We start from the raw sequence: 57,671 nt of genomic DNA on the forward strand, positions 1-57,671 counted from the left end.
ATTATATTAATATTTAAGTAGAGAAACCTCCTATAGAAACTATAGGAGGTTTCTCTACTTAAATAGAAAGACTATTTATTAAAAAGTCAAAAATTGAAAGTGCTGTATCAATAACTGAATTAATATATACAAATTCGTTAGCTGTATGATAGTTTTCTCCATCAGCACCAAAAATCAGGGTAGGAATATTCAATCTTGAACCTATATAATTAAAGTCACCTATGCTTGAAAAATAAGCGATATGAGGACTTTTACCACAGCAACTTTCAATAGATTTTATGAAATTTTGAACATAGATGTTATTTTCATCTACAGTATAAGGCATAAATCCTCTAGTTCCTTCACTAGGAGCTTCCCTAAAATTAAATTCTACTTTTGAGTTTATGTTAGCTTTTTTTACAGCTTCAAATAATTCATTTTTTATAGTTTCTTCATTTTCGCCCCTTACAATATGTCTAAAAACTGTAAAGGAAGAAGTGTCTGGTACACTACATGCTTGTCCACCACCTTCTGTAGAAATGACACATATTGAACCTTTTCCTAATTTATCATCTTCAATTAAATTTGATTTCTCAAGCTCAAGCATAACTTTAGCTGCTTCTACAGCAGCATTTATACCTTTATCAGGATTAGCTGCATGAGCAGATTTACCATGAAGGTTAACAGTATAATTATAACCACCTCTAGCACCTAAACATAGGCAAGGAAAAGGTTTAGAGCAAAAGCCACTACTAGGTTCAGTAACTATTGCCACATCAGCATTTTTGGCAATTCCATCTTCAATTACTGCGTTAGTACCTAATCCATAAGGGCCTTCTTCATCAGAAACAAAGGAATATATTATTTCACCTTTAAAATCATTTACTAAATTTTTAAAAGCTTCTAATGCAAGCATTATAGCTACTGCACCGGATTTCATATCTAAAGTACCTAAACCATAAAGCTTATTATCTTCAATAGTTGCTTTTAATCCATCATAAGTCCAACCATTGCAAAGATTAACCGTATCTAAATGAGCATTTAAATATATGCAAGGTCCTTTTGAATTGCCTTTTAAGCTTCCTACAATATTTACTCCTTGAAATTTTGTTACGTTATTTTCTATATAATGATGAAATTTAGGATTTAGATTTCTATGTTTTAACCACTCATAAGTAAAATTCATAATTTCTTTTTCGTGAAAATAAGGACTAGGTATTTCAACAAGTTTTGATAATAGACTTATTACTGATTCCTTATTAATGTAATTAGTTTTATTCATTAGTATTCTCCTTATTTTAATTCTAAGTTATTATTTTTATAGCTACTTAAAGATTTAATATCTCCTTCCTTGAACATGAACTTATCAGTATAAGCATAAATTATAGCTATTAGAGGTGTTAAATACGCTAAAAATACATAAGGTGCATAAGAAAGAGTTGGAACTCCTAATACTCCTGTAAAATAAACACCACATAATCCCCATGGAACTAATGGAGAAGTTACTGTAGCAGAGTCCTCACAAGTTCTTGAACAAACTTGTGGAAGTAAATTTAGTTTTTTGTAAGCTGGAACTAACATTCTACCAGGAATAATAATGCCCATATATTGACTAGCTGAGAATATGTTAACTGCTATACCAGATAAAACGTGTGTAGTTATAAGTCCCTTTTGAGTACTTACAATTTTAGAAATTTTCTCTAATATAACTTCTAATACTTTAGTTTTCTCTAGAACTCCACCAAGACTTAATGCTAAAAAGCCAAGAGAAATTGTCCACATCATACTTTGAAGTCCACCACGACTAAGTAGAGCATCGATTTCTGCAATACCTGTGCTAGAAACAAATCCATCATTCATAAAAGAAAGCATTTCTCCAACACCATATCCTTGAAATAACACTGCAAATAATAATCCAACTAAGGAGGCAATAACCATAACTGCAAGACCAGAGACTTTTTTTACTGCTAAGATAACTACTACAATAGGTGGAATTATAGTTGCAGGACTAATCCAATAATTATCTTTTAATCCATTTAACATAATATCTATTTGACTTGTATCAATTGATGTACTCTTAAATTTTAAACCTAATACTCCATAAAGTATTAATGAGAGTATAAATGCTGGACCAGTAGTATAAATCATACTTTTTACATGATCAAATAAATTTGCCTCACCAACCCCAGCAGAAAGGTTAGTTGAGTCTGAAAGTGGAGACATTTTATCACCAAATATAGAACCAGTTATAATTGCACCAGCAGTTAGCTCAGGTGGAATATTAAGTCCCATACTAATTCCCATAAAGGCAACTCCGAAGGTAGCACCTGTAGTATAACTACTTCCAGTTGACACCGAAGCAACTGCACAGATAAATGCGGCAGTTAGTAAGAAATATTTAGGCGAAATTAATTTAAGTCCATAATAAATTAATGTAGGAATTGTACCAGCAGGTATCCAAGATGCTATAAGGACTCCCACAAGCATTAGTATAAGCATAGGAATCATTGCAATCTCACAGCCATAAAGTATTCCTTTTTCAACATCACTCCAAGTAAATCCAGACATAAGTGCAACTATTGCAGCAACTACCGTTGCTAAAATTAATGTAATATGTGTTGCGTACGGTTGTTTTAATACAAAAATTTGTACTGCCATAGCGGCGCAAAGAAAGAATATTACAAATAATGCAGCTCTAAAACTAGGTGCTTTTTCTTTAGAATTGTTTTGATTTGCCATAAGTTTAACCCCCTATAAATTAACTTTCATCATCATGATAACCTATACATGTTTTTTTATTTGTTTTAAAAAGTGTTTATATTAAGAAAATTTAAAATAATTTTTATGTATAATCTGTGAACAATAAACGATTAATAGTACAACAAATAAACAAAAGGTTTATTTTAAATTTAGAATAAAGAAATTTATTATAGATTTTCATATATTTTATTGAAAGAAATATTATAAACTTATTAAAATACCAAATAACTAGTGCTTTTATAAGCAAGCTATTTTATAATATATCTGTTAACATTATAAATACGACTTTAAAGATTAGTCTCAGAAATAAGGAGAGATTTAAGATGGAGAATTTAATAAACTTCTTTAAAGGAATGGTTATAGGTATTGCTAATATCATTCCAGGTGTTAGTGGAGGCACAATGGCTGTAGTATTAAATATATACGATAAGCTTATATCCTCTGTAAGTGGAATTTTAAAGGATTGGAAGAAAAATTTAATATTTCTATTGCCAATAGGTATTGGTGCAGGCACAGGTATTGTGCTTTTTAGTAAATTAATTAAAACTTTATTAGAGAATAAACCTATACCTACAAATTTTTTCTTTATAGGACTTATATTAGGAAGTATTCCTATGATAAGAAAAAAAGCGTTAGAGTCTAAATTTAAAACATCTAGCATAATTCCATTTGTAATAACTTTTGGAGTTTTAATAGCTTTGTCTATAATAATGCCACCAGAAGCCAATGCAACAGTTATTAGAGACTTAACTGTTAATTCATTTATTCAACTATTATTAGCAGGAATAATAGGAGCCTCAGCAATGGTTGTACCAGGAATAAGTGGTTCTTTTATACTACTCTTAATAGGATTATATACAACAGCTATAACTGCAGTGGCAGAATTTAATATTCCTCTTTTAATTCCAATAGGATTAGGAGCAATAATAGGATTAATATTTACGACTAAGGTTATTGATAAGTTATTAAGTAGATTCCCTCAACCTACATATTTTGCAATATTAGGACTTGTAATTGGTTCTGTATTTTCAATTTATCCTGGATTTACTCTTAATATAGATGGAATTATAGCTATAGTAGCTATGATAGTAGGAATTATATTAGCATATTTTTTAGGATCAGATAAAAAATAAAAAATTATATATTTAAAAACTAAAAAGCAAGATTAGTAATAATTACAGTTTATAATTAGCTACATTATATTATAGAAATATAAATTCATAAATATTTATTAAAAAAGCAAAAAGCCCTACAAAAATTGTAGGGCTTTATTTTTTAGAGAAATCACTTCAACTGCTATAGATTGGGCTGTTGCAATGTAATTGCTAAGTTTATATCATTAAAAATAATGTTATGCTTTCAAACAAATAAAATACTAAACTATTTTGGGTTATACAATTAGCTGTGATTAGGGCGATGCTTGCTACTAACTAAAATATCGATTACTTGCTAAATTTATTACTACATTTTACTGATTAATTATAGCAGTTGAAGTTGATAACTAACTAAATTTATATAGTTATTATTTTCTTCATTATAACATTTAAGATAAAGTGAGTAAATAGAGAAAATTTGAACAAATAACTGTTAAATTTTAAATTCTTGTAAAATATTTGTTAAATATTATGAATTTCATAAGAAAATTGAATAATTTGATTGCTTGAGTTACAAAAATACATGGAAATAAGTTTTAATTATAGAAAGCTTATAAGATATAATGATTTATAAAATAAATAAAAGTTAGTTGTAGGAAGATGTAATTAGAAAAAGTGTAGGGATCTTAAAAATACCTGAAAGCTACTAAGGTTTCTATAAAATTGCAATCAAATAAGGTTTTAGACTGAAAATCTATATTATAATATAGGATAAGAAACGTTGTACATAATTGAAAGTTGACAATTGACGATGGAGAATTATTGATACTTCTCTTTTATAAGAGAAGTATCAAATCGATTTCTTTGATTTAAAAGTAGTTTGAGGGAGAGAGTTATGAATAGATATATTAGATTTAAAATCATAACAGAAGATAAAATAGGTATAACTCTTCAAATATTAGAAAAACTGTATAATTCTAATATAAATCTTATATCTATTGAGGTGTTTCCAAAGAAGATATATATTAAAATTGAAAAAATTAGTGAATATAAAAAATTATCTTTAATGGAAGATATAACTTCTATGGATGAAGTTAAGAGTGTAAATGAAGTAGAGCTATTAACTTACGAAGCAAGTGAAAGAAAACTTTTAGCACTTATAGATTCTGTAGATGATGGTATTATGGCAGTAAATAAAAATTTTCAAATAGAAACATTTAATCGTTATTGTGAAAAAATCTTTCATTATAAAAGAGAAGAAGTTATAGGTAAAGATGTTCGAACCATAATAAAAGAAGATGCACCTATAATAAATCTTGTTAAAAGTGGAAAGGATTATACTAATTTAGAGTTTATTAGCAAAAATGAAAGGGGAAATAGCCATTATATTGCTACAGGAAGACATATAAAAGATGATAATGGAAATACATTAGGATGGGTGTCATCTATAAGAGATATGAAAAAGGCTATAGAGATGGCCAAAGTAGTATCTTATACAAAGGAAGGTGCATTTAATGAAATTGTCGGAAATAGCATTGTTATTGAAAGAACTAAAAAAATTGCACATACAGTAGCTAAGGGAAGTTCTACCATATTAATTAGAGGAGAAAGTGGCACGGGAAAAGAGCTTTTTGCAAAAGCCATACATAACCTAAGCCCTAGAATGGACAAACCTTTTATAGCAATAAATTGTGCAGCATTACCAGATAGTTTAATTGAAAGTGAACTTTTTGGGTATGAAAAAGGAAGTTTTACTGGTGCTTTAAATAGTGGTAAAGATGGACTTATTAAAGAAGCTAATGGAGGAACATTATTTTTAGATGAAATAGGAGAGTTATCAATGGTTCTTCAAGCAAAGCTTTTAAGAGTATTACAAAATTCTGTAGTAAGGAAAATAGGAAGCAGTAGGGAAGAAAAAGTAGATGTAAGAATAATAGGAGCTACCAATAGAAATTTAGAAGAAATGATCAAGAAGAAAAGTTTTAGAGAGGACTTATATTATAGATTAAATGTAATTCCATTATACATACCACCTTTAAGAGATAGAAGTGAGGATATACCTAGCCTTGTAAATTATTTTATTGAAGAATTGAATCTATCTTTGAATAAAAATATAGTAGGTGTAGATATAGGATTTATGAATAAATTATTAGAATACCATTGGCCTGGGAATATTAGAGAGCTTAAAAATATTGTTGAAAGAGCTATGAATTTATCCTCTTCTAACATTCTAACTATAGATAGTTTAATGTTAGATATAAATCCGCATAATTTTAATAGAGAACCAAGAGAAGATGATAAATGTTTAACTTTAAAAGAAAGTATAGAGAAGGTAGAAAAGGCATCAATAATTGAAGCGTTGCAAAAAAATAAAAGTCTTAGAAAAACTGCAAAAGCATTAGGGGTCACCCATACTACTATTATAAATAAGATAAATAAATATAATATAAAATGGAAATAAAATTAACCATATGTAAAAAATATTTACCATTATTGGTTTGAAAAAGTTCCATTTGGTTATTATAAAATAGTTTAATATTAAGATTATTAGGTGAAATAGTTAGATTATTAACAATTCAAAGGCTTTTTATCCTGTGGCATGATAATTGCTTTAATATTATTCTGTGAAGATACCATATAAATATTAAGGGGGTATACATATGAATAAAGGGCAATTAAAGCAAATGGGGTTTTCGACAAAAGCTATACATGGTGGGGCTAAAAAAAATGAATACGGTGCATTAGCTACTCCAATATACCAAAGTTCTACTTTTGTTTTTGATTCAGCAGAGCAAGGTGGAAATAGATTTGCTTTAGAAGAAGAAGGATATATATATAGTAGATTAGGTAACCCTACTAATAGTGTTTTAGAAGAAAAGTTAGCAATACTTGAAGGTGGAGAAGCTGCTATGTCAATGAGTTCTGGTATGGGAGCGGTTTCTGCAGCATTATGGACAGCTTTAAAAGCAGGAGATCATATTGTAGCATCAAAAACTCTTTATGGATGTACCTTTGCATATCTAAGCCATGGATTAACTAGATTCGGAGTAGAAATTACTTTCGTTGATACAAAAAATCCACAAAATGTGAAAGATGCTATGAGAGAAAATACTAGAGTGGTTTATTTAGAAAGTCCAGCAAATCCAAATTTAGATTTATCAGATATAGAAGCTATATGTAAAATTGCTCATGAAAATGAAAATTGTTTAGTAATGGTAGATAATACTTTTTGTACACCATATATCCAAAGGCCATTGGAATTAGGTGCTGATGTAGTTATACATTCAGGTACAAAATTTTTAAATGGCCATGGAGATGTAGTATGTGGATTTGTAATAGGTTCGAGTGAGTTTATACAACAAGTAAGATTATTTGGAGTTAAAGATATGACAGGCTCTAGTATGGGCCCATTTGATGCTTTTTTAGTTATAAGAGGGATGAAAACACTTCCGCTTAGAATGGAAAAACACTGTGATAATGCTATGAAGGTAGCGGAATTCTTAGAAAATCATAAAGCAGTTGAAAAAGTATATTATCCAGGACTTGAAAGTTTTCCACAATATGAACTAGCACAAAAACAGATGTCATTACCAGGTGCAATAATTGCTTTTGAAATAAAAGGAGGAGTAGAAGAAGGTAAAAAAATGATAAACAATACTAAGCTTTGCAGTTTAGCAGTAAGTCTTGGAGATGCAGAAACTTTAATTCAACACCCTGCATCAATGACTCATTCACCATATGCTCCTGAAGAAAGACTAGAAGCTGGAATTAAAGATAACTTAGTACGTTTAGCTGTAGGACTTGAAGATGTTGAAGATATAATTTTAGATTTAGATAGAGCATTAAAAACTATATTATAGTTAAGATTTAAAATGGTAAACCCTAAAGTAATCATGGTCAAAGTATTAAATGATTATTTTAGGGTTATTATTTTTATAGACATATCACTTTAAAATTTGATCTCTATAGTCATAGAACGTACACTTATTTTATTCAATTCACAATTAAGGTGGAAATTATTTTTTAGCAAAATAATTTTTTAATAGATTTTTTTGATTAGCAATATAACTACTAGTTATGTGTCGAACACTGTTCACCGCTACAGAATCAATTTTAAATTTCTCAGTGGTAGCTGAGAAATTTCCACAATTGTCCATAGTCCATTGTCAATTTTCAATTGTTGAAGGGGTGGAATTTAATACTGAGAAATATCTATAATTGTGAGTTGTGTACTGTGAATTGAAAATTTTTATGGGTTTATTTATAGTAAAGGGATATAATAATTAATGTAATATATTAGGAAAGGGGTAGACTAGATTTGAAACTGGATAGAAGTTTTTATAGATGTGATTCAATTACTTTGGCTAAGAAGTTATTAGGGAAAAAATTAGTACATGAAATAGAAGGAAAAAGAATTTCAGGAATTATAGTAGAGTGTGAGGCTTATATGGGAGTTATAGATAAGGCCGCACATGTTTATGGAGGAAGAAGAACAGAAAGAGTAGAGGTTATGTATGGAGAATGTGGCTATGCATATGTTTATTTTATTTATGGGCTATACTATTGTTTTAATGTAGTAGCGGCGGAAGTTGAAACACCTCAAGCTGTACTTGTTAGAGCACTAGAACCAGTAGAAGGATTAGAGTTAATGAGTAGAAATAGATTTAATAAAGAGTACGATGAATTAACGAAAGCACAAATAAAAAATCTTACAAATGGTCCGGCAAAGCTTTGTAATTCTTTAAAAATTAATAGAGAACTAAATGGAGAAGATTTATGTGGTGAAAAATTATATATTGAAGATAGTAATATTGATAATTTTGAAATAGTTGAGTGTAAAAGAATAGGAATTGACTATGCAGAAGAGGCAAAAGATTACTTGTATAGATTTTATATAAAAGGGAATAAATTTGTTTCAAAATTTTAATATATTTAGGAGGGGAACTTTGGAGGAATTATTTAAAAATATAACAGAACTTATTGAGAAGGTTGAAAACTCTAATATTAAATGTAAAGCTGTAGTAGGGTTCGATGGTTTTGTAGATGAACTTGTTCATGCTGTAGACATTAGAAAAAGCCCAGATGAGTATGAAAGAATTAAAACATTAAAATCATTTGGAGAAAGAATAGCAAAAGCAGCAGGGCTAAGTACTAATATAGAAAAGGTTCCTCTTAAGATTAAGTTAGGAGGAAATGGACCTATAATGTGTGATACACTTATAAATCTAGGACTTGATTTAACTTACATAGGAGCATTAGGTGAAGATGATATACACGAAGTTTTTAGGGATATGGTAAAAAACTGTAGAGTCATATCTATTTGTGATCCTAGTTATACTGAAGCCTATGAATTTGAAGATGGAAAGTTAATAACTTCTAAGCAAAACTCCATGAAAGAGATAAATTGGAGTCTTATTGATAAAAAGATAGGGGTTTCACCTTTTAGAGAACTTGTAGAAGAGTGTAAGCTCTTAGCTATGGTAAATTGGACTACACTTCCATATATGAATGAAATTTTTGAAAATATGATTTCTGAAATAAATCCTTACATAAAATCAACAGATAAGTTTGTATTTTTTGATTTGGCAGATATTGAAAAAAGAACAGAAGAAGACGTAATAAAAGTGCTAAAATTAATTTCTAATTTTAATTTAAAATTTAAAGCTATATTAGGTCTTAATAAAAAAGAATGCTTTGATATGGCAAAGGTTTTAAAATTATCTTCTATAAGTGAAAAAAATTATACCAATATGGATTTAAAGAAAACATGTAAAGAAATAAGTGAAAAAATTGATGTTTATGCAATAGTAGTTCATCCTGTAGATGAAGCTTTATCATATTGCAATGGAATTTATTATCATACACTAGGGCCATTTACAGAAAATCCTAAAATAACTACAGGGGCAGGAGATAATTTTAATGCAGGCTTTTGTTTTGGACAACTATTAGATTTATCCATTCAGTTATCTTTACTGTTAGGAACAGCAGTTTCAGGCTATTATGTAAGAGAAGGCAAAAGTCCTAATAAGGAAGAATTGGTGAGTTTTTTAAAAGCTTGGAGAGATACATTATATAGATAAACTACTTTAAAGTTTAATTTATAGCTAAATATGGCTACCTTTAAATATTTTAATTTACAAATTTATCAATGGAGAATTGAGAATGGACAATTGAGAATTATGGTGGAAATTAGTTTTAATCAAACTAATTTCTTTAATAGATTCTTAATAAAAGTGACTTTATCACTTTTAAAGGGAATAGATTCAAAACTTCTCTTGAGAGAAGTATCCATAATTGTCCATTGTCAATCGTCAATTATCAATTACATAAATATAATCTAAAACAATTTGTTAACACAATTTTATGAGTGTATATATTAAATTTAGGAGTGGTATACCTATATATTAATTTCAAAATAGTATATATGAATAAATAAAAGTGCCTAAATTCCTTAGGCACTTTTACCATTGTTTAAGCTATCTTCAATTAGAGAAGCTCTAAATTTTTTATTATTTACAATTAGTAACATAAATAAAGAAGGCAATAAGATTCCTTTAATTATGCTGCTAATACTTATGCTCCACCAAACTCCATTTAAACCTAACATCTCAGGTTTTGATAATATCATAGCTGCAGGTACACGAAGTCCTGTAAATATGATACTTATTAGAGCAGGAAAGGCGGTTTTACCAAAACCATTAAAGGCACCAGTAGTGGTAATTTCTAAACACATAAATAGTTGAGAAACTCCTAAAATTTTCAAATATACTATTCCCATTTTAATAGCTTCTTCTTCAGGAATAAAGTATGAGAATATTGGTCTAGCACCAAAAATTAATAGTGCAGTAGCAAATATTCCTACTATACTAACTACTCCAATAGCAATAAAGTATCCTTTAAATATACGTTCATGTTTTCTTGCACCATAGTTTTGTCCTACAAAGGCACTTAGTGCAGTAGAAAATCCTCCTGCGGTCATCCAAGATATAGCCTCAATTTGCGAACCTACTTTTTGAACTGCAACAGCGGTATCTCCATGAACAGCAATAATTCTTCCTATTATCATGGCAAAAGAAGAAAATAATCCATTTTGTAATGCAACAGGAAGTCCTAATTTAACTATTTTAGATAAGTATTTTTTATCAAATTTTTTAAATATGTTTATTTTAAATAACTCAAGGTTTTCTTTTTTCATTTCCCTTAAAAATAACATTGTAACTACAAACTGAGCTAGTACAGTAGCTAATGCAGCACCTAAGACTCCCATTTCTGGTATAGGACCAAATCCAAAAATTAATAATGGATCGAAGACCATGTTAAATATAAGTCCCACAGTATTTATTTTAAAAGGTGCTTTACTATTTCCACTACCATTAAAAATTCCTGTCAAAACTGGATTTATAAAATTAAATACCATTCCTAAGGAAACTACAAATAAGTAGGTTTTTGCCATAGAAACTACTTCAGGACTGTTTAATTTAAAAAATCCTATCAAAGGAGATTTAAATAATATTAAGAATAATCCATATAAAATCGCTAGAATAATATTTAATTGAATAGCATTTGTAGCAACGCTTTTAGCATCATCATTATTATTTCTCCCTAAGGCTTGGGAAACTCCAATTTCTGCGCCAGCTTTAGATAATAATATAAAAGACTGACCAAACCATATAAAAAAACCGGCAGTACCTACTGCAGCTACAGCGAGACTGCCTACTCTTCCAATCCAAATCATATCTGTCATGTTGTATGCCATTTGGATAAAAGAAGTTCCCATTATAGGAATTGCTAAGGAAACAAGTGATTTTAGAATATTGCCATTGACCAAATCTGTTTTTTGGCTCAATTTTAACACCTCCATTATTTTTATTATAGTAATTTATAAGTTTCATTTTATAGTTAGATAATTAAAAAAACAGAAGCTTAAGATAGTTAGAAATCTTTAATATTAGAATTTAAAAAAACTTGTTAAATTAACTATGATTTTTATTTAATCATACTTTTTCATATTATGTAATAAACTACATATTGTCAATAAAAGATTAATATTTAACAACTATTTATAGATACACCTTTGAGCATTTTTATTCACAACTTAAAATAATGAACAATTTAAAATTCAAAATTCACAATTAAGGTTGAAATTAGTTTTAATCAAACTAATTTCTTAAATAGATTTTTAATAAAAGTAACTTTGTAACTTAAAAAATAAATCAATCTAAAACTTCTTCCATAAAGAAGAAGTATCAATAATTCTCCATCCTCAATAGTCAATTTTCAATTGTATAAGGGTTCCCTCTGAGGTGCAGCATGCTCCGGAACAATAATTGTGAATTGTTAACTGTTTTCTATATTAATTTTAATTGGGCTTTGATATATAATCAATAGTGAGTTGTAGAGATTATTAATTATAAATAAAAATATTCTAAAGTGGTTATATATGTTAATAACTTTAGAATATTAGAAGGTTGAAAAATAATTTCTTTTAGTTATCTGATAGTTATCTGAAATAAAATAATTATTGAAAATGTGATGGATATTTGTTATAACATGAGAAGACTTTGAGTGAATATCAACTGAAGTATATTCTTTAAATACAGTGTAATTTAAAATAGACTTATTATTTTAAATTCTTTAAGTCTCCACTAATTTCAAGACCTACGGTAGTTCCTATATCGTCGAAAATTTTTTTATACTGTTTATTAAATACTTGTATATGTATCTTTGAGTTTAAACTTTCTCTTATAGTTCTTTCCATCTTACCACTGCTAGGTGCCTTTAATTCTACCCCATCTTCTTTAATTGAACAAAGATTAATTTTAAAATTTTTATCCTCTATGGTTATAAAAATTTTATTTTTTATAATAGTTATATCTTTTATAATTGCACCTGTATAAGTTGCAAAGTTTAATAGTATTCCATCAATGTAAAGAAAGCCTAGAAAGCCTATAAAATGATTTTTTAGCCAAGGTATTTTAGCTATAGAAAGCATAAAGGAAGAATTACTGCCTTTGAAATTATTACATTGTAACCATATCCATGAAGAAGGAAAAGATTTTCCCCAATCTTTTTCAATATATCCTTTTCCACTATTTAAATTATAAAGCTCCTCATTGATGATTAAGCTACCTTTTAAGCTGTGAGTTATAGATACTACTCCATGATAGCATTCCATGAAAGGCACAAAGGAGTACCATCCCATAATTCCGGGTTTATGTATTTTACTAGGGAAAGGAACTGTGTCTTGAAAATAAACTTTGCCCTTTACCTTAAGATTATCATCATTTATTTTAATATCTATAAAATCTTTAGAAAATATATTATTAGCTATTTTTACTTCAAATCTATCTTCTCTATAAGAAAAATCCCACATAGGAAAAGTGAAATATTTACTTTCTCCGGTAGAAACATTAATAAATTGAATAAAACAGTGACTTTTTTTATTTTTTTCAAAGGATATTCCAGGAATAAATGCAAAAGCATTTTTCTCATCTTCTGACACCAGTTTAAAATACCAACCTTCAAAATAATTTCTTTTATTTAAATTTCCTTGAAAGATTGAAGGATTCCATCTTTTTAAAAAATTATTATGTAACATATTTGGCTCCTTTTGTTTTTATTAATATTGTTGACATATTCTATAGATTATAAAAAGATAATTAAAATTAAAAAGGGTTTCTCAGATAAACTATAGTTTCTTAACTATAAATTTTAATTTTATAAACTTTAAATTTTTCATTGATAATTGTTAAGTGTATAAAGTATTAATTGAAAATAAATTTATTTTTAAATTATAGAATTTTTAAATAAACAATCATTTATCTATATCAAGTGGAATTAGAATAATACTATTTCAAAATGTATAATCATTGTTGATATGATAATGTAATAGTGAGGTGTCTTATGAAAAGATCAAAGAAAATTTGTTTGGTTACTCATTGTATATTAAATGGAAATGCTAAGGTTGAAGGATTATGCAATTATAAAGGGGCAGTAAAAGAAGTAGTGGAGTTTTTAATGAATAAAGATTTTGGTATAATTCAGCTACCTTGTCCTGAAATTAATCTTTATGGAATTAAAAGATGGGGACATGTTAAAGAGCAGTTTAATACACCATATTTTAGAGAAAATTGCACAAGCTTATTAAAACCTATTATTAATCAAATAGAAGATTATAAAAATAATGGCTATGAAATAGCTTTAGTATTAGGTATTGATGGAAGTCCTAGTTGTGGAATTAATTATACTTGTTCTTCTAAAAAATGGAGTGGTGAATTAAGTGGAAATGAAAATCTCTCTAAAATATTAAAGGATATTTCGACGATTAAATCTCCAGGTGTTTTTATGGAAATTTTTAGAAAGAACCTAGAAAGTATAGGGGTTAATCCCATTTATTTAACTTTAAATGAGAGCAATGTAGAGTCTTCAATTGAAGCTATAAAGAATTATTTATAAAGTATAGATTAGTTATGTTAATAAATTTACATAGTTCATAGATTATAGTTATCCATCAAATAAACTTTATAAAAAATATAGCTAATAAAATAATTTTTATGGAAAAATCTTTGAATATGAAGATGTAGATGAAATATTTAATAATGATGATGAGAATGATAAAATAAGGAGATTTATAGATTTAACAACAGCTGTTATAAAAGATAAGGTTGAGGCCTTATCTTTTTTTATATAAGTTTATGAATAATAAAATTAAATATTTTTAATTAGGAAAAAAACTTTAAAAAAACTTTAAAAAAACTTTAAAAAAGCTTTATAAAAATCATAGAAAATTTTATTTGAAGAGCTTTTGCGATGGATTTATTATGAAGTTGTATTTAATGATAATAATACTAAATGTTATTATCAATTGATAATAAAAGTTGTGAATATAAAATTTAATAAAAGAGTTGATAAAAAAGGGCTTGTTGCATATAATAGCAGAGTAATGTATTTTCAATTGAAAGGGGAATTGGGATGAATAATTATGAAGAGGCGACAAAAGTATCAATTATTACAGTAATTATTAACACAGTATTAGCAATATTTAAAGTAGCAGCAGGAATTGTAGGAAAAAGTAGCGCAATGGTAGCAGATGGTATTCATACCTTTTCAGACATAGCAACTACAGTAGTTGTTATTATAGGGTTGAAAATCTCTAATAAAGATGCTGATGAAAAACATCCTTATGGTCATGAAAAATTTGAGCCTGAAATTTCAAAAATAGTTAGTTTATTATTAGCAGGGACAGGAGTATTTTTAGCTTATAATGCTATACAAATTTTATTATCAGGAAATTTAGATACTCCAAAGCCTATAGCATTGTATGCTGCTTTAGCATCAATTGCTGTTAAGGAAGGAATGTATTGGTACACAATTGTAACTGCAAGAAAAGTAAAGAGTATTGCAATGGAAGCAGATGCATGGCACCATAGGTCAGATGCTATTTCTTCTGTAGGTACCCTTATAGGAATAGCTGGAGCAAGAATGGGTTTTAAATTTTTAGATCCTGTAGCTGGAATTATAGTATCACTGATACTTATAAAGGTTGGAGTAGAGTTTTATTTAAAAGCTACTGATCAATTAGTTGATCAATCCGCTGATGAAGAAGTTATAAAACAAATTAAAGAAGTGGCTACTTCTATTGAGGGAGTAAAGAAGATACATGATTTAAAAACGAGAAAGTTTGGAAATAAAATTTATGTTGATATAGAGATACAAGTAGATAAACGTATAACAGTTGAAGAAGGTCATCATATTGCAAATTTAGTTCATGATAATATAGAAGACACTATAAAAGATGTAAAACATTGTATGATTCATGTTGAACCAGATTAGAAAAGAAAGCTTTAGAATTCCATAATTCTAAAGCTTTTTCAAATGTCGTACAATTTTTAAAAAATATTAATATAAATTTTATTTTATATCCCAATATAGTCTAGATTAAATATAGTATAATAATTGTAAAATATACTATTATTATACTAGGTACGTATAATATAGGATTCCATAATGGAAATCTAGTTTATACATAATTTTAGTTTTTATATGGAGTTTTTCAAGAATAAATTATATTGTAAGAAATTCACACTTAGCGAATTTCATCCTTAATTATTAATTTTTAATTTTCAAGTATATTTATGAGAGGTAAAGATATGAAGCAAATTATTGAAAAATCTGATATTATAGTTTTAAGATGTACTGAAGAAAGTGATTTAGATTTTGTGGTTGATTCTGAGAGAGAAGATGAAAATGCTAATTATGTAGTTCAATGGAGTCGAGAAGAGCATTTCAATGCTTTGCTACAAGAGGATATTATGCATTTAATAGTTGAAGATAAAAATACACATAAATCTGTTGGATATGTAATTATATCAGGGCTGAAAAGTTCTAATCATAGCATTGAGCTTAAAAGACTTGTAATATGTGACAAAGGAAAAGGATTGGGAAGGGAAACCCTAAGATTAATTAAAAATATTGCTTTTAGGAAATTAAAAGCACATCGATTATGGCTAGACGTTTTTTATAAGAATTATAGAGCAAAAAAACTTTATAATTCTGAAGGATTCACTGAAGAGGGTGTTTTAAGAGAATGTTTTCTTTGTAATAATCAATATGAATCATTAATTGTTATGTCAATTTTGGAGAACGAAGTATGAGAACAAGTCTAACACCTAATATTTTTAGTATATAAATTTGCTGCTAATTTAAAACTAATGAAAATAAATTCAAGTAGGTATGATTTCATAGGGGATTGGAAAATACAAAAAAATGCGGAATTTCATATTAGTTTATAAACTACTTTATAAATTAATGATGACAATAATTTAAGGGGGAATTTAAGTGCTTGGTAAGAACAAAAGACTATTACAGGAAATAGAAGATAAGAATAAAGAAATAGAAGAGTTAAAAAAAGAAGTATATATGTTAAGAGCTATAAGAGATGCGGTACCAGATCCTTTTTATATTAGAGATATGGATTATAATATAATATACTGGTCAAAAGCTATGGAGGAACTAACAGGATATACAGAAAATGAAGTAAAAAATATGACTTGCAAACAAATTTTTAATACAGAAATTTGCAAAGATTGTCCTACTACTAAAGCAGTCTATAGCAAAAATTTCATTAAAGACTCATTAGCAGAAATGGTCGATAGAAAAGGAAAAAGATTTTCAACTTTAGCATCAAATTCAGGAATGTATGATGATGAGGGAAATCCATTAGGTGCTGTTGAGATAATTAAAAATAATAGTAGATATGAAGATTTAATAAATTTTGTAGATAGCAATTCGTCAAAAATTAATAGTGTGTCTTCTGAAATAGCTAATTCAATGAAAGAAATATCAAAAGTTTCAGGCAATATACAAATTCAATCGAATGAAGTATTAAATGAGGCTAAGAATAGCTTAAATGAAGCTAAAGAGGTCTATAAAAAAACAGATGCTTGCACTAAATTTGGTAATGAAGTTAAAAGCAATATAGAATCTATAAATAATTCTATGAAAAAGTCTGTAGACAAAATAAATGATTTAAAAGGTAAATCAGAACTTATAATGGATATATTAATTACAATACAGGGAATTGCATCTCAAACAAATCTATTAGCGCTAAATGCATCAATAGAGGCAGCTAGAGCTGGTGAATCTGGCAAGGGATTTGCAGTAGTTGCAGAAGAAATTAGAAAACTAGCAGAGGTATCACAAGAATCTACTAAAGAAATTAAAGAAACTATAGATGCCATAATACAAATAGTACAAAGCACTGTAGAGTTTATAGATAAAACTGATAAGGATCTTTTAGATAGAGTAAATGGAGTAGGAAAGCTTTTAGAACTTATAAATGATATAGAACATTCTTCTAATGAAATGCTATATGCTATTGAGAATATCGAGAAGATATCTCTTCAAAGTTCTAAAGTTATTACAGAACAAAATGAGTCATTACAAGAGATAGCTTCCTCTAGTGAAGAGTTTGCAGAAATTTCTAGAGAATTAAAGGATACTTTTAGAGAAGAGTTATCTCAAATAAAGAGAACAAAATAAGAATAAAATATATCTTATGTAAGATATTTCCATTAAATACTTTACAATATGTTTAGTTTGTTATATAATTAATTAATAGATAAATATAGGGAACATAAGGGAGTAGCTGGCAGAGTAATCTGTTTCAAGGTCAACATACTGATGCTTTGCATCTGGCTTTGCATTAAATAGTGAGACTTATGTATAGCACAAAAAATATTTTTTGTGCTATACATAAGTCTTTTATTTTTATTAGAAAATTATTATTAAAATTTTAGAAGGAGAAATGGGTTAACATGAGCATTATATCAATTTTTTTAACGTCATTAGCTTTAGCAATGGATGCTTTTGCAGTATCTTTAACCATTGGAATGAAGGAGAAAGGACATAGAATAAAAACCGCTATAAGGGTAGGTGCTTATTTTGGTATATTTCAGGGGCTTATGCCACTTATAGGATGGTTACTAGGTGTTAATTTTTCAGACTATATAATAAAATTTGATCACTGGATAGCTTTTACATTGTTATCTATAATAGGGGGTAGAATGATTTATGAAGCCATAAAGGGTAATGGTGAAGATGAACTTAAATACGACTTAACTGTGAAAGTAATGCTTTTGCTTGCCATTGCTACTAGTATAGATGCTTTAGCAATAGGAGTTAGCTTTGCTTTTTTAAGTGTAAATATAGTTTTAGCAGTTGCTTTGATTTCTATAATTACTTTTGCAACCTGTTTCTTTGGAGTCATAACTGGTAAAAGTTTAGGTAATGTTTTAGAAAGTAAAGCAGAGATATTAGGTGGAATTATATTAATATTTATAGGTATTAAAATTTTAATTGAACATACAAATGCTTTAGAAGCATTTAAGAATATGTTATAAGTAAAAATAATCAAGGGAAGTAAGTTTACTTCCCTTGATTCATATTTAAAAAAATGTTCATTAAAAACTTTAAAAGTATAAGTTAGTTATTCTATTTTTTTACCACTGAATACCATAGTTCAACATAACCATATTCAGGAGTTCCACCATAAATTTCAAATTCAGCACCTTCAATTTTTTCGTAGTTTGAAGTTGGTAGCCATTCGGTATAAAATCTTCTTTGCAGTGTGGTTAGAATTTTCATTAAATCTTTATCCCATTGGAATCTTTTAGATGGAAAAATAGCATAGGTTTGCTCTGGAATGTGAGCGATACTATAACCTTCTGTATTCCATCTCACTATCTCCTTTAATAGAAATTTGAAAGGATATTCGTGGATAGGCCTTAAGTATAACTCCACCATCACGCACCAATGATGGCGCTATACCATGCAACGCCTGAAATGCTCTTGTAAATGAAACTGGTGATTCATAACCATACTTTAAAGCAACATCTATTATTTTTATATCACTGTTTTGAATTTCAAAGGCTGCAAGAGTTAGTCTTCTACGTCTTATATATTCAACGAGTGATATTTCAGTTATAAACGAGAACATTTTTTGAAAATCATAAGATGAACATAATGCCATTTGAGACACTATATTCATGTCAATTTCATTTGTTAGATTGCTCTCGACATAGTCCAATGCACTATTCATTCTTTCTAGCCAATCCATATAAAAACCTCCTTTCAAGGAAAAGTATATATAAAATACAGATTATTGTCGCAACTATTTTTATACAGAAAATGTTTGGTTAATATAATAATATAAGCCAGCCTTATATTAATCTATATTACATTTAGTACATAATATTTTAGTGTGTATTAAATTATAGTTTGTCTATATGCTAATTGTAACATTAATTCTATACGTCTACTTCTTTAATTTACTATCTATAGCATTAATGCCTTGAATATAGTGAATTTTTTTATGTTTTCTTGCTTTTGTAAATAGTACAGTTTGCAAAATTAGTAAAAGTCTTATTGCAAAACTTATAGATATATCTTTAATTTCCTTTATACTCTCTATTTCTAATGATATATCAATTTTCAACGTCAAATTAAAATATAGCTTAATTTATATGATATATAAAATAATTTAAATAGTTAAAATATTCGTACAATTACTTAAAAATTATGGAACAATATGGTATAATATTTAATGGGAGGGATTATATATGGAAAAAATCAACGAGTATAATTTAAAGTATAAGAAGAGAAGTGCATATTCAATTACTGCAATTATTTTTTTATTTTTAGCAGTCATAAGTAGCTTTATATTTGGATTTTTAGTTTTTAATTGTAACTCATTATTAGAAGTATTTAAAGGTTTTAGTTTATTGCTACTTATTTTTGTGATACTAACATTAATATTTGCTATCTATTTTTTTAATATAAGTAGAATAAACTATGTAAGTATAAGGAATAAAAAGATAATAGTTAATAGTGGAACTATATTTAGTAAGAGTATAGAGATGGATAAAATTGAAAAAATTAAAATTAAAGATAATATGATGATAATAATGATTGAAGATAGCGAGGATGAGATTAATATTAATCTCAAAAAACTTACATTAAGAAATGAAGAAAAGCTTATGGACGCATTATCAAACTATATAAGAGTTTATTAAATAGCATATATAAAGATTCTTTATAAAAGACAACAGTTTATATTTTAGCCTTTAGCGGTAATAAATTGTAATTATATGGATACGTTAAAATTAGAAGCAATATATTGAGGATAGATTATAAGTTACACAACTGTAAGGCAACCTGAAGGAATGGTTCATAGCTATGATAATTTACTTAGGCAGGCTATGATTGCTGAGCTTGTAGCTATCAATGACTATAGCGAGATACTTGCTTATAGTAACATCAAAGATCTAAACAATATACTTGAGCATATCTTAGAAGAAGAGAAAGAACATTATGGAAAGCTTCTAAACTTACTTAGAAAAGTAGATGAAGAGCAATATTATATGTATAGACGGATTTTAAATGAAAATAAATATAAGCATTTGGAACCTCTTAGAATTGACTATGGAATGGAAAGAAAGATGGAAGATTTATTTTAGATAAATTAAGAGAAGAGATAAAAGGGGAACTTGAAGGAATAGTTTTATATGAAGATCAATTAAGAAAAATTCCAGATCCAGAAGGTAGGAGTATAATGTACGAGATTATTATGGATGAGAAGGAACATGTAGAAGAACTAACACAAGCATTATTAAGGCTTGATAAACATAAATACGGACCAATAAGTAGATGTTAAAAAAGTGTGGTTTATCCACACTTTTCTATTTGTATTTATTCTAAAATTTCTTCAATTGGTACACCATCTGAATTAATAAGCTCTAGTCCTAAAAGTTTAGCAAGTGTAGGTCCTTCATCTATTAAACGTCCTTTTTCTAAGATAACTTTACTTTTAATTCCTTTTCCATAAGCCATAAAAATGGTGCTGTAATCTTTCTTTTTAGGTGAATATCCATGAGAAGCAATGTTATAATGTGTACTATTAGAACTTAAAGAATGATTTACAGTCTCTACAATTTCTCCATCCACTTTCTCTAAAAAGTAATAACCTTCTTTGGCTTCTATCATAAAGTCACAATTTCTATCTGCTCCCAAATTCTCTGCTTCTTCCTGAGAAAGTATTTCCTCAATACAATTATCATAATTATTTTTTATATCCAATAGTATTTTTTCTACTTTTTTCTTAATAGAAGTGTTATTTTTATCTTTTAAATATATATACGCAGAGCCATCACAACTTTTTAGATAAGCATCATAACTTAATATTTTTCCAGTGTTATCAACATTTATAAGTCCTTGATTTTTAAATTCTACATTTATGTTTATAATTTTATCTTCATCTAGAGCACTATGGTCACCAAGTACAACTATAGTAGCTTCTTCATAAATTCCTGCTTTCTTTAAAGAGTTTATAATTTCACTTAATCTATGCTCATGACGATTTATAGAATCAATTGCTTCTTTAGAATTATATCCATAGTAATGTCTTTGAGTATCTAAATCTGTGAAATGTATTAGCAGTAAATTTGGTTTCTTTTTTTCTATTAAATATTTAGAAGAAGCTAATACAAAATCATCTAATTCAGGTTGAGATAGTCCTTTTCTAAGTTTTCCAAATTTATTATTTATATCTAATAAGAACATTGGACTTCCATTTAAAAGAGATACTAGAATTTGATTTTCATACCATCTATTGGCAAATATCTCAGGAAGATTATAATCAATATTTGCTTTTCCTGTTACAGGCCATAAAAGTGCAGCGGTGGTCATCCTCTCTTTTTTCGCCAAATCATATAGAGTATCTCCCTGAATATAATTTCTATACCAATACCAGTCAGGAGAATATCTACCTGGTTGTAGTAAAGTATTGTTTATTATTCCATGATTACAAGGATATTTTCCAGTTATTATGGTAGTATGTGCAGGATAGGTTAAGGAAGGATAGATAGTTTCTACTTCCTTTATGTAAGATCCTTCTTCTAAAAGCATTTTAAAGTTAGGTAAGTCTTTAATTATATGATAATCTTTTGCAGATAGAGCATCAAAAGAAATAACTATAAGGTACTTATTTTTTTCTTTGTTCATTAATACCAATCTTCCACAGTATAAAATACATATAGTTTATAGTATACAGGAAATATTTTGAGTATCAAATTATTTTTTGTAGAAAGCTATAACTATTTAAGGATTTTTCATTGTTTATATTTAAATATAATGTTATTGTAGAAATATACTATAGCATTATAAAATTATAATGAAATAAAATTAATAACAAATAATTTATTAACATTTCTTCTTAAAGAAATATTTATATGTTAGATGTAATTTTAAAATAGATGATATTTTTAATTATGAATAAATCAAGAGGTGATGGGTATGAAAAACATACATAGAGAAAATTATAAGGTTAAGTTTAATGAAACAGATTATAGCACAAAGATAAAAATGCATTCATTAATCAATTATATGCAGGAAACCTCAAGTATACATGCAGAACTCTTGGGAGTAGGATATGAAGATTTAAAAAAGCATAACTTGTTTTGGGTAGTTTCAAGATTAAAAATAAAGATGAAGAAATATGTTAATTGGAATGATGAAGTAATTGTGGAGACATGGCCTAGCGGTGTGGATAAAATGTTTTTCACTCGTTCTTTTAGAATTTATGATGGAGAGGAAAATCATATAGGGGACATTAATGCAGCTTACTTATTAGTGGCTGAAGATTCTATGTTTCCTCAAAGAATAAGTAAATTACCTATAGATATTCCAGCTATAGAAAATCGTTTTGAACCTTATGAGAGACTAGAAAAGATTAAATTCCCTAAATGTGATAAAATTTTAGTTGCAAAGAAGAAAGTTAGATACAATGATATAGATTTAAATCTTCATGTTAATAATGCCAAGTATATAGAATGGGTTGAGGATTGTTTTCCATTAGAGATATATAAAGATATGAGAATAGAAACTCTCCAATTAAATTTTATTAAAGAAGCAAAATGTGGAGAAAAGATTTTTTTCTATAAGTATAATGATTTAGAGGATGAAAATACTTGTTACATTGAAGGAATTGAAAAACAGTCAGAAGGCCAGATTTTTCAATGTAAGCTAACCTTTAATAAACTGTAAAATATTCTATTTATTTAAAGAGAAATTGCAATAAAAATACTATTTAAAAATATTATAGATAAATATATAAAAAACTATTGAATTTTATTTATTTACAGTGTATTCTTAATAGGTCATTTTATTTCTTTTATAGATAGGAGGATGTAGAGTTGAAGGGATGTACTAATTTGATGTTTTTATATGAAAATTCAAAATTTAATGAGGCATATTTAGATAATATGTATAGAAAAAGTTTATCAACTGGTAAGTATATAGCAGAAGTAAAGCTTAATAATTATCAGGAAGCTTTAATAAACCACAGCTCTACAACAGAAGAAAGAAGAACTGCTAAAATTTATAATTTTTTGGCAGATCGCTTTGAAGATATAAATTCTATTAAGCAATATGGTGAATGTGATAGAAGCAAGAAAAATGTTCTTCAAAGCCAAGAGTTAATTCAAGATATCTTTTTAAATAACAGTTCAAAAACTTTTACAAAAAAACAATATGTACTAAAAGATTCTACTTTTAAATTTTTAATAGCAATTATTGTTTCAATAGTTGTATTTACTATATGTTATGGAGTAAAGAGTAGAGCTATTTCTACTATTGTTACAGGTATAAATGCAATTGTTATTTTATTTGTTATAGAAAGTATATATGAATACTTTAAGGAAAGAGACTCACTATTAAGAAATATAAACAAAAGTAAGAATTTGATGAATCGGAAGATTTATCTTCAATATAATAAAATTTAATTAGAGACTGTTTTAGAATTAATTTTTTAAGTTAATTCTAAAACAGTCTCATTTTTTACAATAAGAAAAAACTATAAATAATAATTTTTTTATATTTCAGTGAACCAATCCCCTATATAGTTTATCTAATAGTTGTGGAGGGAGGAAGCAAGGTGGAATTAGTAATGAAAGACAATATAAATAAATCCTTAGAATATGAAGTAAAATTGGCTAAAAAAGGTGATAAAAAAGCTTTTATATCTCTTATTAAAAGCTGTGAAAAAAGTCTTTATAGAGTAGCTAAGGGAATATTATCTAATGATGAAGACTGTGAAGATGCCATACAAGAAACTATAATTAAAGCTTACGAAAGTATAATAAATCTTAAGAAAGATCAATATTTCAAAACTTGGATTATAAAAATATTAATTAACGAATGTAGGAAGATTTATAATTCTCAAAAAAGAATTGTTCCTATTGATAAATTAAAAGAAGATGGGGTAGAAGATAATCATGGGAAATTAGAGGTTAGAGAAGCTATAAATAAGCTTTCAGAGGAATTGAGAGTTCCAACTATACTTTTTTATTATGAAGATATATCTGTTAAAGATATAAGTAAGATAATAGATATACCTGAGGGGACAGTAAAATCTAGACTGTCTAGAGCTAGATCAAAGCTTCAAGAACATTTAGAGTATAGGGGGATAGTGTAATGAATGAGAAATTATTTGATAAATTATTAAGAGATGAGATTAACGAAGAAGTTATTAATCTTCCAGAGAATATAATAAATTCTATAGATAGAACTTTAAAGAATTTACCAGAAAGAAAAAGGAAGAAGAATATTAAAGGTATAGTAGCAGCAAGTGTTGTTGTAACAGCGGGTATAGGGCTATTTACAATAAATCCTACATTGGCAAAGGATATACCTATTTTGAATTCTGTTTTTGAAAAGTTAAATCAAGTATTTAATATGGGAGAAAACTATATTAAATATAGTGAAGATATAAATATATCTAAAACTTACAAAGGAATAGAAGTAACCATCAATGAGATAGTTACTGATAATAGCAGCGTAACAATAGCTTATACTATAAAAAACAATAAGAAATTTGAAGAAAATATTGAATATCCTCATATAAGAATAGATAAATTTAAAATAAATGATAGAGATTATGGCAGTGGTATAAGCCAAAAGGGGGAATTTATTAATGAAAATACCTATATAGCTTATCAAAGTTTTCATTTTATGGAAGATAAAGATATACCGAAAAGTTTTAAACTAGACTTAGGAATATCTGGAATAGGTAATATACAAGGACATTGGGATTTTAAATTTGATGTTTCTGGAATTGGAAAAGAAAATATAGCTAAAGAATATAATATATTTACTCCTCTAAAATCTGTAAGTTTACCTAATGAGGATGTAGTTATAGAGAAAATATCACTTACTCCTATGAATACTAATATATCAATTATTGGAGTTTATAAAGATTTAAGTGATAATAAAAAGGAAGATAATGAATGGTTTTTATTTGATGATAGTAATATGCAAATACAAAGTAAGAGTGCAGGAGGATCAAGCTCTGGAGAAAATTTTAAAAGAGAGTTAATTTTTGATCCAGTTAAAAAAATACCTAAAAAGCTTAAAGTGGTACCATATAAATATATAAATTCGGAAGATGCTACTAGAACTGTAGTATCAGAAAAGATTAATAGTAAATATCCTATAGAATTGTCTCAAGGAAAAATAGGAAAACTTACTATAGATAAGATAGAGTTTTTAAAAGAAAAAACCTTAGTTCATTATAAAGTAGAAGGTACTGCACCACTATACCAATACTCTAATATATTCTTTATTGACGATAAAGGAAATGAAATATGGGGAGAATTTGATAAGATTAAGCAGATAGATGGAAAAGCTTATAGTTTTATTTGGGAAACTGAATCTTTAGATAAGAATAAAGTATATGACATATGTACTTTGAATTTTGACGAAGTAATAGAAATTTATGAAGGTTTTGATATAGAACTAAAATAAATTAAGTTATAGAAAAGTTTAATTATCTTTACTTTTAGGCGTAAAAGTAAAGAGGATGAAAATAAAGAAAAATAATAAGCCAATATGTTAACTTATTTTATAGCAGATTGATTTACTAAAGCCTGATGTTTTGTCTTATAGAAAATATATTAATATTTTTGGCTTGTTATTTTCTTTTAAATACAATTAATAAATGAGGTGATATAAAAATGAAGAAATTTCTTTTAGTTTTTACTTTACTTTTTACACTGCTATTTATGATAGGATGTAAAAGTAGCGAAATTAAAGATAATAATTATGAAAGAGACGTATATAGTGTAGATGAGTTAGATATAGAGAAATTATTAAAATATAAAGATTCTTATGTTGGTGATAATAGTAAGGTAGGAGGAATTCTTTCAATTTTGCCTGGAAATATGTTTATAAAGGAATTTTCATTGACGAATAACAGTATAAAGGTAGATTATGAATATAAAGAACAGTCAAATATAAAAGAAGAGGATTTACACAAATACTTCAATGATAAAAATGCTAAAAAAATATTTTTGAATAACATTACTACATTATTTATATTAATTAAAAATGTAGAAAATATAGAATTAAGCTTGCATACAGAAAATCAATTATCATTTAATATTTCAAGAAAAGAAGTTGAAGATTTTTATGGAAAAGATTTAAGAAAATATGCTGAGGATAAATTATTATGGGAAAAGGAAGTTTTAAAAGATAAATTAGCATCAAAGGAAAGTATAGAGAGTTTCTTTGAAGCTCATAGCGTTATTATTAAATAGAAATATAATATCTGAAACTTAAATATCTACTAATAAATTTAATATATTTCATAGTATAGGTGATTGTATAATGCCAAGAGAAGGAATTTTTGCAAAGATACTAAAAGGTGAAAAAATATCTGTAGATGAAATAATAAAAGCTAAATTTTAAAAACTCTATTTTAAAAATAATCAGTAATTAAAAAAATCGTGGTGATTAACCACGATTTTCTTCATCTGCATTTTCAGGATTAATTAATAGTTTTTTATAATCTTTACTACTTTTATTTTTTCTTAAAAGATATAGTCCAAAACCTATAAATAAAATAGGTACAAAATAGGATCTTATTGTGTAATAAAGTCTATATAAATCTATATCTAAATGCAAATAGGTAGCAATATCATTTATTATCAAATTAAATACAGAGAAAAATCCAATAATTACAAAAATAGTTCCTATTACTTTTAGATTTAATTTGTTAAAAGAAATTTTAAAGTTTGAAGGATCATCTAAAAGTATAAATTTATCTTCAATATATTCACCATGATCTAATCTTGTTTTTACATTAAAGGTATCAAAGAAAGTATAAAACCAAAAGGGGATAAGTACTGCTGGTACTAAAATACCTAAATGTAAAAAATCACCCAGTAAAATTATAAATCCAAATCCTAATAATACTTCTAATCCTCTTTTTAAAAGTCCATTATACATATATCCTGCACCAGGTATACATGCAAATATAAAGTTTAAGAAATTGCTTCTTCTTTTATATATCATAATAATCCTCCTATATTATTTATTATCCTAAGAAAAATAATATTTTTAGTCTCATAAAAAATTCTGCTACTTTTGAAGATAGACCTAAAGAGTTTATTAAAAGCATTAAAACTCCACTAAATATAAGACTAAAGCCTTCTTTTTTCTTATAAAAGAAATTTAAAAATTTATTTTTTATTTTAACCTCTACAGGTTTATTGCTTTCTTCAAGTTTGTTTAATAAGTTGTTATTATAATTATTGCTTATTGTAAAATCATTATCACAACGCTTAAACAATTCACTCATATAGTCCCTTTGTTGCTCCATAGTACTACCTCTCCTTTTTCTAATTTAACCTTAAGTTTTTGCTTGGCTCTATACAACCTACCTTCAACTGCTCTTTCAGAAATTCCTAAAATGTCACCGATTTCTTTATAACTAAGACCAATATAATAATAAAGTACTATAACGTTTTTTAAATCTTCAGGAAGTTCTCTAATACATTGTCTTACATAGGTCTTATCGTCTAAATTTAAACTATGTTCTTTATGAACGTTAAAAAGTCCTCCTAAAAAACTCTTTAGGTTATTTTTCTTTTTAAAGTTTAAACATATATTAATAGTTATTCTATATAAATAAGTTGATACCAAGCTATCTCCTCTAAAGTTACTTATATTTTTATAAAATGCTATAAAAACTTCTTGAGATAAATCTTCGGCTTCACCGTAATCAGAGGTATAGGAGTAACATAGGGAAACAATTTTTTTCTTATATTTGTCTACAAATACTACAAATGCGTCCTTATCTCCATCTCGTATTCTATCTATTAATTCTTTTTCCTCCAAAATTAATCACTCCAAATTATTTAATTACTACACCTTCCTCTGCATTTACTTTTAACCTATCAACATTAAAAGTGATTTCAAGGTTCTTAGGCACATACAAAACTCCAACCACGTTATATATATCATCAGTATTAGCATTTATTGTAATAACTCCTTTATCTACTTGAGATTTTAAAGTAGTAACACCTTCATCAGTATGAGAATTTTTAAATATAAGCCCATTAAATTTTACTACTTTATCATCACTTTTTACTACTTGCAAATCTGCATTATGTGCATTAAATATTAATTTTGTATTTTCTCCCTGAATAACCGTATCTGCTTTTATACCCATAGAATTAAAAAACATATCATTTGCATTTATAAAATGTCTATATTCAGGAAGGTTAGCTTCTACGTGCCATTTAATATTATAATATCCTTGAGCACATAAAAATAAAAGAATAATTAAAAAAATTCCTTTATTGTATTTCATCATACCAAAATTGTCTCTTTTTTTGCTTTCATATAGCAATTCACCGCCAAAGCATATAAATAATACTGGCCAATAATTTATAAGAGATTTTCCGATCTGAAAGTCTAGCTGTATTAATAACATAATTATACCAAAAGCTATAAATCCTATTGCAACGGTATTGCTTCCAAGTTTTTTCATAACACTCCTCCTAATATTTCCTTTCATATATTTAGACAACATAATTTAGAAAAACCCACGGATAAATTTAAAAAATTTATTTTATATAAAATTTTATGAGTTTCTATTGTTTTAAATTGATAAAGTATTACTATATGTAAATATATTATCTACAGTTATACCATACTTATTTTCAGAGATATTATTTTCTGCATTGTCATGAATATTGTAATAGCCTTGAGCACATAAAAATAAAAGTATGATTAAAAAAATACCTTTATTGTATTTTATATTATGTAAATCCTCTGTATCCTTACTTTCATATAACAATTCACTACCAAGACAGATAAATAATATAGGCCAATAATTTATAAGAGATTTCCCAATTTGAAAATCTAAATATATTAATAGCATAATTATGAAAAAGGCTATAAAGCCTAATATAACTGTAGTACTTCCTAGTTTTTTCATGATAATCCTCCTAATATTTATCTTAAAACGTATTTATATATAAATTGAAATAAATAAAATATTAAAGTTTAAGCTAGCTTATAAAAAATTAAATTACATAGTTACACTAACTTAGACATAAGATAATCATAAAAACCCATGAAAAAAATTAAAAAAAGTAAATTAAAAAAATTTTTTAATTGTAAACAGATATTTTCATTTATTTAATCGTATGTTAACATTTTCATGTCATTAGTTTTGTAGTATAATGGTAATTGATACAGTATAAAAAATACATAATACCAATATATTGTAAGAAACTTAGTGAAAATATGGAGGCAGTATGAAAAATCAAATAAAACAATTAGTTATATGTTTTATAGTCTTATTAATAATATGTACAAATTTTTCAACTAAAGCATATTCATTAGATTCTAATTCTGATAATAAGAAGATATTGATAATTAACTCCTATCACTTTGACGAACCTTGGGAAGCTAGTATTTTTTCAGGAATAAAAAATATATTAGATAAAGGTTTTAAAAAAATAGAATATAATTTTGAATATTTGGATAGCAAGCAAAATGCTATTGATACAGAACAAATGATAAAAAATTACGCTATAAAATTTAAAAATCAAAAATATGATTTAATAGTTGTATGCGATGATGAAGCTTTTGAAGCTTTTAATCAATGTTACGAGGAAATATTTTATGGGACTCCCGTTGTGTATACTAGCATTAATAATCTAAACATAGAAATAAATGATACATTAAAAAACTTTTCTACAGGTGTAAAAGAAGAACAGCCGATAACCAACACTGTTGAGCTTGCTTTAAAGCTTCATAGTGATGCAAAAGTATTAAACTTTTTATTTGATAATAGTAAAACATCTACAGTTTATATAAATGAAGTTAAAAATATAGAAAAAAATACAAGGATTTTAAGTTTAACATAATCCAAACTGATAATATAGAACAAGTTATTAATAAATTACAGGGAAGTGAGAGAAATAGTATAAATTTCATTTATGGAGTTTATAAGGATAGAAATAATCAAATATTAAACAGAAGAAATATCGCTAATATTATAGTTAATTATACAAAAGCACCATTATATACGTGGGTTGAACCTTATTTTAGTGAGGCAGTATTGGGAGGAATAATATTAGAGGGAATCAAAATAGGACAAGCTACCGGAACTATATGTTATAGAGTACTAAATGGGGAAGAAGTAAAAACAATAAAACCTGTAATGGATAAAGACTTTAAATATATATTTAATTATGATGTTATGAGAAAATGCTCCATAAAAACTAAAGAATTACCAAGTAATGCAGTTATAATGAATCATCCCTCTGTATTTAAGCAAATTCCTACAGAGATTAAGGCAGCGATAATTTTAATCATTGCCATATTGAGTTTAATTGTAATTTTATTATTTGTTAAAATGGAATATAAAAATGAATTATATAAAAAAGCTATAGAATATGAAAATTTAAGAACAGAGTTTTTTGCTAATATATCTCATGAACTTAGAACTCCTTTAAATATTATTTTAAGTACACTTCAACTTCATGATATGTATGTAGAAAATGGAAGCATAATATATAAGAATGAAACTACATATAAAAGAATGAGTGCACTAAAACAAAATAGTATGAGATTATTAAGGCTTATAAATAATTTAATTGACATTACAAAAATAGATGCTGGATATTTTAATCTTCAATGTCAAAGTCTAAATATAATAGAATTTATAGAAGATATTACAATGTCTGTAGCTAATTATATAGAGAGAAAGAATATAAGTCTTATTTTTGATACAGAAATAGAGGAGAAAATAGCTTGTTTTGATCCAAATAAAATGGAGAGAATTATATTAAATTTACTTTCTAATGCTGTCAAATTCACACCTAAAGGTGGAACTATTTATGTAGATATACGTGATGAAAAAGGCAAAGTTAAAATTATAGTAAGAGATACAGGAGTGGGAATTCCTAAGGACAAGCAGGAAATAATATTCGAACGTTTTAGACAAGTAGAGAATCTCCTTACAAGAAATCAAGAAGGTAGTGGAATAGGACTTTCATTAACAAAATCATTAGTAGAGATGCATGGGGGAAAAATCCATATTGAAAGTGAAGTAAATGTAGGAAGTTCTTTTATTATTGAGATTCCTTGTGGAGCTTGCGCTATTGAAGATAATTCTGATAAGAGCTTTATAAATAGTCACGAGGATAGAGTAAATTTAGAATTTTCAGACATATATGATTAATATTTTATAATTTTAATTATTTTATTATTGACATATAAATTGCTAAATTATATACTGATAATGATGTAACTTTATATGCATCTCATATATTCAATAATATCACAAGGTGATGGAGTTCACCATAATCGCAGAAATGCTAATGACTCCTACAAGATGACAAAAGTCTATCTTGTAGGAGTTTTTTATTTTATTCCTATTATTTACATAATAATTTATAAAGTTTAGATATTTAAAGATTTTTAAGGAGGGTTTTATATGGCTACGAGTCTAGCACTAATTTTATTATTAGGTTTTATAGTAAATAGTATTTTTAATAAAATCAAATTGCCAGGATTATTAGGAATGTTAATTTTGGGAGTAATAATTGGACCTTATGGATTAAATTTATTAAGTAATAGTATCTTAACAATTTCTCCTGATATAAGAAAAATTGCACTTATTATTATATTACTGAGGGCAGGACTTGGAATTAATAAAAGAGAGCTTAAGGAGGTTGGGATTACTGCTATAAAATTTAGCTGTATTCCTGGGATAATAGAGGGATTATTCATTGCAATCATATGTACAAAATTATTAGGCTTTACTTTTATAGAAGGAGGGATATTAGGATTTATAATAGCTGCTGTTTCACCAGCAGTAATTGTACCATCTATGTTAGAACTTATTGAAAATAAAATTGGTACTAATAAGGGAATACCAACAATAATATTAGCAGGAGCATCTATAGATGATGTCTTTGCTATAACTATATTTACTTCTTTTTTAAGTATGCATGGGGGAAACAAAGTGAATTTAGGATTGAAGGTACTAGAAATACCACTATCAATACTATTAGGAATTTTACTTGGTATAATTGTTTCAATAATACTACTTCAAGTATTTAAAACTTTTAAAATTAGAGATACTAAAAAGGTTTTATTGGTATTAGCTTCAGCAATATTATTAAATTCTTTAGAAGGAATATTAAAAGATAAAATAGAGATTGCTACTTTATTAGGGGTTATGACTATTGGATTTGTAATAACGGAAAAGAATAATGCTATAGGGAAAGCGCTTTCAGATAAATTTAATAAAATGTGGATATTTGCAGAAATATTTTTATTTGTATTAGTAGGAGCTCAGGTCAATATATCAATAGCTATAGATGCTGGATTTTTAGGTATACTGATAATATTATTTGGGCTTTTAGGAAGAAGTATAGGAGTATTTATTTGTACTATTGGTACAAATTTAAATCTAAAGGAAAGGCTATTCTGTGTAATAGCATATATTCCTAAAGCTACAGTACAGGCAGCTATTGGAGCAGTGCCCTTATCAGCGGGAGTAGCATCTGGAGATATTATGTTAGCAATAGCGTTTTTATCTATATTAATAACAGCTCCACTTGGAGCTATAGGAGTAAAAATCTCTTCCAATAAATTTCTTGATACTGAAGAAGCTATAAAGAAAACAGCATAAGTTAATTTAAAGTCAATAAATTTAAGTCTATTATCTCTTACAAGATTAAAAAAATATATCATAGAAATGAACTTTATTAAATTTATCTTCGTATATGTTTTAGATGTATAAATAAGACATATTTAAAACAATAACTAGTAAGTATGATTATCTATTTTGCATTTTTAATTACTTATTTTTTAAGATGGCTAAATTTTATTTATAAGGAGGAGAACATATGAAAAGATTAATTACCTTAATATCAGCACTATTGATAATGTTTACTTTTGGTGGATGTGTAAAAAAAGGAAATGAAGGTGCAATTAAAGATATTCCTGTAGCTGATATAATAGCTGCAATAGAAGAAAAAGTTGATTTAAATATAGTAAATTTACCTAAAGATGAGACCTTAGAGAAAAATTATTATATAAATCCAGAAGATGTAGCAGAAGCGGAAATTAAAACCGCAATGATGAATGTTAAGTCTAATGAATTAGCTATAATAAAAGTTAAAGATAGCTCTAAAGTTGAAGATATTAAAAAGTCAGTTGAAAAACGTGGAGAAGATTTAGATAAACAATGGTCAAGTTACTTACCAGATCAATATGAACTTGTTAAAAATAGAAAAATAAAATCTATTGGAAATTATGTAATATTAATTATAGATAAAGAAGCTGATCAAATAGAAGAAATAATAGAATCAAAACTTAAATAATAAGGAAGATGGTGCTAGTTTTTAGTGACCATCTTTTTCTTTTATCAATGCGAAAATAAAAGAAAAATTATTATTTGAAGTAAGTTTCAATATAGAAGATAAGAATTTAATAATAAATTTATTTAAGTATGATAATATTATATATACCCATTGTTTTTACTATTATTGAATTAGAGGTTCACATATGTTAAAATACAACGGAGCTAGTTAGGAAGAAATTAGGAGGTAATTTATGGAAGGTTTTAATTTTTATTATCTTTTTTCTTATTTTATAATTTATAGCTTTTTAGGATGGTGTTTAGAGGTATTATATCATTTATATTCAAGTAGAAAATTTGTAAACAGGGGATTCTTACATGGACCTATATGCCCAATATACGGAAGTTGTGGAGCTCTAATGGCTTGGTTTCTAACTCCTGTAGTAAATAATCCATTTTATTTATTTTTAGGAGGATTTATATTAGCTAGTATTATAGAATATGTTACAGGGTATTTATTAGAAAAATTATTTGGAGCCAGATGGTGGGATTATACTGATGAGAAATTTAATATAAAAGGATATGTTTGTTTAAAATTTTCTCTTTTTTGGGGAGTTATAAGTATTTTTGTAATGAGAATAATACATCCAAGGATAGAAGCTTTAGTTTATTCCATACCTCCATTTTTATCAGAATCATTATATACATTTATATTAATCCTATTTGTAGTAGATTTTACTTTAACTATTAACAATTTAATAGAATTTAATAATATATTAAGGGAACTAAATAATATTGCTGATGAATTTAGGGAAAATCTAATAGAGATGAAAAATGGATTATTTGATAATATTAATGATATGAGAGACAATATAGGAGAGAGAAAAGAGGAAATCAATTCCAAACTTGATTTTAGGAACGCTAATTTTAAGCAGTATAGCGAAAAAGTTATGAGTAGATTAAAGCTTAAGCATAAATCTCTTTTAAAAGCTTATCCTAATGTTACATCTAGAAAGTTTAATGATATACTTGAATACATAAAAAACAAAAAAAATAATTAGAACTCTTTTTAGGGTTCTTTTATTTTTGTAAATTTATAAAAATAAACAAAGGAATATATAGTTTTATAGAAACTATGATATAAATTATAACTTTACTTTTAAGGGGGAGTATTTATGCCAAGATTATATGGAAAGAATATTATCCTTAGGGAATATAAAAGAGAAGATTTACCTTGTATAAGAAAATGGGTAAATAATCATGAGATAACAGATATGTTATCAGATATATTTTTGTCTCCTGATACATTAAATTTTACCGAAAATTATTTAAATTCCATTCTTGAGAATATTTCTTAGTAATACTGCTAATTTTATTATAGCTTTAAAAGAAACTGAAGAATATATAGGGCAAATAGATTTGTTAAAAATAGATTGGAAAAATAGGGTAGCAAATATAGGCATAGTTATAGGAAGAACAGACTTTTTGAGTAAAGGTTATGGCTATGAGGCTATAAAATTACTTCAAAATTATGCTTTTAATAGATTGAATTTAAATAAACTAGAACTATCTGTTCATGATTATAATATTAGAGCATATAAATGCTATTTAAAATGTGATTTTAAAGAAGAAGGAAGAAGACAAGCTTTTTATATTAATGGTAAGTACACTGATTATATAATTATGGGAATTTTAAAAGATGAATTTAATATGGATAGTGAAATTAAATATTAAAATATAAGAATAAAGCTTACTAATGAAAAATTTTTAGTAAGCTTTGTTTTCTTTAATAATCAGTATAAATAGTTTTTAGTAGGGTAAATATATATAGATACAATATAAAAACTTAAAATATATTGTGGTAAATAAATTTTCTATAAAAATAGTTTAAATTCTTAGAAATTAAGGATTAATAATTAAGAATGAAGAATCTAGGAAAAAATTCACTAAAGGTGAATTTCTAAAATAAAATTTATTTTAAAAAACTCCAAAGACTTTAAAGTTTTAGCCATAATTCGTATATTTAATTCTTAATTTGTATTCATAGAAAAGAATTTTTTTATGGAAATTAAAATCATGTATAAGTTGAATTTTTATTGTAGAACTCTATATAAACATATAGAATATTAATTTTATAAATATAAACAAAAGGCGTGGTATTGTGTTAAAAAGGATTGATTGTAATGTAGAAAATCAATATGATAAGAACCTATTACAGTATAGATGTGGAGTCGCACATAATTTAGAAAGTGGAAATATATATATAGAAACTATTCCAGGAGAGTATGTAAATGATGATCTTCCAGTATCATGGTATTTGGTAGATAATAATGGAAAAGTTTTAGTTAAGCAAATTCATAACTATGATCACATATATATATTTAATATAGAAACTAGACAATTTGAATATTCTAAAATTGAAGAAATTGATGGGGAAATTGAACAGGTATATATATATGAAATAGTTAATTTAATAAAGAAATTTTCAACTAGAAATCCTAATGTAAGAATTTATTGGAACTTAAATAAAGGAGAAGTTCGCTGCACTAATATAGTTTATGATATTATGTAGGTGAGGTAAGGAAAAATAGCTTATAGAGCATTTCATGGAGAATATAAGCTTTTGGTAAGACTTTATGATATGTTTATGGAAGAAGTATCAGAAGGAAAAGAAAATCCTATTGGACAAAAATATAGATTTATGACAAAGTAAGAAATATAAGATTTAATATAGTTACAAATCCTTCTAGGTTCTATCTAGAAGGATTTTTTATATAAAGAATCGTAAGAAGGAAAAGGCACATTAAAGAAATATGAGATTTTAACGATAATTATTGGGGGAGATGATAATTTTATAGGGGTAAAAATATATGGATGAAAAGATATACATCATTGATTTTGAGATATTAGAAGAAAAAAATATAGAAGAAATATTTTATAAATGGGTTAATAGTAGAAAAAATACACCTTTAGGTTTTAAAGAGGATGTTAAGTTAATGGAGATAAATGCCCATTATGCACCTTGCTATGTTTGTGATTTAAACGTTAGTGCAGATTATAATATAAAAGTGCAAAAAAGACATGGACTTAGAAGAGGAGTTAGTACTTTAATTTCAAAGAATGAAGAATTCACAACAAAAGATTATACTATGTTTGCATCTAAAATACTTCATAGATATGATATGGATCAAATAGCACCTTTTGATTTTTCAAGAATGTCAATTAGTGGATATGAAAAAAAACAGGGAACTAAAGAGAGTTTTTCTCAAAATTATGAAGAATGCCTTCAACACTATAGAGGTGCAATACTAAAAAAATTAGAGATGTTTATAAATAGTGGGCTTGCTAAAGTCAATACTAAAGAGATGAAAAAGAAATTTAATAATATAAATTCACATGAAATAATTAAGACATCTAGCCATGAAGTACTAGTTCCAGTATGGGTTTGTAAGTATTCTTATAAATATGATACCTATTACTGCTTGATTAATGGGCAAAACGGTAGATTTTATGGCCGTACTCCTAATAAACAATTCAAAGGAAAAATTTTTATTATAATTTTCATTACATTGCTTTTATTATTAGGGGTAATGTATATTATATATAAATTTTAATATTTTGTTATGAGAAATTATTTTAAAACAGAGTTTAATAACTCTGTTTTTTTATTGGTTTTTTTATAAAAAACATATTGACAGTGCATATTAGAAAAGTATATACTGTGTATAGTGAATATGTACAGTATATACTTTATATACTCTTTAATAATGGAGGAACCTATGAATATAATAATATCTAATTCGTCATCGCAGCCGATTTACGAACAAATAGCGAGCCAAGTGAAGGCTCATATAATTAATGGGATTTTACAGCCAGGTGAAGTTCTTCCTTCTATAAGAAATTTAGCAAAAGAGCTTCAAATTAGTGTAATAACCACAAAAAGGGCTTATGAAGAACTAGAAAAAGAAGGCTTTGTTGAAACAGTAGGAGGAAAAGGAACTTTTGTATCTGGACAAAATAGTGAATTCATTAGAGAAAAGAGACTTAAAGAGCTAGAAGAAAAGATAACAGAAGTAGTTCAAGAAGGAAAAGCACTAAATATTTCAGCAGTTGAGCTAAAGGAAATGATAGATTTAGTTTACGAGGAGGAATAAATATGGAAAAAATTTTAGAGATTAAAGATATCTCCAAAAAATATAATGATTTTGCACTTGATAATGTGAGCTTTAATTTAGATAGAGGATATGTTATGGGTTTTATAGGTCCTAATGGTGCAGGAAAAAGCACAACTATAAAGCTTATAATGAATTTGATTAGAAAAGATAGTGGATATATTAAGGTTTTCGGATTGGATTCTGTAAAAGATGAAAAAGAAATTAAGGAAAGAATAGGTTTTGTTTATGATAATAGCTACTTTTACGAGGAGCTAACTTGTGAAAGTATGAAAAAAATAATAGCTCCCTTTTATAAGAGATGGGATGAGAAACTTTATAAAAAATATATGGATGAATTTTCACTACCTAGAGATAAAAAAATTAAGGAATTATCTAAAGGTATGAGGATGAAATATTCTATTATATTAGCATTATCTCATAATGCAGAGCTTATTATAATGGATGAGCCTACTTCAGGATTAGATCCAGTAGTAAGAGCAGAAATTTTAGATATATTTAGAGATATAATCCAAGATGAAAATAAATCTCTTATTTTTTCTTCCCATATAACTATGGATTTAGAGAAAATAGCAGATTATATAACTTTTATAAATAATGGAAAGATAGTTTTTTCAGAGGAAAAGGACAGTATAATTGAAAGCTATGGAATAGTTAAAGGAGATAATGATCTTTTAGATAGAGACATAGAGAAAGAATTTATTGGTGTTAAAAAAAATAAATTTGGATTTGAAGCACTAACCTCAAATAAAGAAAAAACAAAAAAAATCTTTGGAAATAAAGTTATTATAGAAAGACCAACTATAGATGATATTATGGTTTACAATGTAAGGGGGAATTAAACCATGTGGAATTTGGTGATTAAAGATTTTGTAGTACAAAAAACTAATATAAAATTTATATTAATATATGCATTAGCAGGAGTTTTATTCTTTGGTACATTAGGTGAAGGCGCATATGTTATGATACCAATGATGCTTTCATATATGTATTTACTAGGTGGATTAGGACAAGATGATAAAAATAATAGTGAATTTCTATTAAATTCATTACCTGTATCTAGAGAAAGCATAGTATATGCTAAATATCTATCTGTGATAATTTTTGGTGCAATAGCAATTATATTAACCATGGGTGGTGCATTTATAATGTCTTCTATAGGATTAAGTAAAGTGCAAGGTAACATGAAGATAGAGCATATTGTTGGCTTTATATCCACACTTACAATTTTCATGGCAATAAATTTTCCACTATACTTTAAATATGGTTATGCTAAACTTAGGTATTTAAATATGGGGATATTTATGTTATTTCTAGTTGCTCCTATAATAATTAAATTAATAAATGATAATATTAACTTTAATAATCCTTTTATATTATCTATAAAAGAAAAGATATTATCATTATCAGATACTCAAATTGGAATAGTTATTATATGTATAGTATTGTTTATATATCTATTATCTTTAGCTATATCTTTAAATATTTACAAGAAAAAAGAATTTTAATCAATATTTAGATAGTTTTAAATATAGATCTTAAAAAAGTAGAAGATAAGCAACTTCTACTTTTTTGATTTTATAAATAGTTTAACATAAAACAAAGCTCTATATTGAATATGTATATTTTCTTATATAGCTAGATTTATTTAATAATAGGCATATGTAAAATTTATACAAAAAATAAGAATTAGAAGGAAAAAACTTAAAACATATGGAATAATTATGTAAGATTAAAATATGTAGATGCATGACTAAAATTAAAAATGTTTTAATTTACTTTATAAGAAAGATAAAAGTGTTTTAATCAATTGACTATTGATAGTAGACAATTAATTTTAAAAAATTAGAGGGGGATTTTATGGGAATAAAACTATATTCAAAAGAACAAAGATTATTTAAAGAAGTTAGAGAAGGAGAAAGAATTACTAATCCAATTCTAGTAATACTTATGCCTATAATTGTTATGTTTCTTTCTCGTTTTATTACAGTACCAATAATTAGAATAGCTTATAGAATATATCTTATTAATAATCCAGGAGAAAGTATTAATGAGTTTATTAGTAAAATTGGCGGTGGCTTTGGTGGGGGATTGCAGCTTATATTATCTTTTGGAAGTACTGTTTTGATTTATTTTTTATGGGTTAAGTTTGTGGAAAGAAGATCTATTGTTACTATGGGTTTCCATCTTGATGGAGCCTTTAAAAAATATATACGAGGTTTTTTATTTGGTTTTTTAATGATAGCACTGTCTGCTATAATGTTAATGCTCTTAGGCGAAGTAGAAGTATCAAAGGGAGATTTAATTTTCAATGATATTTCAATGATATTTGGATTTTTATTTATGATTATTGGATGGATAATACAAGGTGCTACAGAAGAAATAATGATGAGAGGATATGCCTTACCAGTATTAGGGACGAAAATTAATATTCCTGTAGGAATTTTAATATCTTCATCTATATTTGGATTTTTACATTTATTAAATAGTGGAATTAGTCCGTTAGCTATTGTGAATCTAATATTATTTGGAGTATTTGCAGCTTTTTATGCTATGTATGAGGATAGTTTATGGGGTGTATGTGCATTATATTCATCATGGAACTGGGCTCAAGGAAATGTTTTTGGTTTTTTAGTAAGTGGAGGAGGCAATATGGGTGGAAGTATTTTTACCTTTACAAATAAAACAGATACTATAGTAAATGGTGGAGCCTTTGGGCCAGAAGGAGGACTTGTAATAACAATAATATATTTAATAGGAATTGCAATTTTATTGCTTTTACAAAAGAAAAAGGTGGAAAAAGTAAAAGCAACCTATTTAAATAAAAGTTATTAAAAGGTAAGAAAACATTATATATATGTCAATTCTAAAATTAATATATATGTGAAAATAATTAGTATTTATTAATATCATAGTTGAGATTATTGAACTCACAATTCACAGTTCACAATTATGGATATTTCTCAGTGGTAACTGAGAAATTTAGAGTTGATTAGCCGTAGCGGCGAAAAATGTTCGCCATATATTATTGAATAAATACTAAATTATAAGACGTATTAAAAAGAACTGGCGAACACTGTTCGCACCTACAATAAAACACTAGTAATTGTGCTGCTAGTTGAAAAATCCATAATTTTTGATAAAGTCTATCTATATATAATAGGAGAGGGAAAATAAATGAAAGTAGTAAAAGCGGAATTAAAAGCAATTAGAAAAAACGGTATAGATGTAAAAGTACATAATGGATTAATGGGACTTATTACTTCTATAGATAAAGAAGATCTAACCTTTGAAGATATAGTAAATCATCAAGTTCATACAAAAGTTATACTTCTTACAAGAAAATGTTGCAGTTCTACGCCTATGACAATATTGGAAACAGGTGTGAAGTCAGAAGATGATGAGGAGATTGTGGAATTATTAGATAGAATACTAGAGTTGATAGGAGAAGAAATAAAAGAAAATTTAAAAAAATAGTTTAATATAAGAAAGTCGTGTTTTATAATCACGACTTTTTTAAATTTGAAAATAAATTTAATATTTAAAGCCTGTATTGTATATTTCTCAAAAATATATTTCACAAATTTATAAATTAGGCCTTTTCCATTTCTATTAATATAAAATGAGAGTTTTGAGTTGCTTTTATTTTAAATTCCTCTTCATATATTTCTAGAGCTTCTTTTTCATTAAGTTCTATAGTATTTTTATATCTTGGCTCAAAGACTATATTTTCTATAATGGAGTTTCCTTCTATTTGTACTAAATATCCTTGACGATTTTTATTTATTTTAAATTCAATTTTTTTATTAATATCTAATTCTAAGCTATATATGTTAACATCTTGATTAATTTTAATAGGGGCGAAACCTTTCTTACTACTTACCATGTAGAGCCATTTATTCTTTTTTTCTTCTGTATTAAAGATATAGTCGCCATAGTTTGGAGTACACCCTAATTTATTAGGATATATCCATATTTGCATAATTCTTAAATCATTATTAGCTAAATTATGTTCCTCATGAATTATGCCTGTACCCGCACTCATATATTGTATGCCATCTTTTTTTACTACTTTATTATTTCCCATGCTATCGCCATGAGTTAGATCACCTCTAACAACATAAGATATAATTTCCATATCTTTATGAGGATGATTATGAAAACCACTACGAGGTTTAATAATATCATCATTTAAAACTCTAAGTACACCAAAGTTATCATTTAAGGGATTACAATAATCTTCAAATGAAAAATGATGTATGCTAGATAGCCAACAGTGATCGCTTGATCCCATTTCAATTAATGCTTTTTTCTTAAACATATTTTACTCTCCCTTAAAAATTTAAAATTGATATTTAACTTCACAATCATATTGTTTGTATTTTTATAAATTAAATTAGTGCCATATTTTTCTTAATTTATAAAAGTCAGCATTATCAATGTTAGACAACTTTTTAAAAAATATACCAATATATTAGAATATTTTTCACCACAATGTATTGCTAGAACCTTCTTGCAGAGAGTATGAGTATAATTTGAAGCTTTTTCTGATATGAAAATAACTAATATCTTTGCTCTATTATTTTCTTTTGGAGACCTTATCTAGAAGTTTATTTTTATGTATTGACTTTAGGAAGCTATTAGTGTAATATTTAAGTAGAACACTAATATGATATGGAGGTTGCGTATGAAAGTTGAGTTTGATAACAACATACCTATATATTTGCAGATAATGAATATAGTAAAAAAGCAGATAATTAGGGGTGAAATAAAAGAAGGAGATAAAATTCCTTCTGTAAGAGAGTTTGCAGAAATGCTTCAAATCAATCCCAATACTGTTCAGAGAACCTTTCAAGAACTTGAAAGAGAAGGAATAGTGATAACCAAAAGAGGTATGGGAAGATATGTAACGGGGGATAGTGAAAAAATTATGGAAGTTAAGCAGGAAATGTCAAAAGAAATAATTACTAATTTTTTAAATGGAATGAAGTCTTTAGGCTTTGAGGAAGAAGAAATTTTAAAAATTGTATTAAAAGAAATTAAAAAAGAAAATTAATTTAGAGGTGAATATAATGGGAGATTTATTAAAAATTGATAATGTAACTAAAAAATATTCCTCTACTATCGCATTAAATAACGTTGCTTTAAATATAGGAAAAGGAAAAATTGTAGGATTGTTGGGAAGTAATGGGAGTGGTAAAACTACTTTATTAAAATTAATCGCTGGACTTTCAAGATGTAACTCAGGAAATATTACCGTTACAGATAAAGAAATAGGTATAGGGACAAAAGAAATCGTATCATTTATGTCAGATAAACATTTCTTTGAAAAGTGGATGAAGATAAGCGATGCCATAAATTTTTATAAAGATTTCTATAAGGATTTTGATGAAGGAAAAGCATTGAAAATGTTAGAATTTATGAATTTAAATGTTGATCAAAAAGTTAGCACATTATCTAAAGGAATGACTGAAAAGCTTCATTTAAGCTTAGTTTTATCAAGAAAGGCTAAACTTTATTTATTAGATGAGCCTATAGGCGGAGTAGACCCTGTAGGAAGAGATAAAATTTTAGATGCAATTATAAATTTTTATGATGAGGAAAGTACAATTTTATTTTCAACTCATTTAATTAGAGATGTAGAAAGAATATTTGATGAAGTTATATTTATTAAAGAAGGAAATATAATTCTACATGATAATGTTGAAGATATAAGACTTAAAGAAAAGGTTTCTATTCATGATAAATTTAAGGAGGTATATGGTGAATGCTAAAATTAGTTAAATATCAATTTAAATCTAATTTTAAAAATTTGATGATATTTTTAGTAACTACAATAGTATTTCAAATACTATTTCTTTTAAGACTAGACTCTTTAGTAAATGCAGTACAAATGAGCTCTAGTAGTTTTGATGTTGGTGTGAATAATATTACAGGATTAATAGACATGGTAGTAATATTAGGAGTAATAGCTACTAGTGTTATTCCATTGATACTGTTTATTCAAAATTGCATTTCTTATGGAAAGATGATGGAAAATTATAATTTGATGTTGACTCCGCAAAAGGGTGTAAATTATCCACTATCTAATTTAATTTACTGGACAATTTGCTTAGTAATTATAGGGCTAATAAATCTAATATTTCTTACTTTTATTGCTAGTACTGCTAGTAGAACTATGGGATTTAATCAGATTATACCTCTATTAAAATTATTATTGACCCCTATGGGTTTGATGTTTTTAATAAATATATTAATTCAAATATCATTATTTTTGGCTGGAATACTTTTATCTATAACAGTATGTACCATGAAAATTGCTAATAAATCTATACATTGGGGATTTGGAATAATATTTTATTTGGTTATTGATAAAATATATGGAGTTATAATAAAATTCACTGAAAATAAAATGACATTTGCTAATATTATTTTTAATGTAGATACTTCATTATTAAATAGTGATATATTTCCAAGTATAGCTATTACTACTGGAACTGCTACTATAAACCTGGTAGTATTAATAATGGAAATAATAGCTTTAGTTATAGCTATATTTGCAGCTGGCTATATAATTTGATAAAAAAATTTGAGGTTAGCAAAATTTAAAATGATTAATAATTATAGGTAAAATTAGCTTTAATTTAAATAGCTTCTTAATAAAAAACTAGCAATACAATTGCTAGTTTTTTTTATTAGTATTTTATAATTTTAACAGAAATTAATCATGCTGTTTATACTACAATTTTAGAACAGAAGAAAATTACAAACTCAGTTGACTCAATAGTTTGAAAAATCAACATTAACTTTATTTTAAGAAATTTACACTTAGTGAATTTCATACTAAATTCTTTATTATTAATCATTAATTTTGAGATACTAAGTTGTTTTCATGAAAATTTATTTTCAGTACCTTCTAAATTTTTATATTATATATCTGTAATAATAGTATTTAAAATATTAATAGAAATTCTATTAAGTAGTTTATAAAGATAGATTTTTAAGTTTTAGTTAATTATATAAAACATATGATTAACTTTGAAGACATTTTTGTTCTTACTAAAATATTAAAAATACCTACTAAATAAATTTAAAGGTACTATGAAGCAAACATAACATTTATTATTGAATTTGAAAATTGAAACATTTGTTCGACTCGAAAACACTATGGATATAGAAACTTACTTACTAACTAAAGGCTAACAATTTTATATAAAAACCTGTTCAATTAAAGTCAACAAAATGCAACAATTATATTTTGCTGTAAAGGCACGTTATAAAGCAATTTACCGCTTGTCAAGCTACACATCTGCAATTACAAACTTTACAGCAATAATCACAACAATTAATGAGGTGAAAAGACACGAAACAAAACTAAATGCTGAAAGTCATATAAAACAACAAAGAAGCTTACTATTGCCACAAAATACAAGAAATTCTGCAACTACTAACAACACAAAGATAAAAATAGCTGAAAATGTACGTACTATGGCAGATGGTGAAGAACTACTACTTATGGTACAGCGTTAGGAGTAATAAGAGAAGCTCACTATAGTGGAAAAAATATCTTTGTATATGCAGATGAGACTAGGCCAAGATTTCAAGGAGGAAAGCTTACAGCATGGGAACTTGTTCAAGAAAAAATTCCATCAAAGTTAATTCCAGATTCTGCAGCAGCTACTCTCATAAGAGACAAAAAAATTGATTTAATATTAGTAGGCGCAGATCGAATTGCATTAAATGGAGATACAGCAAATAAAATAGGAACTTTTATGTTATCAGCAATAGCTAAAATTTATAATATTCCATTTTATATTGTAGCACCAACCTCAACTATTGATATTAATACAGAACATGGAGAGCTTATAGAAATAGAAGAAAGAAATAGTGAAGAAGTCACTCATATAGATGGTAAAAGAATATTAGCAGAAGGAATTGAAATTTATAATCCAGCCTTTGATGTTACACCTAATGAAAATATAACGGGAATTATTACAGAAAAGGGAATTATATATAAACCATTTAAAGAAAATATATTAAAGCTTAACTTAACCTCAATGAAGTAAGGAAATTTAAAATATATATTTTATCAAATAAATATATTAGAGACTTAATAACGACAAACTATTTTTAAAGTTGATTCTTTGGAAATATAAAAGTATGTCAAAGAAAATTGTAATTAATGTTTCTAATTACAATTTTCTTTTCATATATTTATCAATGATTATTAAACTTTCTATTATATTTAATATATGACTTTTATCATTCTTGTTACTTATAAAATATATAAATTTTCCATCATTAATTTCTTGGCATTAAAAGTATAATAGGATTTATTACTATTAATATCTTCTGAAAGTAAATATATCTCTTTAAATCCTTTTAAGTTTAATCTTTCACCAGTGCTTTCCATTTCATCCTTGAAAGATATAAAAAGTTGTAGTTCATTATCAGGACTTTTATAATGTACTTCTGTCATGGGATATTCAAAATCTTTGCAATTAAATTTGACAGAAGTTATAGTATAACCAAAGCTATTTAATTGGGGGATCGGAAAATGTCCCATAGAAATATTTACCTCTTCTTTATTAATGGAATTTAATTGGTTTTTATTACCTGAAAAATATAATAATGAAATATGACTGCATATAAATATTAATGTTATAGCTGTAATTATTAGCGCTTTATTCTCTTTAGATACTGCTAATAATAAAGTTATTATAGATAAAATAATAAATAAAGCTCCCACAAAAAACATAACATACCTCTAAGAAAATATAAGATAAATACATTATAATGGATAATTTTACAAAAGTCACCATAAATTTATGAAAAAAGAAATATTTTTAAATTTTATTGTATATTAACTTTGAAATATTCTTGCATTTAAGCCATTATTAGAGTAACATATGTTAAAATATATAAGTTCTGTGTGTTAACAACTTTTTCAATTCACAATTCAAAATTATGGATATTTCTCAGCAAAAGCTAAGAAATTTAGAATTAATTAAACCATAGAGGAGAGCAGTACTCTCTAGAAAGCCTAAATCCGTTCCTAAATTGTGAATTATTTTAAGTTGTGAATTAAAATATTTAAGGATATAACTATATTGAGTTACAGATTAATTTTTTAAGCAGTATTTGCTAATTAAGTGTAAAAGTAATTATTCAGAAAGGATGTTGATTATGAATATTTTAATTAAAAATGCAACAATTGTAACTATGAATGATGATAATGAAGTAATATATAAAGGTGATATAGCTATTGAAAAGAATAGAATTAAATATATAGGGGAAGTACCAAGAGGATTTATAGCTGGGAAAATTATTGATGGCAGTAATAAAGTCGTTATGCCAGGAATTATAAATGCACATACCCATATAGGAATGTCCTTAATTAGAAGCTACGCAGATGATCTACCACTTTGGGAATGGTTAAATGAAAGAATTTGGCCTATAGAGAAAAAGTATATAGAGGAAGATATATATAACGGAGACATGCTTAGTATAGTTGAGATGATTAAAAGTGGTACTACTTGCTTCTTAGACATGTATTTTTCCTTAGAACAAACTGCAAAGGCCGTAGAGATTTCTGGTATGAGAGCTGTACTATCAAAGAGTTTAAATGGAGAAATTAATAAAGATGAGAATAAATTTGATGAAGTTAGAGAGTTTAAAAAGAACTGGGAAAATAGAGGAGATGGAAGAATAAAAATGATGGTAGCTCCTCACTCGCCATACACTTCTTCTAAAGCTTATTTAGAAAAAACAATAGATCTTGCCAAAGAACTAGAGCTCCCAATTCATATACATGTATCTGAAAGCAGAAAAGAAGTAAAAGATAGCTTTGAAGAGCATGGAGTTTCACCAGTAAAATATTTAGAGAATTTAGGATTATTTAAAATTCCAACGGTAGCAGCTCACTGTGTCCACATTTCTGATGATGATATAGAAATCTTAAACAAATATAAAGTATCAGTAGCAAATAATCCTTGTAGTAATTTAAAGTTAGCTAATGGATTTGCACCAGTAGAAAAAATGTTAAACAGAGGGATGAATGTAGCTTTAGCTACAGATAGTTCTTCAAGTAACAATAATTTAAACATGTTTGAAGAAATTCATACAGCTGCACTTATAAATAAAGGAATAAATGAAAATCCTCTTTCCATACCAGCTATAAAGGCACTAGAAATGGCAACAAAAAATGGAGCTAAAGCATTATTTTTAGAAGATGAGATAGGATCTTTAGAAGTAGGAAAGAAAGCAGATATAATACTAATTGATTTAAATAAACCTCATCTATATCCAAGACATGACATAATATCATTGTTAGTTTATTCTGCTCAAGGGTCAGACGTAGAAACTGTTATTATAGACGGGAAAATAGTAATGGAAAATTATAAGATGAAAACTATAGATGAAAATGAAGTAATGAAAAGAGCAAAGGAATCAGTGGAAAGAATATTTTCATAGAAGATAAATAAAAAATAAAGAATTAACTTTACTAATGAGTTTTAGGAAAAGTAACGGAGTTACTTTTCCTTTTTATATTAATTAAATAGCAAAAAAGTTTTCATTAGCTTAAAAGCATTTGTAATTCCTGCTTTTTAATATTTAATTTTATTTATTTTTAAATTCTTTAACTTTTCTAAATAAGTAGGGCTGTATTTCCTTATAGGTTAAATTTTCTGGTAAATTTTCCCTAAAAATTACTTCAGCGATTTCTAGTGGTGGTAATTCATCTAATTTGTAAACTTGGGCATAGAATAATCTTCCATAAGAAGGTATATCATCTCTAGTAACAGAATAATCACAAATAGCTTCAATATGGAAATCTTTAGCTCCAGTTTCTTCAAAAAGCTCCCTAGATGCAGTCTTATTTATATCTTCTCCCTCTTCTCTATGGCCACCAGGAATTTCAAGAGTAGTTCTTTCTTTATGTCTTACAAATAGCCATTTATTATTATATTCAGCTGCAATTACTGCAAATTTTAAGCTTTTATTAGCCACAGTGTCTAAACTGTAAAAGTTTATCTCCATAATTACCTCCTTATATTTTGTAATTTTTTTACTATTTTAAAATTATAAATGGTAATAGATAGTTTCTTAAGTAGATTATTTTTCGCAACAAAAATAGAAATAATCTGTATCTTTTATTTTCATTTCTTTAAAATCGTATCTATTACAAAGTTCTACTAAAGTACTATCTATAGGAATGGGTTCATTAATAGAGGTATAGCCAAGTAATTTACGACGTTCTTTTAATTCTTCTCTGGTTCTACAATGAACAATAATAAATTTTCCACCAGGATTTAAGTTGTTATAAGCATTTTTAAATACAGGATTTAAGTCGTAAAAATGAGGAATAGAGTTGAAAATTATTATGTAATCAAAACCTTCTTTAAAGGTTACTTCCTCTTCAAAATCCATTAATCTTACATCTGTATTAGGGTGAAATTTTAAAAACTCACTTACCATTTTTTCAGCTATATCCATAGCTGTATATTTTGAAAGACAGGTATTTTTTAATATAGGATATAAAATACCTGTACCACAGGCCACATCCAAAAGAGATTCTCCCTTAACTATATTTAAATTTTTAATAACTTCTTTAGCAATAATATAATTCTTTTCTGGGATATTCTCTTTCCATTGTGATGATAGCTCATTAAACATATTAATATCCTGTTCTTTCATAAATAGCCTCCTAATCAATTTAATAGTTTTAATTATATCTTTAATCACTTTTTAAAAATATAATTAAAACTATTAAATTCACAATTGTGGAAATTTCTCCGCAAAAGCTGAGAAATTTCCACAATTGATTTGTTGTTAAAGTGACACAGTCATTTCTTATAAATAACTAACGATAATTGTGAATTGTGCATTATTATAAATTTTGAATTGAAATATTTAAGTGTCATAGCTATATTGATCTATATATTAGTTTTTAAGGTAGTTTACCTATACAGTTATATTTAAAGTCTAAAAAAGCGTGATTTAGTCACGCTTTTTATAATTAATTATTTATAATTGATTTCTGATAGTTTTGATACATGTTGAAAATTTATTTCTTTATTTTCATATAAGAATCTAACACCATCAATCCATTGACCAGGGTATGAACGTTGTAGAAAGCTTTCAATTAAAGCAGTAGATGTAATGGTTCCACCTGCTGAACCTTGAAAATAATTTTTTGACCAACTTGGACCTTTAAAATCGATAGCTTCATTAATTCCAGCATTTATTTCAGATTCTTTAAGATTTATTACAGCTATTTTTTTACCATCTTTGTCTTCTATTTTTGTTACTTCTATTGGTAAAGAATTAAATTCAATTTTAGATAAATTTTTAGCTAATATATCTAATTTCTCTGTTAATGTACCGCTATTTATTGGAAGATAACATAATAGTTCTTTTTCATAACTATCAATGTTAGCAGTATATATAGCATAAAGATTATTAGTATTATCTCCAGTGCTTGGATTGTCTGTACCTTTAGAGGTTTCTGGAGTTTTATTAGGTTTTGAACCATTATCTTTATTAAGTTGTTCTTTTAAAGAAGATACTTCTTTATTTAAAGTTGCATTTTTTGAATCCAAAGAAGAAACTTGAGTGGTCAATTTTACATTTTCTTCTTTAGCTTCTGAAAGTTGCTTTGAATATTTCACATTTAAGTTAATAGCATAACCGATAACTGGTATTAAGATAATAATTAGCATTGCTATAACTAAATTTTTTCCTTTCATTGGAATCCCTCCTTAAAATTATAATGCTATCAAAGTATCTTTATGTTTTCATAGGTACATATATTAATCATCATATAAATTTATATAGATGATTTTTAAAAAAGTTTATACTTGCAATTTTTTCTCCAAATTATGACCTCAAATATAATTATTTTTTGTAAAACTCTCTACATTCTTATAAATATTCTATAAAATCATAAAAATTCCTCTAAAACTTTAAAGTTAATTAATCAAAAACTTATTTCACTAAATTAGAAATGTAGTTTATTTAGGAATACTTTATATTTATTATTTTAAAATTAACGGTAGGATATAAATGGAGTTATACTAAAATAAGACATATAAAAATACTTATAGGAATACTAAAAGGTCTATTATTAAATAAAAACAATTTAGAGATAATATGAGAAGTTAACCATACAATAAATAAAAAATATACATTATAGTTTGTTATTAAACGAATATTTTTATTAAAATTTTTAAAAAAGTACTTTTAAAAATAATAATAATATACTATAATATAATTATCGAACAATAATTATAAAATATAAAATAAAGTTCGTAATATTAAAGGATTACTCAAGGGGGAAAAGATGAGAAAAGATATTTTTACAGTGTTTGTAGAGAAAAAACCGAATTTTAACTTGGAGAGTGAAAATTTATTAAGGGATTTTAGACACCTCTTAAGGATAGATGACTTAAAGGACGTTAGAGTAATCAACAGATATGACATAGAAGGAATTAATGAAAGTGAATATAAAGAAATAAAAAATAATATTTTAAGTGAATCCAATATAGATAAAGTTTATGATGGAGATTTAAAATTTGGTGGTAGAAGGGCATTTTCAGTAGAGTATGTACCAGGACAATATGATCAGAGAGCAGACTCTGCTGCACAATGTATACAAATAATAACCCAAAAAGAAATGCCTAAAGTTAAAAGCTCAAAGATTATAGTTTTAAATGGAAATATTAGTGATGAAGATTTTGAAAAAATAAAAAAATACTACATAAATACTGTAGATTCAAGAGAAGCTTCTATGGGAGAATGTAAAAGTCTTGAAGTAGAAAGTAAAGATCCAAAGGATATAGAAATACTAAAGAATTTCATTAATTTAGATGAAAAAGAACTGAATGAATTTTTAGGATATCATTCACTAGCAATGAATATAGGGGATTTGGAACTTATTCAAAAATATTTTAGAGAAGAAGAACAGAGAGATCCTACAGTTACAGAAATAAAAGTAATAGATACGTATTGGTCAGATCACTGTAGACATACAACCTTCCAGACTATTTTAGAGGATATAAGTTTTGAAGATGGAAAATACACAGAAGCTATAAAAGAAGGTTTTGATATTTATAAGAAATATAGAGAAGAGTTATATGAAGATAAGGAAAAACCTATGACACTAATGGATATAGCTGTTATAGGAATGAAGAAGCTAAGGGCTACAGGTAAATTAGATGATTTAGATATATCTGATGAAATTAATGCTTGTAGCATAGTGGTTGATGTAAATGTAGATGAAAAATTAGAAAAATATTTAATAATGTTTAAAAATGAAACACATAATCATCCTACAGAAATTGAACCTTTTGGTGGCGCATCTACATGCTTAGGTGGTGCTATAAGAGATCCGTTATCTGGTAGAAGTTATGTTTATCAAGCAATGCGGGTTACTGGAAGTGGAGATCCTAGAACGCCAATTGAAAAGACTTTAAAAGGAAAATTGCCACAAAGAAAAATAACAAAAGAGGCAGCTAAAGGCTATAGTAGCTATGGAAATCAAATAGGTCTTGCTACCGGTCATGTAGCGGAAATCTATCATGAAGGCTATTTAGCTAAAAGAATGGAAGTTGGAGCGGTAATAGCTGCAGCACCTTATGAAAATGTAATAAGAAAAGCTCCAGAAAGTGGCGATGTGATAATTTTACTTGGAGGAAGAACAGGAAGGGATGGAATAGGTGGAGCATCTGGTTCCTCTAAAGAACATAGTGAAAACTCACTTGAAAGTTGTGGAGCAGAAGTTCAAAAAGGAAATGCTCCAATAGAAAGAAAAATTCAAAGGTTATTTAGGAAAAAGGAAGTTACAACTTTAATTAAAAAATGTAATGATTTTGGTGCCGGAGGAGTTTCTGTTGCTATAGGAGAACTTGCAGAAGGAATAAATATAAATTTGGATTTAGTAACCAAAAAATATGAAGGATTAGATGGAACAGAAATTGCCATATCAGAGTCTCAGGAAAGAATGGCAGTAGTAGTTGACAAAAATCATTCAGAAAGATTTATTAAACTTGCAGAAGAAGAAAACTTAGAAGCAGTAGCAGTAGCAGGGGTTACTAATGATAAGCGAGTTACTATGACTTGGAGAGAAAAGGAGATAGTAAGTCTTTCAAGAAAGTTTTTAGATACTAATGGTGCTAAGAGTTATATAAACATTGAAGTGAAAGAGCCTTTGAAAGATGAAAATTATTTTAGTAAAAGTAAGTTTAAAAGTGAGTCTGTAAGAGAATGTTTTAAAAGTACATTAAAGGATTTAAATATATGCTCCCAAAAAGGACTTGTAGAAATGTTTGATAGTTCAATAGGGGGAAACACAGTATTTATGCCTTTTGGAGGAAAAAGTCAAAGTACTCCAAGTGAAGGTATGGTTGGGAAAATTCCTGTTTTAAATGGAGAAACTACAACAGGAACCATAATGGCACATGGCTTTAATCCATATATATCAGAATGGAGCCCTTTCCATGGAGGGTTATATGCTGTAGTAGAAAGTGTTACAAAAATTGTTGCATTAGGAGGAGATTATAAGAATATTAGATTATCTCTTCAAGAATATTTTGAAAAGCTAGGTACAGATAAAAGAAAATGGGGTAAACCTTTTTCTGCATTATTAGGTGCACTGTATGCTGAAGATCAACTTCAAATACCAGCTATAGGTGGAAAAGATAGTATGTCTGGTACTTTTAAAGATTTTAATGTACCACCTACATTAATATCCTTTGGGGTTTCAGCTGTGGATGTAAATAAAGTGATTTCACAAGAATTTAAAGCTTTAAATAGTAAAGTGGTGGTCATAAATTCAAGAAGAGATAAAAGAGAAGTTATAGATTTCGATAATTTAAAGAAAAATTATGAGCTAATTCATTCTTTAATAAATAGAGGAAAAGTACTTGCATCACATACTGTAAAGTCAGGTGGAGTAGTTGAAGCTATAAGTAAAATGTGTTTTGGAAATAAAATTGGATTTAACTTTAATAATAACATTTCTTTAGGGGAATTGAGTGAGCCAAGATACGGTAGCATTGTTTTAGAATTAGAAAATCACATAAATATTGAGGAAGAATTAAATGATGTGGAATATATTCTTTTAGGAAGTACTATAGAAAAATATGAAATTAATATTAATGGAGAAACAATTTCATTAAAGGAACTTCAAAATGATTTTGAGGATAGATTGGAAGAGATATTCCCAACAGATTATTCAGATAATAGATTTGCAAGTGAGAAAATAAAAAAATATAGTTCAAAAATAAATGATTCAATTAAATCTCCATTAATAAAGGTATCAAAACCTAAGGTGTTAATACCAATATTTCCAGGTACAAACTGTGAATATGATTGTGAAAGAGCATTTGTAAAGGCAGGTGCATCAGTAAATACCTTAGTATTTAATAATTTAAGTTCAAGACATATCGAAAATTCTATTGATGAATTAGCAAATCAAATTTCTAAATCACAAATAGTTATGCTTCCAGGAGGATTTAGTGCTGGTGATGAGCCGGATGGATCTGGAAAATTTATAGCTACAATTTTTAGGAATGAAAAGATTAAATATGAAATTATGAATTTACTTAAAAACAGAGATGGATTGATATTAGGCATATGTAATGGCTTCCAAGCACTTATAAAGTTAGGGCTAGTTACTTATGGAGAAATTATAGATATTAAGGAGGATAGTCCAACTCTAACTTATAATGCTATAGGAAGGCATATATCCTGTATGGTTAATACTAAAGTAGTTTCAAATTCTTCACCATGGTTCAATTCAATGAAGGTAGGAGAAATTCATACTATACCGGTTTCTCATGGTGAGGGAAGATTTTATGCAGATGAGGAAAATATTAAGAAGTTATTTGAGAATAATCAAGTTGCCACTCAATATGTAGATTTTGAAGGTAATCCAACCTATGATATAAAATTTAATCCTAATGGTTCTTGTTATGCTATAGAAGGAATAACAAGCCCGGATGGAAGAGTTTTGGGGAAAATGGGGCATAGCGAAAGAGTAGGGAAGAACGTAATTAAAAATGTTATAGGAAATCATGAGCAAAAAATATTTGAAAGTGGAGTTAATTATTTTAAATAAGAGGTTTAAAATGAAGTAATTAGACAAAGATGATATGAAAATTCAAGAATATTTCCTGGTTATTTCAACATTCTTAGCCTAAAAATTGAGAGTGAAGATTTATATATTTAAAAAAAAATATTTTGGAGGTTCTTATGAGAGTAGCAATAATTTTTGGTAGTAAATCAGATACAGAGGTAATGAGAAATGCAGCAAAATGTTTGAGGGAGTTTGATATAGAATTTGAAGCACATATTTTATCTGCTCATAGAGTACCAGAAAGATTAGGAGAAGTACTTGCTGAACTTGAAAACAAAGGATGTGAATGCATAATTGCAGGGGCAGGGCTTGCTGCCCATCTTCCGGGAGTTATAGCATCAAAAACTTTAATTCCTGTAATAGGAGTTCCTATAAAGGGAGCTATTGAGGGATTAGATGCATTATACTCTATAGTTCAAATGCCAAAATCAATACCAGTAGCAACAGTTGGAATTAATAATAGCTATAATGCAGGAATGTTAGCGGTACAAATATTAGCAAATAAATATCCAGATATTAAAGAAAAATTAGTAGAGTATAGAAAGGTTATGAAAGAAAACTTTATAAAAGAAAATGGAGAAGGAGTTGAATTATAATGGAAAATAAAGTATTAATGTATGAAGGAAAAGCTAAAAAGATATTTTCAACAGATAACTCAGATGAAGTTTTAGTTTACTACAAGGATGATGCAACAGCTTTTAATGGAGAGAAAAAAGCTTCCATAGCTTCAAAGGGAATATTAAATAACAGTATCACTTCATTATTATTTGAAATGCTAAATGAAAAAGATGTAAAAACTCATTTTATCAAAAAAGTAAGTGATAGAGAACAAATTTGTAAAAAGGTAGAAATAATACCTCTTGAAGTTATAGTAAGAAATGTGGCGGCAGGTAGTATGGCTAAAAGATATGGATTAGAGGAAGGAACAGAGCTTAAAACTACAGTATTTGAATTAAGTTATAAAAACGATGATCTAGGGGACCCATTAATGAATGATTATCATGCAGTAGCTATGGAGATTACGACTTTTGATGAATTATATTATATTTATGGAGTAGCTGCAGAAGTAAATGAACTTTTAACAGAATTCTTTAAAGCTCAAAATATAAAATTAATAGATTTTAAATTAGAATTTGGTAGATTAAACGGAGAAATTCTATTAGCAGATGAGATTTCACCTGATACTTGTAGACTTTGGGATATGACTACAGGAGAAAAACTTGATAAAGATAGATTTAGAAGAGACATTGGGGATCTGGTTGAAGGATACACTGAAGTGTTAAATAGAATGATGAAATAGTTATAAGACTTGAGAGATAATCATAAGGCTATGAAGATGGAGGATATAGAGATAATGAAATTACCTTTAAAAGACGGATATGTTTATAATAACTACGATCCAGATAAATTTCATGATGAATGTGGCGTATATGGAATTTTTAGTTTAGGTGATAATTTAGATGTGGCAAGAAGAACTTATTATGGGTTATATGCTCTTCAACATAGAGGACAAGAAAGTGCAGGCATAGTTACTTATAATGGTAAGAAGATGAAGTGTCATAAAAATATGGGTTTAGTTTCAGAAGTATTTAATAATGAAATACTAAATCACCTTACAGGATATTCAGCAGTTGGACATGTTAGATATTCTACTGCTGGAGATAGTTCTGTAAAAAATGCACAACCTGTACTTGGGGAGTTTAAGTTGGGGAATATTGCCATAGCTCATAATGGAAACTTAATAAATGCGGATATTATAAGAGAATTACTTGAAGATTCAGGATGTATTTTTCAAACTTCTATAGATTCAGAAGTTATTTTAAATCTTATAGCTAGAGGAGCTAAAAAGGGTATTTTAAATGCAGTAGTAGATACAGTGCAAGCAATAAAAGGATCTTTTGGCATTGTAATTTTAACAGAAAATGAATTGATAGGTGTTAGAGATCCACATGGTATTAGACCATTATGCCTTGGAAAAATTGGAGAGAGTTATGTTATAGCTTCAGAAAGTTGTGCATTAGATGCTACAGGAGCAGAATATATTAGAGATATTGAGCCAGGAGAAATTGTAGTTATAAATAATGAAGGAATAAAAAGTATTAATTTTGCGGAAAAGAGTAAAAAAGCAATTTGTTCCTTTGAATATATATATTTTGCAAGGCCAGATACAATAATTGATGGCATAAGTGTACATTCATCTAGAGTTAAAGCAGGTAAGAAGCTTTATGAAGAGTATCCAGTAGAGGCAGATATAGTAGTTGCAGTTCCAGATTCGGGGGTATCAGCAGCTATGGGATATGCAAAAGCTT

At 26.9% G+C, this 57,671-nt stretch carries 60 protein-coding genes and 1 riboswitch (1 of these 61 running past the window's edge); of the genes, 42 read left to right on the forward strand and 18 right to left on the reverse strand.

Going from position 1 to position 57,671, the window contains the following annotated elements; all coding sequences use genetic code 11:
* Positions 1-58: 58 nt before the first annotated feature.
* Complete coding sequence (locus tag ACY1IQ_RS08920) at positions 59-1,261, reverse strand: M20 family metallopeptidase (RefSeq protein WP_461613609.1); 1,203 nt, start codon at positions 1,259-1,261, stop codon at positions 59-61.
* A gap of 11 nt (positions 1,262-1,272) precedes the next feature.
* Entirely contained in the window at positions 1,273-2,718 is a 1,446-nt protein-coding gene (gene nhaC, locus ACY1IQ_RS08925) for a Na+/H+ antiporter NhaC (protein ID WP_461613610.1), read from the reverse strand.
* Positions 2,719-3,062: 344 nt separating this feature from the next.
* On the opposite strand from nhaC, the gene ACY1IQ_RS08930 reads away from it, so the two are divergent.
* The 5 genes from ACY1IQ_RS08930 to ACY1IQ_RS08950 all read left to right on the forward strand — a co-directional run bounded on the left by ACY1IQ_RS08930 (position 3,063) and on the right by ACY1IQ_RS08950 (position 9,913).
* Positions 3,063-3,872 (forward strand): DUF368 domain-containing protein, encoded by an 810-nt coding sequence (locus tag ACY1IQ_RS08930; protein WP_461613611.1) that lies wholly within the window; start codon positions 3,063-3,065, stop codon positions 3,870-3,872.
* Between the two features lie 856 nt (positions 3,873-4,728).
* Entirely contained in the window at positions 4,729-6,294 is a 1,566-nt protein-coding gene (locus ACY1IQ_RS08935; RefSeq protein ID WP_461613612.1) for a sigma 54-interacting transcriptional regulator, read from the forward strand.
* 199 nt (positions 6,295-6,493) lie between these two features.
* A complete protein-coding gene (megL, locus tag ACY1IQ_RS08940) occupies positions 6,494-7,693 on the forward strand; it encodes a methionine gamma-lyase (RefSeq protein ID WP_461613613.1) in 1,200 nt (399 codons plus the stop codon).
* 458 nt (positions 7,694-8,151) lie between these two features.
* Complete coding sequence (locus ACY1IQ_RS08945) at positions 8,152-8,760, forward strand: DNA-3-methyladenine glycosylase (protein WP_461613614.1); 609 nt, start codon at positions 8,152-8,154, stop codon at positions 8,758-8,760.
* 19 nt (positions 8,761-8,779) lie between these two features.
* Positions 8,780-9,913, forward strand: a complete 1,134-nt coding sequence (locus tag ACY1IQ_RS08950; RefSeq protein WP_461613615.1) for a hypothetical protein — start codon at positions 8,780-8,782, stop codon at positions 9,911-9,913.
* 371 nt (positions 9,914-10,284) lie between these two features.
* On the opposite strand, the gene ACY1IQ_RS08955 is transcribed toward ACY1IQ_RS08950, so the two are convergent.
* Positions 10,285-11,679 (reverse strand): MATE family efflux transporter, encoded by a 1,395-nt coding sequence (locus ACY1IQ_RS08955; protein ID WP_461613616.1) that lies wholly within the window; start codon positions 11,677-11,679, stop codon positions 10,285-10,287.
* A 774-nt stretch (positions 11,680-12,453) separates the two neighbouring features.
* Positions 12,454-13,431, reverse strand: coding sequence for a tocopherol cyclase family protein (locus ACY1IQ_RS08960; RefSeq protein ID WP_461613617.1), 978 nt, complete (start codon positions 13,429-13,431; stop codon positions 12,454-12,456).
* A gap of 305 nt (positions 13,432-13,736) precedes the next feature.
* Here ACY1IQ_RS08960 and ACY1IQ_RS08965 point away from each other — a divergent pair, with 305 nt between their 5' ends.
* The 5 genes from ACY1IQ_RS08965 (at position 13,737) to ACY1IQ_RS08985 (ending at position 18,733) form a co-directional block, all read left to right on the forward strand.
* Entirely contained in the window at positions 13,737-14,288 is a 552-nt protein-coding gene (locus ACY1IQ_RS08965; RefSeq protein WP_461613618.1) for a CD3072 family TudS-related putative desulfidase, read from the forward strand.
* A 516-nt stretch (positions 14,289-14,804) separates the two neighbouring features.
* Positions 14,805-15,665: a cation diffusion facilitator family transporter gene (locus ACY1IQ_RS08970; protein ID WP_461613619.1), complete on the forward strand. Its 861-nt coding sequence runs from the start codon at positions 14,805-14,807 to the stop codon at positions 15,663-15,665.
* A gap of 317 nt (positions 15,666-15,982) precedes the next feature.
* Positions 15,983-16,486, forward strand: a complete 504-nt coding sequence (locus tag ACY1IQ_RS08975) for a GNAT family N-acetyltransferase (RefSeq protein ID WP_461613620.1) — start codon at positions 15,983-15,985, stop codon at positions 16,484-16,486.
* Positions 16,487-16,670: 184 nt separating this feature from the next.
* Positions 16,671-17,873: a methyl-accepting chemotaxis protein gene (locus tag ACY1IQ_RS08980; RefSeq protein WP_461613621.1), complete on the forward strand. Its 1,203-nt coding sequence runs from the start codon at positions 16,671-16,673 to the stop codon at positions 17,871-17,873.
* A gap of 275 nt (positions 17,874-18,148) precedes the next feature.
* The gene (locus tag ACY1IQ_RS08985; protein WP_461613622.1) at positions 18,149-18,733 is read left to right on the forward strand and encodes a manganese efflux pump MntP; all 585 of its coding nucleotides are present in this window, start codon (positions 18,149-18,151) and stop codon (positions 18,731-18,733) included.
* Positions 18,734-18,824: 91 nt separating this feature from the next.
* Here the strand turns inward: ACY1IQ_RS08985 and ACY1IQ_RS08990 are convergent, their stop codons facing one another.
* From ACY1IQ_RS08990 to ACY1IQ_RS09000, 3 genes are all read right to left on the reverse strand, one after another.
* Positions 18,825-19,073, reverse strand: coding sequence for a GyrI-like domain-containing protein (locus ACY1IQ_RS08990; RefSeq protein WP_461613623.1), 249 nt, complete (start codon positions 19,071-19,073; stop codon positions 18,825-18,827).
* The gene (locus ACY1IQ_RS08995) at positions 19,048-19,449 is read right to left on the reverse strand and encodes a helix-turn-helix transcriptional regulator (protein ID WP_461613624.1); all 402 of its coding nucleotides are present in this window, start codon (positions 19,447-19,449) and stop codon (positions 19,048-19,050) included. The genes ACY1IQ_RS08990 and ACY1IQ_RS08995 overlap by 26 nt, the downstream gene beginning before the upstream one ends.
* Positions 19,450-19,647: 198 nt before the next feature.
* Complete coding sequence (locus tag ACY1IQ_RS09000) at positions 19,648-19,827, reverse strand: hypothetical protein (protein ID WP_461613625.1); 180 nt, start codon at positions 19,825-19,827, stop codon at positions 19,648-19,650.
* A gap of 124 nt (positions 19,828-19,951) precedes the next feature.
* On the opposite strand from ACY1IQ_RS09000, the gene ACY1IQ_RS09005 reads away from it, so the two are divergent.
* Positions 19,952-20,404, forward strand: coding sequence for a hypothetical protein (locus ACY1IQ_RS09005; protein WP_461613626.1), 453 nt, complete (start codon positions 19,952-19,954; stop codon positions 20,402-20,404).
* A gap of 150 nt (positions 20,405-20,554) precedes the next feature.
* Positions 20,555-20,848: a hypothetical protein gene (locus ACY1IQ_RS09010; RefSeq protein ID WP_461613627.1), complete on the forward strand. Its 294-nt coding sequence runs from the start codon at positions 20,555-20,557 to the stop codon at positions 20,846-20,848.
* Positions 20,849-21,080: 232 nt separating this feature from the next.
* On the opposite strand, the gene ACY1IQ_RS09015 is transcribed toward ACY1IQ_RS09010, so the two are convergent.
* Complete coding sequence (locus tag ACY1IQ_RS09015) at positions 21,081-22,391, reverse strand: alkaline phosphatase family protein (protein WP_461613628.1); 1,311 nt, start codon at positions 22,389-22,391, stop codon at positions 21,081-21,083.
* 291 nt (positions 22,392-22,682) lie between these two features.
* On the opposite strand from ACY1IQ_RS09015, the gene ACY1IQ_RS09020 reads away from it, so the two are divergent.
* From ACY1IQ_RS09020 to ACY1IQ_RS09040, 5 genes are all read left to right on the forward strand, one after another.
* Positions 22,683-23,432: an acyl-[acyl-carrier-protein] thioesterase gene (locus tag ACY1IQ_RS09020; RefSeq protein ID WP_461613629.1), complete on the forward strand. Its 750-nt coding sequence runs from the start codon at positions 22,683-22,685 to the stop codon at positions 23,430-23,432.
* A gap of 149 nt (positions 23,433-23,581) precedes the next feature.
* Complete coding sequence (locus tag ACY1IQ_RS09025; RefSeq protein ID WP_461613630.1) at positions 23,582-24,169, forward strand: hypothetical protein; 588 nt, start codon at positions 23,582-23,584, stop codon at positions 24,167-24,169.
* A gap of 152 nt (positions 24,170-24,321) precedes the next feature.
* On the forward strand, positions 24,322-24,861 hold the full coding sequence (locus ACY1IQ_RS09030) for a sigma-70 family RNA polymerase sigma factor (protein ID WP_461613631.1): 540 nt from the start codon (positions 24,322-24,324) through the stop codon (positions 24,859-24,861).
* Positions 24,861-26,189, forward strand: coding sequence for a DUF4179 domain-containing protein (locus tag ACY1IQ_RS09035; RefSeq protein ID WP_461613632.1), 1,329 nt, complete (start codon positions 24,861-24,863; stop codon positions 26,187-26,189). Before ACY1IQ_RS09030 ends, ACY1IQ_RS09035 begins: the two co-directional genes overlap by 1 nt.
* Positions 26,190-26,398: 209 nt before the next feature.
* Positions 26,399-26,980: a DUF4825 domain-containing protein gene (locus ACY1IQ_RS09040; RefSeq protein ID WP_461613633.1), complete on the forward strand. Its 582-nt coding sequence runs from the start codon at positions 26,399-26,401 to the stop codon at positions 26,978-26,980.
* A 196-nt stretch (positions 26,981-27,176) separates the two neighbouring features.
* Here ACY1IQ_RS09040 and ACY1IQ_RS09045 read toward each other — a convergent pair whose 3' ends face one another.
* The 5 genes from ACY1IQ_RS09045 to ACY1IQ_RS09065 form a co-directional block, all read right to left on the reverse strand.
* Positions 27,177-27,737, reverse strand: a complete 561-nt coding sequence (locus ACY1IQ_RS09045) for a hypothetical protein (RefSeq protein WP_461613634.1) — start codon at positions 27,735-27,737, stop codon at positions 27,177-27,179.
* 22 nt (positions 27,738-27,759) lie between these two features.
* Positions 27,760-28,044 carry a hypothetical protein gene (locus ACY1IQ_RS09050; protein ID WP_461613635.1) on the reverse strand — a complete coding sequence of 95 codons (285 nt, stop codon included), beginning with the start codon at positions 28,042-28,044 and terminating at the stop codon, positions 27,760-27,762.
* Positions 28,020-28,562 carry an RNA polymerase sigma factor gene (locus ACY1IQ_RS09055; protein ID WP_461613636.1) on the reverse strand — a complete coding sequence of 181 codons (543 nt, stop codon included), beginning with the start codon at positions 28,560-28,562 and terminating at the stop codon, positions 28,020-28,022. Before ACY1IQ_RS09055 ends, ACY1IQ_RS09050 begins: the two co-directional genes overlap by 25 nt.
* Positions 28,563-28,578: 16 nt before the next feature.
* Positions 28,579-29,217, reverse strand: coding sequence for a LiaF transmembrane domain-containing protein (locus tag ACY1IQ_RS09060; protein WP_461613637.1), 639 nt, complete (start codon positions 29,215-29,217; stop codon positions 28,579-28,581).
* Positions 29,218-29,328: 111 nt separating this feature from the next.
* On the reverse strand, positions 29,329-29,667 hold the full coding sequence (locus tag ACY1IQ_RS09065; RefSeq protein ID WP_461613638.1) for a hypothetical protein: 339 nt from the start codon (positions 29,665-29,667) through the stop codon (positions 29,329-29,331).
* 322 nt (positions 29,668-29,989) lie between these two features.
* On the opposite strand from ACY1IQ_RS09065, the gene ACY1IQ_RS09070 reads away from it, so the two are divergent.
* From ACY1IQ_RS09070 to ACY1IQ_RS09140, 15 genes are all read left to right on the forward strand, one after another.
* Positions 29,990-30,604 (forward strand): ABC transporter substrate binding protein, encoded by a 615-nt coding sequence (locus ACY1IQ_RS09070; RefSeq protein ID WP_461613639.1) that lies wholly within the window; start codon positions 29,990-29,992, stop codon positions 30,602-30,604.
* Positions 30,605-30,672: 68 nt separating this feature from the next.
* Positions 30,673-31,923 (forward strand): sensor histidine kinase, encoded by a 1,251-nt coding sequence (locus ACY1IQ_RS09075; RefSeq protein WP_461613765.1) that lies wholly within the window; start codon positions 30,673-30,675, stop codon positions 31,921-31,923.
* A gap of 96 nt (positions 31,924-32,019) precedes the next feature.
* Positions 32,020-32,079: riboswitch (Fluoride riboswitch) on the forward strand.
* Between the two features lie 99 nt (positions 32,080-32,178).
* Positions 32,179-33,381, forward strand: coding sequence for a cation:proton antiporter (locus ACY1IQ_RS09080; RefSeq protein WP_461613640.1), 1,203 nt, complete (start codon positions 32,179-32,181; stop codon positions 33,379-33,381).
* Between the two features lie 217 nt (positions 33,382-33,598).
* Positions 33,599-34,075 carry a DUF4358 domain-containing protein gene (locus ACY1IQ_RS09085; RefSeq protein ID WP_461613641.1) on the forward strand — a complete coding sequence of 159 codons (477 nt, stop codon included), beginning with the start codon at positions 33,599-33,601 and terminating at the stop codon, positions 34,073-34,075.
* Positions 34,076-34,307: 232 nt separating this feature from the next.
* Positions 34,308-35,114, forward strand: coding sequence for a putative ABC transporter permease (locus tag ACY1IQ_RS09090; RefSeq protein ID WP_461613642.1), 807 nt, complete (start codon positions 34,308-34,310; stop codon positions 35,112-35,114).
* A gap of 114 nt (positions 35,115-35,228) precedes the next feature.
* Positions 35,229-35,411 (forward strand): hypothetical protein, encoded by a 183-nt coding sequence (locus tag ACY1IQ_RS09095; protein ID WP_461613643.1) that lies wholly within the window; start codon positions 35,229-35,231, stop codon positions 35,409-35,411.
* A 61-nt stretch (positions 35,412-35,472) separates the two neighbouring features.
* A complete protein-coding gene (locus ACY1IQ_RS09100) occupies positions 35,473-35,787 on the forward strand; it encodes a GNAT family N-acetyltransferase (RefSeq protein ID WP_461613644.1) in 315 nt (104 codons plus the stop codon).
* Between the two features lie 427 nt (positions 35,788-36,214).
* Positions 36,215-36,625: a hypothetical protein gene (locus tag ACY1IQ_RS09105; protein WP_461613645.1), complete on the forward strand. Its 411-nt coding sequence runs from the start codon at positions 36,215-36,217 to the stop codon at positions 36,623-36,625.
* A gap of 15 nt (positions 36,626-36,640) precedes the next feature.
* Positions 36,641-36,766, forward strand: coding sequence for a DUF1653 domain-containing protein (locus ACY1IQ_RS09110; protein ID WP_461613766.1), 126 nt, complete (start codon positions 36,641-36,643; stop codon positions 36,764-36,766).
* A 157-nt stretch (positions 36,767-36,923) separates the two neighbouring features.
* Positions 36,924-37,667, forward strand: a complete 744-nt coding sequence (locus tag ACY1IQ_RS09115) for a hypothetical protein (protein WP_461613646.1) — start codon at positions 36,924-36,926, stop codon at positions 37,665-37,667.
* Positions 37,668-37,832: 165 nt separating this feature from the next.
* Positions 37,833-38,207 (forward strand): GntR family transcriptional regulator, encoded by a 375-nt coding sequence (locus ACY1IQ_RS09120; RefSeq protein ID WP_461613647.1) that lies wholly within the window; start codon positions 37,833-37,835, stop codon positions 38,205-38,207.
* Between the two features lie 2 nt (positions 38,208-38,209).
* Positions 38,210-39,067: an ABC transporter ATP-binding protein gene (locus ACY1IQ_RS09125; protein ID WP_461613648.1), complete on the forward strand. Its 858-nt coding sequence runs from the start codon at positions 38,210-38,212 to the stop codon at positions 39,065-39,067.
* A gap of 3 nt (positions 39,068-39,070) precedes the next feature.
* Positions 39,071-39,733: an ABC-2 transporter permease gene (locus tag ACY1IQ_RS09130; protein WP_461613649.1), complete on the forward strand. Its 663-nt coding sequence runs from the start codon at positions 39,071-39,073 to the stop codon at positions 39,731-39,733.
* 352 nt (positions 39,734-40,085) lie between these two features.
* Positions 40,086-41,060, forward strand: a complete 975-nt coding sequence (locus ACY1IQ_RS09135) for a CPBP family intramembrane glutamic endopeptidase (protein ID WP_461613650.1) — start codon at positions 40,086-40,088, stop codon at positions 41,058-41,060.
* Positions 41,061-41,402: 342 nt separating this feature from the next.
* The gene (locus ACY1IQ_RS09140; protein WP_461613651.1) at positions 41,403-41,702 is read left to right on the forward strand and encodes a hypothetical protein; all 300 of its coding nucleotides are present in this window, start codon (positions 41,403-41,405) and stop codon (positions 41,700-41,702) included.
* A 115-nt stretch (positions 41,703-41,817) separates the two neighbouring features.
* On the opposite strand, the gene ACY1IQ_RS09145 is transcribed toward ACY1IQ_RS09140, so the two are convergent.
* Positions 41,818-42,546: a pirin family protein gene (locus tag ACY1IQ_RS09145; protein ID WP_461613652.1), complete on the reverse strand. Its 729-nt coding sequence runs from the start codon at positions 42,544-42,546 to the stop codon at positions 41,818-41,820.
* Between the two features lie 366 nt (positions 42,547-42,912).
* Here ACY1IQ_RS09145 and ACY1IQ_RS09150 point away from each other — a divergent pair, with 366 nt between their 5' ends.
* The 5 genes from ACY1IQ_RS09150 (at position 42,913) to ACY1IQ_RS09170 (ending at position 46,291) form a co-directional block, all read left to right on the forward strand.
* On the forward strand, positions 42,913-43,281 hold the full coding sequence (locus ACY1IQ_RS09150) for a GntR family transcriptional regulator (RefSeq protein WP_461613653.1): 369 nt from the start codon (positions 42,913-42,915) through the stop codon (positions 43,279-43,281).
* A 16-nt stretch (positions 43,282-43,297) separates the two neighbouring features.
* Positions 43,298-43,999, forward strand: a complete 702-nt coding sequence (locus ACY1IQ_RS09155) for an ABC transporter ATP-binding protein (protein WP_461613654.1) — start codon at positions 43,298-43,300, stop codon at positions 43,997-43,999.
* Positions 43,993-44,805, forward strand: a complete 813-nt coding sequence (locus tag ACY1IQ_RS09160; RefSeq protein ID WP_461613655.1) for a hypothetical protein — start codon at positions 43,993-43,995, stop codon at positions 44,803-44,805. Before ACY1IQ_RS09155 ends, ACY1IQ_RS09160 begins: the two co-directional genes overlap by 7 nt.
* 662 nt (positions 44,806-45,467) lie before the next feature.
* Positions 45,468-45,755, forward strand: a complete 288-nt coding sequence (locus ACY1IQ_RS09165) for a hypothetical protein (RefSeq protein WP_461613656.1) — start codon at positions 45,468-45,470, stop codon at positions 45,753-45,755.
* A 35-nt stretch (positions 45,756-45,790) separates the two neighbouring features.
* Entirely contained in the window at positions 45,791-46,291 is a 501-nt protein-coding gene (locus ACY1IQ_RS09170; RefSeq protein ID WP_461613767.1) for an S-methyl-5-thioribose-1-phosphate isomerase, read from the forward strand.
* Positions 46,292-46,500: 209 nt separating this feature from the next.
* Here ACY1IQ_RS09170 and ACY1IQ_RS09175 read toward each other — a convergent pair whose 3' ends face one another.
* Complete coding sequence (locus ACY1IQ_RS09175) at positions 46,501-46,983, reverse strand: hypothetical protein (protein ID WP_461613657.1); 483 nt, start codon at positions 46,981-46,983, stop codon at positions 46,501-46,503.
* Positions 46,984-47,411: 428 nt separating this feature from the next.
* Here ACY1IQ_RS09175 and ACY1IQ_RS09180 point away from each other — a divergent pair, with 428 nt between their 5' ends.
* Positions 47,412-48,698 (forward strand): amidohydrolase, encoded by a 1,287-nt coding sequence (locus tag ACY1IQ_RS09180; protein ID WP_461613658.1) that lies wholly within the window; start codon positions 47,412-47,414, stop codon positions 48,696-48,698.
* A 147-nt stretch (positions 48,699-48,845) separates the two neighbouring features.
* Here the strand turns inward: ACY1IQ_RS09180 and ACY1IQ_RS09185 are convergent, their stop codons facing one another.
* From ACY1IQ_RS09185 to ACY1IQ_RS09195, 3 genes are all read right to left on the reverse strand, one after another.
* Entirely contained in the window at positions 48,846-49,265 is a 420-nt protein-coding gene (locus tag ACY1IQ_RS09185; RefSeq protein ID WP_461613659.1) for an NUDIX hydrolase, read from the reverse strand.
* Between the two features lie 75 nt (positions 49,266-49,340).
* Entirely contained in the window at positions 49,341-49,922 is a 582-nt protein-coding gene (locus ACY1IQ_RS09190; RefSeq protein ID WP_461613660.1) for a class I SAM-dependent DNA methyltransferase, read from the reverse strand.
* 326 nt (positions 49,923-50,248) lie between these two features.
* Positions 50,249-50,974: a hypothetical protein gene (locus ACY1IQ_RS09195; protein ID WP_461613661.1), complete on the reverse strand. Its 726-nt coding sequence runs from the start codon at positions 50,972-50,974 to the stop codon at positions 50,249-50,251.
* 593 nt (positions 50,975-51,567) lie between these two features.
* Here ACY1IQ_RS09195 and ACY1IQ_RS09200 point away from each other — a divergent pair.
* The 4 genes from ACY1IQ_RS09200 to purF form a co-directional block, all read left to right on the forward strand.
* Entirely contained in the window at positions 51,568-55,344 is a 3,777-nt protein-coding gene (locus ACY1IQ_RS09200; protein WP_461613662.1) for a phosphoribosylformylglycinamidine synthase, read from the forward strand.
* Positions 55,345-55,478: 134 nt separating this feature from the next.
* Positions 55,479-55,958, forward strand: a complete 480-nt coding sequence (gene purE / locus ACY1IQ_RS09205) for a 5-(carboxyamino)imidazole ribonucleotide mutase (protein ID WP_039633892.1) — start codon at positions 55,479-55,481, stop codon at positions 55,956-55,958.
* Entirely contained in the window at positions 55,958-56,662 is a 705-nt protein-coding gene (gene purC, locus ACY1IQ_RS09210) for a phosphoribosylaminoimidazolesuccinocarboxamide synthase (protein ID WP_461613663.1), read from the forward strand. Before purE ends, purC begins: the two co-directional genes overlap by 1 nt.
* Positions 56,663-56,716: 54 nt before the next feature.
* A protein-coding gene (purF, locus tag ACY1IQ_RS09215; protein ID WP_461613664.1) for an amidophosphoribosyltransferase crosses the window boundary here: on the forward strand, positions 56,717-57,671 show its 5' portion. It continues 473 nt past the right edge of the window; 955 of the gene's 1,428 nt are visible here — the first part of the coding sequence; it begins with the start codon at positions 56,717-56,719; its stop codon lies off the right edge, out of view.

It is taken from the genome of Clostridium sp. Marseille-QA1073 (assembly GCF_054863625.1).

Bases quoted from the DNA above. Each gene is read 5' to 3' on its own strand.
- ACY1IQ_RS08920 (WP_461613609.1), bottom strand. From the start codon at position 1,261: ATGAATAAAACTAATTACATTAATAAGGAATCAGTAATAAGTCTATTA.
- nhaC (WP_461613610.1), bottom strand. From the start codon at position 2,718: ATGGCAAATCAAAACAATTCTAAAGAAAAAGCACCTAGTTTTAGAGCT.
- ACY1IQ_RS08930 (WP_461613611.1), top strand. From the start codon at position 3,063: ATGGAGAATTTAATAAACTTCTTTAAAGGAATGGTTATAGGTATTGCT.
- ACY1IQ_RS08935 (WP_461613612.1), top strand. From the start codon at position 4,729: ATGAATAGATATATTAGATTTAAAATCATAACAGAAGATAAAATAGGT.
- megL (WP_461613613.1), top strand. From the start codon at position 6,494: ATGAATAAAGGGCAATTAAAGCAAATGGGGTTTTCGACAAAAGCTATA.
- ACY1IQ_RS08960 (WP_461613617.1), bottom strand. From the start codon at position 13,431: ATGTTACATAATAATTTTTTAAAAAGATGGAATCCTTCAATCTTTCAA.
- ACY1IQ_RS08965 (WP_461613618.1), top strand. From the start codon at position 13,737: ATGAAAAGATCAAAGAAAATTTGTTTGGTTACTCATTGTATATTAAAT.
- ACY1IQ_RS08970 (WP_461613619.1), top strand. From the start codon at position 14,805: ATGAATAATTATGAAGAGGCGACAAAAGTATCAATTATTACAGTAATT.
- ACY1IQ_RS08975 (WP_461613620.1), top strand. From the start codon at position 15,983: ATGAAGCAAATTATTGAAAAATCTGATATTATAGTTTTAAGATGTACT.
- ACY1IQ_RS08985 (WP_461613622.1), top strand. From the start codon at position 18,149: ATGAGCATTATATCAATTTTTTTAACGTCATTAGCTTTAGCAATGGAT.
- ACY1IQ_RS08995 (WP_461613624.1), bottom strand. From the start codon at position 19,449: ATGGATTGGCTAGAAAGAATGAATAGTGCATTGGACTATGTCGAGAGC.
- ACY1IQ_RS09005 (WP_461613626.1), top strand. From the start codon at position 19,952: ATGGAAAAAATCAACGAGTATAATTTAAAGTATAAGAAGAGAAGTGCA.
- ACY1IQ_RS09010 (WP_461613627.1), top strand. From the start codon at position 20,555: ATGGTTCATAGCTATGATAATTTACTTAGGCAGGCTATGATTGCTGAG.
- ACY1IQ_RS09015 (WP_461613628.1), bottom strand. From the start codon at position 22,391: ATGAACAAAGAAAAAAATAAGTACCTTATAGTTATTTCTTTTGATGCT.
- ACY1IQ_RS09020 (WP_461613629.1), top strand. From the start codon at position 22,683: ATGAAAAACATACATAGAGAAAATTATAAGGTTAAGTTTAATGAAACA.
- ACY1IQ_RS09035 (WP_461613632.1), top strand. From the start codon at position 24,861: ATGAATGAGAAATTATTTGATAAATTATTAAGAGATGAGATTAACGAA.
- ACY1IQ_RS09040 (WP_461613633.1), top strand. From the start codon at position 26,399: ATGAAGAAATTTCTTTTAGTTTTTACTTTACTTTTTACACTGCTATTT.
- ACY1IQ_RS09045 (WP_461613634.1), bottom strand. From the start codon at position 27,737: ATGATATATAAAAGAAGAAGCAATTTCTTAAACTTTATATTTGCATGT.
- ACY1IQ_RS09050 (WP_461613635.1), bottom strand. From the start codon at position 28,044: ATGGAGCAACAAAGGGACTATATGAGTGAATTGTTTAAGCGTTGTGAT.
- ACY1IQ_RS09060 (WP_461613637.1), bottom strand. From the start codon at position 29,217: ATGAAAAAACTTGGAAGCAATACCGTTGCAATAGGATTTATAGCTTTT.
- ACY1IQ_RS09065 (WP_461613638.1), bottom strand. From the start codon at position 29,667: ATGAAAAAACTAGGAAGTACTACAGTTATATTAGGCTTTATAGCCTTT.
- ACY1IQ_RS09070 (WP_461613639.1), top strand. From the start codon at position 29,990: ATGAAAAATCAAATAAAACAATTAGTTATATGTTTTATAGTCTTATTA.
- ACY1IQ_RS09080 (WP_461613640.1), top strand. From the start codon at position 32,179: ATGGCTACGAGTCTAGCACTAATTTTATTATTAGGTTTTATAGTAAAT.
- ACY1IQ_RS09085 (WP_461613641.1), top strand. From the start codon at position 33,599: ATGAAAAGATTAATTACCTTAATATCAGCACTATTGATAATGTTTACT.
- ACY1IQ_RS09090 (WP_461613642.1), top strand. From the start codon at position 34,308: ATGGAAGGTTTTAATTTTTATTATCTTTTTTCTTATTTTATAATTTAT.
- ACY1IQ_RS09095 (WP_461613643.1), top strand. From the start codon at position 35,229: ATGCCAAGATTATATGGAAAGAATATTATCCTTAGGGAATATAAAAGA.
- ACY1IQ_RS09115 (WP_461613646.1), top strand. From the start codon at position 36,924: ATGGATGAAAAGATATACATCATTGATTTTGAGATATTAGAAGAAAAA.
- ACY1IQ_RS09120 (WP_461613647.1), top strand. From the start codon at position 37,833: ATGAATATAATAATATCTAATTCGTCATCGCAGCCGATTTACGAACAA.
- ACY1IQ_RS09125 (WP_461613648.1), top strand. From the start codon at position 38,210: ATGGAAAAAATTTTAGAGATTAAAGATATCTCCAAAAAATATAATGAT.
- ACY1IQ_RS09130 (WP_461613649.1), top strand. From the start codon at position 39,071: ATGTGGAATTTGGTGATTAAAGATTTTGTAGTACAAAAAACTAATATA.
- ACY1IQ_RS09135 (WP_461613650.1), top strand. From the start codon at position 40,086: ATGGGAATAAAACTATATTCAAAAGAACAAAGATTATTTAAAGAAGTT.
- ACY1IQ_RS09140 (WP_461613651.1), top strand. From the start codon at position 41,403: ATGAAAGTAGTAAAAGCGGAATTAAAAGCAATTAGAAAAAACGGTATA.
- ACY1IQ_RS09145 (WP_461613652.1), bottom strand. From the start codon at position 42,546: ATGTTTAAGAAAAAAGCATTAATTGAAATGGGATCAAGCGATCACTGT.
- ACY1IQ_RS09150 (WP_461613653.1), top strand. From the start codon at position 42,913: ATGAAAGTTGAGTTTGATAACAACATACCTATATATTTGCAGATAATG.
- ACY1IQ_RS09155 (WP_461613654.1), top strand. From the start codon at position 43,298: ATGGGAGATTTATTAAAAATTGATAATGTAACTAAAAAATATTCCTCT.
- ACY1IQ_RS09160 (WP_461613655.1), top strand. From the start codon at position 43,993: ATGCTAAAATTAGTTAAATATCAATTTAAATCTAATTTTAAAAATTTG.
- ACY1IQ_RS09165 (WP_461613656.1), top strand. From the start codon at position 45,468: ATGCAACAATTATATTTTGCTGTAAAGGCACGTTATAAAGCAATTTAC.
- ACY1IQ_RS09175 (WP_461613657.1), bottom strand. From the start codon at position 46,983: ATGTTTTTTGTGGGAGCTTTATTTATTATTTTATCTATAATAACTTTA.
- ACY1IQ_RS09180 (WP_461613658.1), top strand. From the start codon at position 47,412: ATGAATATTTTAATTAAAAATGCAACAATTGTAACTATGAATGATGAT.
- ACY1IQ_RS09185 (WP_461613659.1), bottom strand. From the start codon at position 49,265: ATGGAGATAAACTTTTACAGTTTAGACACTGTGGCTAATAAAAGCTTA.
- ACY1IQ_RS09190 (WP_461613660.1), bottom strand. From the start codon at position 49,922: ATGAAAGAACAGGATATTAATATGTTTAATGAGCTATCATCACAATGG.
- ACY1IQ_RS09195 (WP_461613661.1), bottom strand. From the start codon at position 50,974: ATGAAAGGAAAAAATTTAGTTATAGCAATGCTAATTATTATCTTAATA.
- ACY1IQ_RS09200 (WP_461613662.1), top strand. From the start codon at position 51,568: ATGAGAAAAGATATTTTTACAGTGTTTGTAGAGAAAAAACCGAATTTT.
- purE (WP_039633892.1), top strand. From the start codon at position 55,479: ATGAGAGTAGCAATAATTTTTGGTAGTAAATCAGATACAGAGGTAATG.
- purC (WP_461613663.1), top strand. From the start codon at position 55,958: ATGGAAAATAAAGTATTAATGTATGAAGGAAAAGCTAAAAAGATATTT.